Below are 55,543 nucleotides of genomic sequence, written 5' to 3'. Positions count from 1 at the left end.
CTGTGCCGCCAGTTGCTGGAGCGCTCCCTCGATCTCGCCCTGCTCTCCGAGCCAACCAAGATTGACGAGATTGCCCTGCACCCCATCGGTGAGCTGGTGTTCGAGCTGGTGAGCCGGGATGGTGCCGCCAGCGCCGACAGCCTGATGCAAATGCCCCACATTCACCTCGACTGGGGCACTAGCTTCGAGCCGCAACCCAGCCGCTTGCAGAGCCTGCAAAAGACACCCGTGCTGCACTCGAGCTCCGCCAGCATGGCGCTGCAGTTCGTGCTGGCCAATGGCGGTGCCGCCTATCTGCCACGGCGGATGGTGAGCCCCTTCCTGGAGCAGGGACTGCTGCATCTGGTGGAGGGAGGCCAGCCACTGAGCCGTCCGCTCTACCTCGCCTATCTGGAGAAATCCGATCGCCGGGAGCTGATCGATCAACTGCTGACCCTGCCGCTCGGTTGGGATGGCGCCGATCTGCGCCTGCCGCAGCCTGAATAACCTCAGGGCGGATAACACAGACAGAAAAGGGGCCGAATAGGCCCCTTCTCTATGATGCTTATGTGCAATCGCATCAGCCGTGCTGGCGGCGGTCGTTGGCCTGGGCCAGCAACATGCGGCTCTCGCGCAGGAACTGGTCGGCGTGTTCGCCGAAGAAACCGGAGACCTGCGAGAAGGCAGCGATAAAGCCAGCCCTGTCCCCCTGCTCCAGCAGCCCCAGCACCTCGCCAAAGTTCTGGTAGTAGCGGCGGATCATCGCCAGATTCTGCGGTGACGACAATATGATGTCGGCATAGAGTTCCGGGTCCTGAGCGAACAGCCGCCCCACCATGGCCAGCTCCAGCCGGTAGATGGGGGAGCTCAGGCTCAGCAGGCGATCCAGATTGGCACTCTCTTGCGAGAGGTGCCAACCGTAGGCAAAGGTGGCGAAGTGGCGCAGCGCCTGAATGAGAGTCATGGCCTCATCGTGAGCGTTGGCTTCCACCTGCTGCAAGCGGGCGCCCCAGATGGTCATCTGATCCAGCAACCACTGACTGGCGGCCGCGTTACGGCCCTGACAGCACACGATCACCTGCTTGGCGAGGCTGGCCACATCCGGTCCGAACATGGGGTGCAGCCCCAGCACGGGCCCTTGGTGTACCGCCAACATATGGGCAAGCGGCTCACTCTTGACGCTGGTGACATCCACCAGCAAGCAATCGACGGGCAAATTGCCGAGTCGGTCGATGATCTGGCAGGTGATGTCGATGGGCACTGCCACCATCACCAGACCCGCATCGGCCAGGATAGCGTCAGCCCTTGGCCAATCTGCTTGTTCGAGGGTCTCGACCCGGTAGCCGGAGAGGCCGAACATGTGACCGAACAGCCGGCCCAGCTGGCCCTGGCCGCCGATGATGACCACCTTGCCAAGATCCGGCTTCATGCATTTGAAGTGGTTATCTTTTTCGCTGGCCGATTCGAGGATATAAGATTCGCGCATCACCCGGCGCAGCACATCCTCGATGAGATCGCCGGGCACTCCCAGCTGCTCAGCCTCTGCTCGACGGCGGGCCAGCATGCTTGCCTCCCTGTCCGGTGCATAGATGGGCAGGCCGTGGCGGCTCTTTACCTCACCCACTTCTCCCACCAAGGCCAGACGGGCGGCCAGCAGATCGATCAGCTGCCTGTCCACCACATCGATTTTGTCCCTGAGGGCATTCAACTCTTCAGCCATATCCAGTCCCTGCCGGCGCCGCGGGCAGCGGCGCCCTGAAATTCAAGAGGCAACAAGGTATCACGGCGTGAGCGGCGTGATGCCACATGCGGTGATACCCAGATTGTTCAATAGGTTACGACAAGATACCACGGCTTACCGTGCAGTTCTGCCCTTGAGAGGTTCAACCAGCTGGTTGTGGCAGCGGGCCAGCAGGGTCGCTGTGGTGTCCCAGTCGATGCAAGCATCGGTGATGGAGACCCCATAGCGCATCTGCTGCTTGGGCTGCTCGCTGGACTGGTTGCCCTCGAACAGGTGGGATTCGAGCATCACCCCGATGATGGAGCGGTTGCCCTCCTGGATCTGGTGGATCACGTTGTCGGCCACCTTGGGCTGCAAACGGTGATCCTTGCTGGAGTTGCCGTGGCTGCAATCCACCACCAGACCGGGCAGCAGGCCCGCTTTCTCCAGCGCCTCTTCTGCCAGCGACACATTGACCGAGTCATAGTTGGGATGTTTGCCGCCGCGCAGGATCACGTGACCATCCGGGTTGCCCTGGGTCTGCAGCAAGGCGACCTGACCCTGCTGGTTGATCCCCATAAAGGCGTGAGGGGAGGAGGCCGCCTGCAAGGCATTGATGGCGGTACCCAGGTTGCCGTCGGTGCCGTTCTTGAAGCCCACCGGCATGGAGAGGCCGGATGCCATCTCCCTGTGAGTCTGGGATTCGGTGGTACGGGCGCCAATAGCTGACCAGGAGAAGAGCTCCGCCAGGTATTGCGGGCTGATGGGGTCGAGTGCCTCGGTCGCCAGTGGCAATTCCAGCTCCGCCAGCCAGCAGAGCAGCTCGCGGGCCCGGTGCAGCCCCAGCTCCACATCGAAGGTGCCATCCAGATTCGGATCGTTGATAAAGCCTTTCCAGCCGACCGTGGTGCGTGGCTTCTCAAAGTAGACCCTCATGACAATGTAGAGAGAGTCCTGATAGGCGTCATGCAGCGCTTTGAGTCTGGTTGCGTACTCTTTGGCGGCGTCCATGTCGTGAATGGAGCAGGGACCACAGATCACCAGCAGGCGGTGATCACGGCGGTGGATGATGTCGGCGATGGTGGTGCGGGCCCCTTGCACGAATGCCAGCGCCTGGTCGGAGATGGGTAGCTTCTCCTTGAGCTGGGCAGGCGTGATCATCACTTGTTCGGACTGGATGTGGATGTTGTTCAGGGGGTCTCTTTGCATGATCTCATTCTCTCTACAGTTTTTAAGCCAATTGCACTGAGTGTATTTTTTTGTTTACACAAGTCAGCGATTTGTTACGCAACCGCCCTCACCTTACCAAGGAAAAACAAACAATCAAGTGAAACTAGCGGTTAAACTGCCTGATAGATGGATAAACGACCAGCTTGGTGACCTAAACAGCCAGAAAGTCGCGGATAACAGGTCCTTAATCGCCAAAAAAACGTAAACTTATGGTTACACCCCAATGCAACTATCAGCGCTGCTCAACCACCATCCCACCCCAGCGCTTGCCTCCATGTTATAAAAAAGCGGGGCACCTGGCCCCGCTTGCGTTCCCGTCTTGCTCTGCTGTTATGGTTTGCCGTGTGCCTTGATGGCTTCGACCACCTTGTCCGGGAAGTCGCTGAACACCCCGTCCACATCGGCCTGATAGAGGAAGATGTTGAGCAGATCACTGAAGTCCTTGGCATAGGCCGGGATCTGGCCTTCATCCTGGCGGAAGGTATAAGGATGCACCTTGAGACCGGCGGCATGGGCCTCTTTCACCATATGGGTAAACACAGGTTTGCCCAGGATGCCCGGCTCTGTGACTATCATCGGCTTCCAGGGGCCTATCCCTTCGGCATAGCTGGCGATGGTCTTCATGGCGCCCGGCTTGAACATCCAGTCATAGTCATAAGGGGTTGCCTTGCCCTTGGCATCATAGACCATGGTCTCGTTCCAGTCGGTCTCGGCCATCAGCTGCACCAGTTTCAAGTCCATGCCCATGGCCGGCATCAGCTCGCTGTTGATGCGCTTGAGCTCGTCGGCATCGAAGCTCTGCAGGTAGACCTTGTCATCCTTCCCTGTGTAGCCGTACTCCTTGAGTACGTTCAGCACCGCCTTGGAGATATCTTTGCCTTCGTGGCGAAACAGCCAGGGGGCCTTGATCTCCGGGTAGATGCCGATGTGCTTGCCAGTGCTCTTGTTGAGCCCCTGGATCATCTCTATCTCTTCCTGGAAGGTGTGGATCTTGAAGCTGGACTTCCACAGCGGGAAGCGGGCCGGATAAACGGGCACCTGCTTGCCATCCACCAGCTGGAACGGCTCCGTCATGCGCAGGGAGCGCACCTCGTCCAGGGTGAAGTCCACCACATAGTAGCGCCCGTCCGGACGGACCCGACCGGGGAAGCGATCGGCCACGTCCGTGATGCCATCGAGGAAGTGATCGTGCATCACCACCAGCTGGTCATCCTTGGTCATCACCAGATCCTGCTCCAGATAGTCGGCCCCCATGCCATAGGCCAGCGCCTTGGACTCCAGAGTATGCTCGGGCAGATAGCCGGAAGCGCCACGGTGGGCAATCACGATTTTACCTTCATCGGCAGCCAGGGCAGGCAATGCGAGGGCGACCCCCAGGCCAAGGGCGATCAGGGAGAGAGAGAGTTTTTTCATGCGCGGTGCTCTTTGTTGTTGTGTATGGGGTGTAGGTTATTGTTATAACAGAGGTTTATTGCAGTTTAACGGCGGGCGGCCAAGGGGCCGCCCGCCTCTTCATCAGCCGGCCTTGAGCAAGGCGTGCTGGTGTTGGTCCAGCCAGACGTGCAGTTGCAGCTGCTCGGTATCGGACAGGCGCAGCCCCAGCTTGCTGCGGCGCCACAGTATGTCTTCCATCGAATGGGCCCACTCGCGGCTCATCAGATAACGCACTTCCGACTCGTACAAACCGGCGCCAAAGTGCTGACCGCGCTCCTCGTGCAGCCAGAGGCGAGCATGGCTGCCATAGGCTTCCGCGATACGGCGGGCATTGCGCTCATCCAGCCAGTCAAATTCGAGCATGTAAGCGCGGGCCAACTCGGTGGTGGAGCAGTCGAACTCACCACCGGGCAGACGGCTGCTCGCGGTCCAATCCTCGCCCATCTGGCTGAACCAGGGCTTGAGCTTGTTACAGGCGGCCTGGGCCAGCTTGCGATAAGTGGTGAGCTTGCCGCCAAACACCGAGAGCAGCGGCGCACCGTCGGATTCGCCGGAGAGCTCGAGGGTGTAGTCGCGGGTCACCGCCTGCGGTGAATCTGACTCGTCATCGCACAGCGGGCGCACCCCGGCATAGGTCCAGATAACCTCTTTGGGCGCTATCTGGCGAGTGAAGTGGGCGTTGACCACCTTGCATAGGTAGCTTATCTCGGCGTCGCTGATCCTGGCTTCGCGCGGGCTGCCGTGATGCTCCACGTCCGTGGTGCCAATCAGCGAGTAGTCCTGCTGATAGGGGATGACGAAGACGATACGGTTGTCCTCGTTTTGCAGGATATAGGCCTCTTCGCGCTCATGGATGCGCGGCACTATGATGTGGCTGCCCTTGATAAGGCGAATGCCACGGGGAGATTTCTCGTGCAGGCTCTCGTCATAGAAGGTCTTGACCCAGGGACCGGCCGCATTGACCAGACCACGGCAGGTGACGGTGAACTGTTCGCCCCCTTCCCGCTCCAGGGTCAGAGTCCAGTGCTTGGAGCCACGCACCGCCTTGATGCAGCGGGTACGGGTCTGCACGTCGGCGCCCTTGTCCCGGGCCATCATGGCATTGAGCACCACCAGCCGGGCGTCATCGACCCAGGCATCCGAATATTCGAAGCCCTTGTTGATACCGCTCTTCAGACCGTCTTGCGGTAGGAAGCGCAGGCCACAGCTGCCCTTGAGCTTGTCGCGCTTGGCCAGGTTGTCATACAGGAACAGACCGGCGCGGATCATCCAGGCCGGACGCAGGTGCGGGCGATGGGGCAGCCGAAAGCGCATGGGACGGGCGATGTGAGGAGCCATGCCGAGCAGCACTTCCCGCTCCGCCAACGCCTCTTTTACCAGCCGGAATTCGTAATGTTCGAGGTAACGCAAGCCACCGTGGATCAGCTTGCTGGAATTGGAAGAGGTGGCAGAGGCGAGATCTTGCGCCTCGAACAGGGCAACCTTCAGACCCCGACCCGCTGCATCAGCCGCAATGCCCACCCCATTGATGCCGCCGCCAACGACGACCAGATCATAATGTTCGCTCATGTTCACCTACTCTTTCTTATTTTGTGTTGCCATGACAGCAATGTTTGATTTCGCTCATATTAGAGCATGAAAAAATGATAAACGAACATTTTATGGAGAAAATGTGATCGCGATGGTTATGGCAATGCTAAAAATGCGGGCCGTCGGTGATCAGGGTGTCAGCAAGGGGCTGGCTGGCAAAAAAGGGGGCGCGAGATCGCGCTCATGCCCGTGGGCATCCAAGACGCGGGGCATCCAGAATGCAAGCGCAGGGTGTGCAAACAGAGAGGAGGAGGAGGAGGAAGCGGAAAAGAAGCGGCCGCCGGTGCGGCGGCCTGATACCAGTGCGGGGGCAACTCAGCAGATGTGGCACGCGATCTGATGCTGGGACATCAACCGCATGAGCTTCTCGGGCGGCTCCTGATCAGTGAACAGGGCGTGGATCTGGTTGAGGTTGCCCAGATTGACCATGGCATTGCGACCAAACTTGGTGTGGTCGGCGGCCAGAAACACCTGACGGGAGTGGGCGATGATGGCCTGGGCAATCTTCACCTCGTGGTAGTCAAAATCGAGCAGGGAGCCGTCATTGTCGATGCCCGAGATACCGATGACACCGTAGTCCATGCGGAACTGGCCGATGAAATCGCGGGTCGCCTCCCCCACTATGCCGCCATCCCGGTTGCGGATCTCGCCACCGGCGATGATGACGGTGAAGTCATCCTTGGCCGTCAGAATGCTGGCCACGTTGAGGTTGTTGGTGACAACCCGCAGCTCACGGTGATCCAGCAGGGCACGGGCGATGGCTTCTGTGGTGGTGCCTATGTCGATAAAGAGCGACGAACCGTCGGGAATGTTGGCGGCCACTTCGCGGGCGATACGCTCTTTCTCCTTGAGCTGCATCACTTTACGGGCACTGTAGGCGGTATTGACGGTACTCGAATGCAGGGAGGCACCGCCATGATGGCGCCGGATCTTGTTCTGTTCGGCAAGATCATTCAGATCCCGGCGAATGGTCTGGGGGCTGACGTCAAAGTGGGTCACCAGATCCTCGGTCGAGACAAAGCCCTGCCGCGTCAGGACGTCTAGGATCTCCAGATGTCGTTGGGTTTGCTTCACGCTTGCACTCCGATGATGGGACGAAAAAAGGCCCCGGCAGATGCGGGGCCTTTTGCAGTTTACCTGATCCCTTTTCGGATCGATAAGGGCAGGATCACGTTTTATGCCCTATCGGCAGCCGCTTTCTTGGCCGCGACGGCAATGTTCTCGTGCTTGAGGGTCATGGCCAGCAAGATGATGGAGAGCACGCAAGACGCGGTCAGCACCATGAAGCCACCATCCCAACCGAAGTGGTCAACCGTGTAGCCCAGCATGGCGTTGGCTGCCACGGCGCCGCCCAGATAACCGAACAGCCCGGTGAAACCTGCCGCAGTACCGGCTGCTTTCTTCGGTGCCAGCTCAAGCGCATAGAGGCCGATCAACATGACGGGGCCGTAGATCAGGAAGCCGATGGCCACCAGTGCCAGCATGTCGATGGTCGGGTTGCCAGCCGGGTTGAGCCAGTAAACCAGTACGGCAACGGTCACCAGCACCATGAACAGGATACCGGCCGGGGCACGGCGACCCTGGAACAGCTTGTCCGAGATCCAGCCGCACAGCAGGGTGCCCGGAATACCGGCCCACTCGTACAGGAAGTAAGCCCAGGAGGAGTTGTCGACACTGAAGTCCTTGGCCTCTTTCAGGTAAGTCGGGGCCCAGTCCAGCACGCCGTAACGAATGAGGTAAACGAAGGCGTTGGCAATGGCGATATACCACAGCAGCTTGTTGTGCAGCACGTACTTGACGAAGATCTCCTTGGCGGAAAACTCCTGCTCATGGCTTTCGTTGTAATCCTTTGGATAGTCGTTCTTGTGCTCTTCGATGGGGGGCAAACCCACGGATTGCGGGGTATCACGCATCACGAAGAAGGTGATCACCGCAATGGCAGCAGCCGCCGCCGCCGGCACATAGAAGGCACTGCGCCAGTCATTGAACCAGCCCATCCCGAGGATAAACAGCGGGCCTATCATGCCACCGCCGACGTTGTGCGCCACGTTCCAGACCGCGACCACTTCGCCACGCTCCTTCTGTGACCACCAGTGCACCATGGTGCGACCGCAGGGCGGCCAGCCCATGCCCTGTGCCCAGCCGTTCAGGAACAAGAGCACAAACATGATGCCGATGCTGGAGGTGGCCCAGTGCACTGTCCCCATCATGAACATGATGCCGGCCGAGAGCAGCAGGCCTGCGGAGAGGAAGTAACGGGCATTGGAGCGGTCAGAGACGTTCCCCATCAGGAACTTGGACAGACCATAAGCGATGGAAACCCCCGACAGGGCCAGGCCCAGATCGCCGCGGGAGAATCCCTGTTCAATCAGATAAGGCATCGCCAGACTGAAGTTTTTTCGTACCAGATAGTAACCGGCATAACCGAAGAAGATCCCGAAAAACACCTGCCAACGCATGCGTTTGTAGAAGGGATCGACCTTGTCGGCCGGGAGCCTGTCTATATGTGGGGCAGGCCTGAAGAGACTAAGCATGTTCTGCGTCCTTATTGTTGTTGTGGGCGGTTGAGGGTGCCCTGTCCATGCTGACCAACCAGAGGAGTCCTGATTCGAAAACGAGCCTATTGTGCTCATGTATGAACATTTAATCTGTGATGGAGGCTCAAATATTGCAGTTTTATTACAAAAGAAAGCGCCAATTGAGTAGTTACGTATCAGCCGCAATCCCTTATATAGCAAGGCTCTAAGCTACCCACTAAGTGGTACAAGCATGGCTGAAGCTTACTTTCCGTCACAGTTTTTTAGCAATGAGTGGGATCTTGTCCACACTTCCTGCGGGGAGGAGGTGGTGAATGTTCGATTTAGGTTTATTTTCTCCCTCGTCCTGGAACGAGCACAAACGAGCATAACGTTTGCGTCAGCTCAAAAAACAAGAAAAACGTTTTCCAACGAAATAATGGGACTGAAAAAAACAACAAAACAGAACATCAAACCTACTCTGGGTAGATATAAGGAATAACGGTATATGAGCATACAAAGACCCAATACCCTGCTTGGCGAGTGCATCGCCGAATTTATCGGCACCGGCCTGCTGATATTTTTCGGCGTCGGTTGTGTGGCCGCCCTAGTGCTGGCAGGCGCCAACTTCGGACAATGGGAAATCTCGATTACCTGGGGTCTGGGTGTCGCCATCGCCATCTATGTGACCGGGGGTATTTCAGGTGCACACCTGAACCCGGCCGTGACCCTGGCGCTGATGACCTTCTGCGGGTTCGATAAACGTAAAGTGGTGCCCTACATCATCGCTCAAGTCGCAGGCGCCTTCTGCTTCGCCGCCCTTGTCTACTTCCTCTATAGCGGCCTGTTCACCCAGTGGGAAGTGACCCACAACGTGGTGCGCGGCAGCGTCGAGAGCCTTGGCACCGCTGGCATCTTCTCTACCTATCCGCATTCGCTGCTCTCCAACATGCAAGCCTTCGCGGTCGAGCTGGTGATCACCGCCGTCCTGATGCTGGGTATCATGGCGCTGGGTGACAACAACAACGGTGCCCCCAAAGGCTTCGCCGCCGCCCTGCTGATCGGTATCCTGATCGCCGTGATCGGTGCTTCCCTCGGCCCGTTAACCGGTTTTGCCATGAACCCGGCCCGTGATTTCGGCCCCAAACTGTTTGCCTTCCTGGCAGGCTGGGGTGACGTGGCCATGACCGGTGGTCGTGACAACCCCTACTTCTGGGTACCCATCCTTGGCCCCATCGTCGGTGCCCAGCTTGGTACCGCCCTGTACGTGAAAGTGTTGGCCCCCTGTGTGCCTGGCAACCGTGTTGCCGCCACCGAGCAAGCTGCCCAAACCGCCAACGAAAAGGCCGCCGCATAAGAGCGACCCTGCCCAACGTGGAAAAACGTGGAAAATAAAAACGTGGAGAACATCATGTCTGCTGAAAAAAAATATGTCGTCGCTCTGGACCAGGGTACTACCTCTTCCCGCGCCATCGTGTTTGACCAGGATGCCAATATCGTCGGCACCTCCCAGCGCGAATTCACCCAGCACTACCCGAAAGCGGGCTGGGTAGAACACGACCCCATGGAGATCTGGGCGACCCAGTCTTCCGTCTTCACCGAAGTGCTGGCCAAGACGGGCCTGCGCAGCGAAGAGATTGCCGCCATCGGCATCACCAACCAGCGTGAAACCACAGTGGTATGGGAAAAGGCCACCGGCAAGCCCGTCTACAACGCCATCGTCTGGCAGTGCCGTCGCACCGCCGCCATCTGTGAAGAGCTCAAGGCCCGTGGCCTGGAAGAGTACGTGCGCGAAAATACCGGTCTGGTGCTGGATGCTTATTTCTCCGGTACCAAGATCAAATGGATTCTGGATAACGTCGAAGGTGCCCGCGAGAAGGCGATGAACGGCGAGCTGCTGTTCGGCACCATCGACACCTGGCTGGTGTGGAAGATGACCAACGGCGAAGTGCACGTCACTGACCCGACCAACGCCTCCCGTACCATGCTCTACAATATCCGCGATCTGAAGTGGGACAAGAAGATGCTGGACGAGCTGGGCATTCCCTTGTCCATGCTGCCAGAGGTCAAGCCCTCGTCCGAAGTGTACGGCTACACCACCCGTGGCGGCGGCTCCCGTATCCCCATCGCCGGCATTGCCGGTGACCAGCAGTCTGCCCTGTTTGGCCAGCTCTGCTTCGAAAAAGGGATGGCCAAGAACACTTACGGTACCGGCTGCTTCTTGCTGATGAACACGGGCACAGAGCCGGTTCGCTCCAGCAACGGCCTGCTGACCACGGTCGCCATCGGCCCGAAAGGAGAAGTGAATTACGCGCTGGAAGGGGCTGTCTTTATGGGCGGCGCGACCGTGCAGTGGCTGCGTGACGAGCTGAAACTCATTCACGATGCCCGCGATACTGACTACTTCGCCTCCAAGGTGGGTGACACCAATGGCGTCTATCTGGTGCCAGCCTTCGTCGGTCTGGGCGCACCCTACTGGGATCCCTATGCGCGCGGCACCATGGTCGGCCTGACCCGTGGCGCCAACCGCAACCACATCATTCGTGCTGCGCTGGAGTCCATCGCCTATCAGAGCCGCGATGTGCTGGATGCCATGCAGCAGGACTCCGGCATCAAGCTGGCGGCCCTCAAGGTAGACGGTGGCGCCGTCGCCAACGACTTCCTGATGCAGTTCCAGTCCGACATGATGCACACCCCGGTGGTGCGTCCGACCCGCATCGAGACCACCGCCATGGGCGCCGCCTTCCTGGCCGGTCTGGCCGTCGGCTTCTGGAAGAGCTCTGACGAGCTGGAAGACAAGTTCAGCGTGGATCGCGAGTTCATCCCGCAGATGGATCACGCCGATCGCGACAAGCGCTATCACGGCTGGCAAAAAGCGGTTGAACGCTCACGCCGCTGGGCCGAAGAGGATTAATCGGGCAGCCGACGTCTTCTGAGATGAAAATACAAAGAGGCCGACAGCGATGTCGGCCTCTTCTTTATTCAGCCAGATATCCACAGTGGGCATTCACCACCGCTGGCACCCGCCGGTCAGTCCCGTCCCCTTGTCATGGAGTGAGGCGGACCAGGGCGCAGGCTCAGCGCTTTTGCACCAGGCCTATCTGGCCCGGCTCGCACCACTCGAACATCACCTCCTGACGCTTGCCGCAGCAGCTGCCGCCGCACACCTGGGTCTCCCGCTTGGCGACCCGGCCCTTGCGCATCCAGACGCCGAGCATGGCCTCCACCGCATCTTCCGAGGTGTGGAAGTGGCGCGCCAGATCCCGCCGGCTCACCTTCTGCTGTGCGGCGAGATAGTCGCCGAGCTCCCGCAGGATCACAGGGCCACCACCTTGCGGGCGACTATGTCGCCGTGACGACGGCCCAGCCACCAGAGCAGCAGCAGGGAGAGGCCATAGCTGCCGATCCAGAACAGGCTCTGCTCGGGATGAGCGGCAAAGGTTGCCAGCTGATAGAAGACAGTGGCGCACATAAAGGCCACGTAGTTGCACCAGGCAGCGGTCAAGAGCGCCCACTGACGACCGGTTTCCCGCACCAGCGCCCCCATGGCGGCGGCGCAGGGCATGTAGAGCAGCACGAACAGCAGGTAGGCAAAGGCACCGGCCGCGCCGTCGAAGTGGGCCTGCATGTTGCCGTAGGTGGAGACATCGACCTCCTGCGCGTCGGCGGCGGCTTGCTGGTCGCCGAGATTGCCGACGGCAAGCCCCATGGGGTCGGTCGGGTTGATCTCCGCCAGATTGGTCGTCACAGCAGCCACGGCCTCGTGGAAGCTGGCCACCAGCGAGAACTCGCCCGCCTCCTCACCACCGCTCTTGCCCGCGTAGAGGCTGTTGAGGGTGCCGACCACCGCCTCTTTGGCGAAGATGCCGGTGACGATACCCACTGTGGCCTGCCAGTTGTCATCGCGCACACCTATGGGGTGCAACACCGGGGTCACGGCCTGGCTTATCTTGCTCAGCACCGAGCTCTCCTGATCCTGGTGGCCGAAACTGCCATCCGTGCCCAGCGAGTTGAGCACGCTCAGCACGGCGACCACCAGCACTATGGTTTTACCGGCGCCGAACACGAAGGATTTGAGCTTCTGCCAGGTCTTGATCCCCACGTTGATGGGGCGCGGCCACTCGTAATCGGGCATCTCCATCAACATGGCGTCGCTCTTGCCTGGCAGCAGGGTACTTCGCAGCAGCAGGCCGGTGAGCACCGCCACTACAATGCCAATGAGGTAGAGACCGAACACCAGGTTCTGACCCGATTCGGGGAAGAAGGCCACCGCAAACAGGGCGTAGACCGGCAGGCGGGCACCGCACGACATGAAGGGGGCCATGGCCGAGGTCATCAGCCGCTCCCGCTCCGAGTTGAGGGTGCGGGTCGCCATCACCGACGGCACGGTACAGCCAAAGCCCATCAGCATGGGCACAAATGCCTTGCCCGGCAGGCCGAGGCGGCGCATCAGGGCATCCACCACGAAGGCGGCCCGTGCCAGATAGCCTGAGCTCTCCAGCACCGCCAGAAACAGGTAGAGACAGCCGATCACCGGAATAAAGGTGGCCACCGTCTGCAAGCCGACCCCGAAGCCGTCCGCCAGTATGGCTCCCAGCCAATCAGGGGCACCGAAGAGCCCCAGCAGGTGGTGCACGCCATCCACGAACAGGGCACCGCCCATGATGTCGAAAAAGTCGATGAAAGCGCTGCCCACCTTGATGGCGAACATGAACATCAGGTACATCACCAGCAGAAAGAAGGGAATGCCAACCCAGCGGTTGAGCAGCACCCGATCCAGCCATTCGCTCTGGGCCACGGTGAGCTTGCCCTTCTGCTGACACGCCTGGCCGGCCCACTGGTGAATGTGGCCATAGCGGATATCCGCCAGTTGCAGATCGATGTCCTGGGCATGATGGGCGCGGGCTACCACGTTAGTGGCGGCGGCCTGCTGGCCGGGCAACAGGGTCTCCTGCATCACCACATCCTCTTCCAGCAGGCGCAGGGCGCGGCCACGGGCGGCGAGGTGATGGGGGGCGAGCAGGGTCTCAAGCTCTGCCAGATCATGTTCAAGGTCGCGGCCGTAATCGAGCCGCAGCGCCTGCTGGGGCTGGCCAATGAACTGCTGGATCTGCAGCTTGAAGGCGGCAACCTGCTTGCTGTTGTGCGCAGAGAGGGCAACCACCGGGCAACCGAGGGATTTGCCGAGCCTGCTCTCGTCGATAACGATGCGGCGCTTTTGCAGGATATCCAGCTTGTTGAGCACCACCACCATGGGCAGCCCCAGCTCGCGCAACTGCAGCGTGAGATAGAGGGAGCGTTCCAGGTTGGCGGCATCGATGACATTGAGCAGCAGATCCGGCTGCTGACCCTGAACGAAGCGACTGGCAATCTGCTCGTCCAGGCTCCCTTCCTGATTGGCCAGGCTATAGATGCCGGGCAGATCCATCAGCTTGTAGTCGTGACCATCGGCGGAAAATTCACCCATCTTTTTATCGACGGTGACGCCACTCCAGTTACCCACCTGTTGGCGGGCACCGGTCAGGGCGTTGAACAGGGAGGTCTTGCCGCTATTGGGATTACCGACGGTTACCAGGGAATAACTCATACCGGTTCGACCTCGATTTGCTGGGCCAGACTCTTTTGCATGGAGAGACAGATCCCCTGACACTGGATCTGGAGCGGATCCCCCAGCGGGGCGGATCGCAGATAGATGACTTCAGTCTGTGGCAACAAGCCCATCACCATCAATTTGCGCCGCAGGGGGCGGGTCAACTGGTTCATGTTCTTGATGCGAGCACTCTGTCCCGGTGACAACTGCGTGAGTACCATGACTGACTCCTGAAGTTAAACAATAATAATTCGCTTTTACTCGGGGCATTATATGCTGTGTCTTCAACTTTTATTTGAGTAAAATCAAACTCCGCTTAGCTAACCCATAAAGTATTGCTATGAGTCACGACAACAACAGCCGCCTGGTTTACAGCACAGATGGCGGCATCATCAAGGAACAGACCCAGTCTCAATCTGCCTCCCCCTTCCCGCAGGATGGCACTGTGCGCATCCGGCGCGAGACCAAGGGGCGCAAGGGCGCCGGCGTCATCAGCATTCACGGCGTACCGGCCGAACAGCAAAAGGCCATCGCCACCCTGCTCAAGAAAAAGTGCGGTACCGGCGGCGGCTTGAAAGAGGGGATCATCGAGATCCAGGGGGATAAACGGGACCTGATCAAGGCCGAGCTGGAGAAGGCCGGTTTCAGCGTCAAGCTGGTCGGTGGCTAACCCACTTGTCTGGCAGATGATTTTTCCCTAGAATGCCCGCTCCCATCGAGGGGGAGTAGTCTCGCAACCTGATTCCCAAACCGGTTTGCGACCCTGATCAACATGCTTGGTGCCAACTCACCATGGTCAGGGTGATCCATCTAATCCGTGGATTTGACAAGACCTTTGACGGGCCAGTGCCAATACCGGGGACGGATGGCGCAGGCTTGTCTCAGGTATAACAATTCCGTCCCCCGGTCATTTTTATGGAAGCCTTGTTAACCTCAACCCTGAGCGTGGCTATCGCCGAGATCGGCGACAAGACCCAGCTGCTGGCGTTGCTACTCATCTGTCGTTTTCGCAAGCCCTGGCCCATCATAGCCGGCATGCTGGCGGCTACCCTGCTCAACCACGCCGCCGCCGCCTGGTTTGGCGAGTTCATCAGCCGCTGGCTGGATCCCCAAGTGATGATCTATCTGGTCGCCGGCGCCTTCATTGCCATGGCGGCCTGGATCCTGGTGCCGGACAAGATGGACGACGAGGAGAGCTCGCTCGACAAGTACGGCCCCTTCATGGCCACCTTCGTGCTCTTCTTCATCGCCGAGATAGGCGACAAGACCCAGATCGCCACCGTGTTGCTGGCGGCCAAATATGACTCGCTGGTGCAAGTCATCACAGGCACCACCCTCGGCATGATGCTGGCCAACGTGCCCGTGGTGCTGCTCGGCAAGCTGGGCGCCGACAAGTTGCCGCTCAAGGGGATCCGCATCGCCTGCGCCATCCTGTTTGTCGGCCTCGGGGTCAGCACCCTGATCTTCGCCTGACACAGACCGGCCCCGAAGGCGGCGAGGCAAGCGTGAGCACTTGCCTACCCCGCCCCGTGCCGGTATCCATGTGGCGTTTTCCCAAGCCAGCCCCGCCTCTCTTCAAACAGGCGGGGCTTTTTGTTGCCGCGTCAGCAGCCTAACCCAGCGCCCCCCCACCCCGCTGCCGCACGCCCACACACGGGGAGTGTTCCGCAGTGCCATGACGGTGGCATAATGCGGCAAACCTCATGGAGCCTCCCATGCACTTCACCTCAAGACAGACGCTGCTCGACTGGGTCAGACGCGGACGCCTCGCCCAGGCGCAACTGCCCGCCGCCCTCGCCCTGTGCGAGCTGCCACCCGGCCACCGCCGCTGGCAATGGTTGTTCGATCGCCTGCTGCTCTGGCTTGGCAGCCTGTGCCTGGGCGCCGGACTGGTGTTCTTCGTCGCCTTCAACTGGCAGGAGCTGGGCCGTCTCCCCCGCCTCGCCCTGCTGGAGCTGCCCCTGCTCGCCATGCTGGTGCTGCTATGGCGCAAGCCCCTGGCCGACACGCCCCGCCAGGCCTTGCTGCTGGCCGCAGCGCTCACTATCGGTGCCCTGCTGGCCCTGGTGGGGCAGACCTACCAGACAGGCGCCGACCCCTGGCAGCTGTTCGCCACCTGGGCCCTGATGCTGCTGCCACTGGCGGCGCTCGGCCAGAGCCCCTTGCTGTGGACCCTGAGCTGGCTGCTCGGCCAGCTGGCGCTGGTACTCTACTGGCGGCTCGGCCTGTTCACCCTCTTCGTTGCCTTCGATGAAGAGGCGCTCGGCTGGAGCCTGACCCTGCTCAACGCCGCCCTCTGGGGTCTGCTTTCACTGGTGCCCGCGCGCCACACGCTGCTACCGGCCTGGCTGCCGGGCCTGGCCGCCGGCCTCGGCGTCACCCTGCTGGCGTTGCTGGCGCTGTTTGATGCCGCCTCCCCCTGGGTCTGGCCCGCCTGGATCGCATGGCTTGGCGCCGCCTATCTGTGCTGGCACCACAGATTTATCGCCGGGCTCGCCATGGGCTGCCTGAGCCTGATCGCCGTGATCCTGGCGGCCCTTGGCAAGTGGATGGAACCGGACATCAACGGCTTTCTGCTGCTCAGTCTGATTGCCATTGGCCTGTCAGTGGCCGCCAGCCGCTGGCTGCAACAGCAACGGAGGTCCCATGCCTAAGCAAGGTATCTGGCAAGCCCGTCAAGAGGAGGCACCATGGCTGATATGACCCCCTGGCAGCGGCTGCAACAGGCCAATTTGGTGGAAGGGGACGCCCCCCATGATACCCGACCCCACTGGTCGAGCCGCTTCCTGCTCGGCATGGTGGGCTGGATCGCCGCCCTCTTCCTGCTGTTCTTCCTGTTCATGTCGTTCTCGCAGCTCACCCGGGATGCCAACAGCGCCCTGATGATGGGCGTCGTGCTGATGGCCATCGCCTATAGCCTCAACCGCTTCGCCCAGCGCAATGCCACATCCAGCGATCTGGTGGATCAGTTCGTGCTGGCGCTGGCGCTGGCCGCCGATGCCTGGCTGCTCTATGGCCTCATCGATCAGCTTGACCCGCACTCGGCGCCACTCTGGCTGGGGCTGGCGCTGCTCTCGCTGGCCATCGCCGCCCTGTTCGAGCACTGGCTGATCCGGCTGTTCCACAGCTTCGCCGCCGCCATACTGCTCACGCTTGGGCTGGCTTGTCTCGGCCTGCAGTTGCTGGCGCTGCCGCTGGTGATGGCGGCCATCACCCTCTGCTGGCTGCAGGCGGAGCGTCAGCCCGTCCACCATCAGTGCTACGAATCCCTCACCCTGGGGTTGGCGCTCTCCCTGCTGGTGCTGGGGCGCTTGCACCAGCCGCTGTGGGACGGGGGCGCCAACATGCTCGACGAGCTGGGCCACTCCCGCCTGCCGCTCTGGTTCAATCCCCTGCTCTGCGCAGCCCTGCTGCTCGGGGTCATGGTCCGGCTCAAGCTGCCACTGCGGTATGGGCTGCCACTGGTGCTGATCAGCGCCCTCATCCCCGGCATGGGGGCTGGCACGCTGGTGCTGGTGCTCGGCTTTTATGCCGGGAGCATGGGGCTGATGACGCTGGCGGGCCTGCTGCTGCTCGGCTTTGGCTCCCTCTATTACTACGATCTGGGGCTGACCCTGATGACCAAATCCTGGTTGCTACTGGGCTCGGGCGCCCTGCTGCTCGGCACCCGCCAGCTACTGAAGGTTCTGAATGGGAGGACACCATCATGAGACGGCTTGGGCTCCTGCTGACCGGCCTCGCCATACTGGCAGCCATCAACGTCACCGTCTGGCGTTACGAGCGCGCCATCAGCAGCGCCGACAGGGTGCTGCTCAGGCTGGCACCGGTCGACCCCCGCTCCCTGATGCAGGGGGATTACATGCGGCTGAACTACGACATTACCCGCCAGCTCGGCGCCCATCGCGACAGCGAACGCGCCAATGGCAGCGATACCCTGGTGATCCGCCTCGATGGGCAACAGGTGGCCAGCTGGGTGGCCGATGGCACGCCCGCGCAACTGGCGCCGGATGAGCGGCTGTTACAGGTGCGGCGCAGCGACAACCAGTGGCTGATCGGGCCCGATGCCTTCTTCTTCGAAGAGGGCACGGGGGCGCAGTATGAAGGGGCACGCTACGGCGAATTTCGGCTGCAAGCAGATGGCAAGGCGCTGCTGGTCGGGCTGCGTGATGAGCAGTTCAAGCTGATGGGAACCAGCAGGGGGCGTTGGTAAGCACTTGCAATATCAGACCTTTTTACCCACTCTGCGCAAGAGGATCACAGGCTTTACACCAAGGATGGGCTCATGAGGATAAAGTTGTGCTGTTATCTGCTGTTGATGTCGAACCTGGGTTCTGCGCAGGCAGATCTGGCCAAGCTGGAGTACCTGACCGAGGAGTCCCCCCCCTACAACTTCAGCGATGAAGCCGGTCAGCCCAGCGGGCTGGCGGTCGAGTTGCTGCAGATGGTCTGGCAGCGCAGCGGCACCCCTGCCCAGCCCATTCGCATCCTGCCCTGGGCGCGAGGCTACTACCTGCTGACCCACAAACCCAATGTGGTGCTCTTCTCCATCGCCCGCACCGACACCCGCGCCCCCCAGTTCAAGTGGGCCTGCCCCATCGACGACGCCGAATACATACTGCTGGCCCACAAGCAGCGCCCCATCCGCCTGACCACCCCCGCGCAGATGAACGCCTACCTGATCAGCGCCGTGCGAGCCGATGCCTCCGCGCAGTTGCTGCTCAACCGGGGCATGGATGAATCGCGCATCATACCGGCCAAGCGGCTGAGCCAGGCGCTGCGCATGCTGGTCGCGGGCCGCACCGATCTGCTGGCCACCAGCAAGCTGGCCGGTTATGACGCCATCGACGAGCTCAAGCTCAACCCCGATGATTTCAATGTGGCCCTGGTGCTGGATGCCGAAGCGCTCTGCTACGCCTTCAGCCATCAGGTGGATGACAGCGTGGTCAAGCAGTTCCAGCACGCCCTGACCGGGGCGCTGGCCTCGCCGGAGTTTCAGCGCCTGCGGCTCAAATACCTCTCTCCCCCTTGAATCCAGCGCGACCTGGCGACCCATCCCCTTGATGCCCGCGCCGATCCGATTGGCGAATAATCATGATGTGGTAACACTTGAGGGTGAAGGAACACCACATCAGGATGGCCAAGATGAAACAATGGATTGGAATCGCCGCGCTCATGGTTACCGCCATCACCCAGGCCAGCCCTGGACTTGGCAAGCTGCACTACCTCACCGAAGAGTACAAACCCTACAACTTCGCCAACGAAGCCGGCGCCCCCACCGGCCTCGCCGTCGAGCTGCTGCATCAGGTGTGGCAGAAGACCAACACCCCGGCCCAGACCATCACCATCATGCCCTGGACACGGGGCTACTACCTGCTGACCCAAAAACCCAATGTGGTGCTCTTCTCCACCGCCCGTACCGGGGCGCGGGATCCGCTGTTCAAGTGGGCCTGCCCCATCGGCTACGCCGAGATTGTGCTGATGGGGATGGCCAAGCACCCGCTCACCCTCACCAAGCTGGAGGATGCCCAGCAGTACAACATAGGGGCGGTGCGCGCCGACGTGGGGGAGCTGCTGCTGCTCAACAACGGCTTTGACGAGCAGAAAATCATGGCCGCCAACCGCCTGCCACAGGCGCTCAAGATGCTCACCTCGGGCCGGGTCGATCTTGTCTCAACCAACAAGACCACCCTGATGGATCTCATCACCACCCAGCAGCTGGATCCCGCCCAGTTCAAGGTGGCCTGGACGCTGAGTTCGGAGCAGTTCTGCTTCGCCTTCAGCCACCCGATCAGCGACGAGCTGGTCAAGGAGTTCCAGACCGGCCTGACTCAGGTGCTGGCCAGCAGCGAATTCCAGCAGATCCAGAACAAGTACTTCCCCGCCTCGACAGCCTTAGGGCCAGCCCGCATCACGCCCACCGGCCTTGCCCCCTGAGCTGTCTGGCTGGGATCCCCCTGCCGGGGCTATGGGGCCCGCCACCCCCCCCGCCAGATCGGCGCCGAAACCTTGCGCTGGCGCAAAAAACCATTCAATTCTGACACTTGCGTCACTAAATCAATGGAATTTCATGGATCGGGCCGAAACGGCTCCGTAAAATAACCACGGTGCCTGTTGGCCCCCTTGTTCCCTCTGATGGTCAACAGCGCATTGTGGTAGCGACAGCCAGGGGCGGTAGCGACTTTTGCGCAGTCCAGCCGGACTCCCGCCCCTGCGCCGTGGCCCGAGGGTTGCACCCTCGACGGGCGTTCCCGTCCCCCCTCGGGGTTGTGCCCACGCCCCCATGCGGATGCGACGCTTGGGGCAATTTGTAAGGTCGAATCGGGTCGAATTGGGTCGAGTAGGGTCGATTAGCGAAGCGTAATCGTCCGCGGTAACAGTTCCCTCTCCCCTTACGGGAGAAAGGTAGGGTGCCAATAAGCGAAGCGCATTGCACCGGCAACTTATTGGCATGGCTTCGCCATGCAGGACACGAGGACTCCGTCCTCGACGGGGTTTCGCCGCCGCTGCGCGGCTTGGCGAGTGACTTTGGAAAGACCCAAAGTCACCAAAAGTCTTATCCCCCACCCGCCGCCCCGAGGCAGTTAACAGGCGTAGGGTGCAATAAGCGCAGCGCATTGCACCACGGTAACAATCCACCGCCCCCTTGCGGGTGAGGTGCATGGCGCAATCCGCAAAGCCTGTTGCGCCGCAATCAAATCCCACGTCGAATAGCGGTGCAATTCACTTCGTTCATTGCACCCTACGGGACTGGTCACTGGCTGGCCGGATATCGATGCCGTTTGGCTCAACGCCCGTCGCCACTGCGCATGCTCAGCGTTATTTGACCCGCATCAGGCGATGGCGGATGTCACCCAGCTCGAACTGGATCACCTGGGCGCGCTGCATGGCATCGACCCGCTGCAGCATGTCGGCGTTGTACTGCTTGCGTCGCATCCACTGCATGGGCTCCTCGAAGCTGCCTTCATTGACGATAAAGGTATCCGTGTAGGTGTCGTTCACTATGCTGACCACCCAGATGCGCTGCTGAAATTCCGAGAGTTCGGCAAAGAGCGCGGCCCCGCGAGTCGCGAGCCAGCGCCCTGCCCGAGTGATCCTGTTTTTACTGTCGACGAGCCGGTTTGCCATAACTGATTGACGTTGGATAAAAGGAAAGTTCGGCATCCTAGCATCCGGGGGGATGGGGCACCAAGCAACGGGAGGGGTCGCCCTCCCCTCGGGGTTACGATCCCCTCTCCCCCTGCGGGAGACAGGTAGGGTGCCAATAAGCGCAGCACATTGCACCGCGGTCACAGACCCCTGCCTATTCGGGGCACAGATCGGGCGGGTTGTTATCTCGCAGCCAACCCCTCGCCCACCCCATGGCGAGACCAGATTGTCGCACCTATGCAACAGGTGTCATCGACATGGCTGCATAGGGGAAAAATCATTGTGGGTACAACAGCAAGCGGCACACATACCTATCGGGGAATGGCTTTATATTGAAGGCCCGATAATGAATGCTTGGCAGTGATAACGACCTTATTTTTCAAACGTCAGATTACGCTTCGCTAATCGAGAATACGGTTCTGATCAATATCATTATTTAGGTGTCAATAAATGACCACAAACAACTTCAATATTAATTACGGTCTTTGGGGTAAATTACGAGCATGTCAAAAAGAAAGTATAAATGTGGGATTGGAATATATAAAAAAGCCATTTTCAGATGAGATAAAATCATGCCTTATAAGTTTACCTACAGGTGCCGGAAAATCAGGTGTCATAGCCGTGCTATGTCACCAAGCAATGCAGAAAAGAATTCTAGTTTTGTGTCATCGAAGAGCGGTATGTGACCAACTTATTCTAGAGGTTAATGGTGGTTTTTTTAGTAAACTGGCCGCCAATGAACACGATTCGAGAAAGACTGTATTTTCTAAAGTTGATGACACATCCCAAAACGGAATTTATATTTCAACATTCCAAAAATTACACTCTTTCAATGAAGATGAACTAACGAAATTAAAAAACAATATTGATCTTATAATAATAGATGAAGGCCACTCAGAACCATCCCCCGTTTGGCGGACACTAGTCCGAGGCTTGAAAGCCCATAAAATAGTAATTACCGCAACACCTTATCGCAATGACCTATTCCAGTTTGATATTAATGGAAATTCTAGCTTTATATACTCATTTGAAAGAGCATTATCTGATGGTATATTATGTGAACCTACATTTAAATCAATTGAGCATGATGAACTAAAAACTCATATCACAGATTTTTTCGATTTAAACCCAGGAACTAAGTGCATAATAAAATGCAATAAATTTTCTGATATCATTGATTACTACAACTTATTGAATTCACATTTCAATATCCTTGCTATCCATGAGCAATATGTCAATGACAAGCGTGATAACGTGAAGTCATCAGTTCCTAAAAATCTTAAGGAATCTGAGTATGACATCATCATTCATCAACGTAAACTGGATGAGGGAGTTGATATTCCCCAAGCTAAGCTGCTCATTTTGACCTACCCTGTTAATAGTGGCAGGGAACTAGTACAAACCATTGGTAGAATTGTACGATTATTTGATAATGTGAACCCGGAAGTAATTGAGTTCACTCAAGGAATAAATCATCAAGTATGGCTTAATTACCGAAAATTTGATGCCTCACTAAGTACCCCACAAGCTATAAATAAATTTATAACATCCCTAGACACAAATAAATTAATAGATACATATTTAGATGCATTTCCTAATGCTAGTTATTATGGCAACCGATTTTTATCAAAATTTGATATAAATGAATTTACACCCTCATCATCCCTAGTTATTCCGACAGCATCTGTTTGTTTTATAAACAAGCTAACTGAATTTAGCTTACATATCATGTCAGACTTGTTGTTTTGGAGGAGTAATAATGCAGGGGAACTTGCAAAACAATTTGATACTGATTTTGATATAAAATTAATCGTATCTATTGCATTCAACAAATCTAAGTTTTTAAAAGACCATTTCTTTTTTGAACCTTCCTTAGAAATAACCTTATTCAAAGAAATATCCGAAGACATTATTGCAGTATATGATAGTCGAGGAAGAAGATTTGATTATGATGCAGAACTAAAATTAGGTGGTGCGATAGTACAAGACAAATTATTTAATGTTATGTCTTCAGGAACATCAGTAAAAACAACTGAAGCTAGTAGTAAATCTTTTGGCACTACCAAAAGAAGGCCACAAAGTGTGGTCGTAAAAGGTAATAATCTAGATGAGCAATTAGTAGACACCCAAGGAAATTCTGCTTATCGATTGGCCAATTTGAGATGCGATACCTACGACCAGTTTAATAACAAGTCTGGTAGTTTTTATGTTGGTGTTGACTCAGGGAGAATTTCAGATCAAAAGGATAATTCTTTCAGCCTAGCTGAACTAAATGACTGGCTTAAGCATATCGCAGCTCAATTCGAAATAAAGGAAAAAAAATCTAGAACACTGGTAGATTCATTTGCAAAACCAATTCAACCACAGTCAAACATGAATATCCTTAGCCTTATTTTTGACTTCAGCTTCCTAAACACTCCATTAATAGTCGAGATTAATGGAGTGTTATTTGAAGTCGATAATAACTTTATATACAGAGAGTTTGGAAATGGTTTTCTACTAAATTCTAATATTCCTGAGAGTCATATATCTGTAAATGTTCTTGAAAACGATCCATTCTTTAAACTCTCCTCCGAGAGTGACATTTTGTACTCTACCGACCCAAGTATTGAACCGGATAAAAACATCATTGACTTTCTTGCTAAAAATCTACACAGCGCACTACTAGAGGGTGGTATAGGTTATTCAAATGGAAAATTTTATCAACTACAGTTGCCAATAGAGAAATCGTTTGCCTTAGATCAATCTAACTTATCCAATGTAATTATTGGCCTAGAATGTCTATTGAATAAACAAATTGATGAAAAAGGGTTCAAAAATCATGTATACCAAGTCATTAAAAATGATGCATTTAGTGAAGATTCTATTTTTTATCTGCTAGACAAGCTCAAAGCATACTCCTTACCTAATCCTACAATTGAAGACTTGGGACCTTTCTATAAATATATACCAGATGCAGATCTAGTTATAAATGCCGATATGGGAACTGAGCCTGCTGACTTTATACTTTCCTCTAAAGAAAAATTAGTTTACGTCCATGTTAAATGTGGAAGTTCAAATGTTAGACCGCAGTCTTCAGCTGGTGGACTTGCAGAAGTCGGTTCTCAGGCCATAAAAAACATTGAAATGTTAATTAGTAATAACTCTCAACTAAAACCCGGGAACTGGACTGAGCTTTTATCACCATGGCCCCGAAATGGTGCTAAGTTACTTATGAAAGAAAGAATTAGAATGTTTAACAATCAGCGTTATTCTGCTAAAAGCGATATGGAGCGAGAGAAGAAACTTACCGAGGTTTGGAATCTAATATCCCAAAGACGTAGTTCTCATGCTGTAAGAAAAGAAATATGGATAGTTGCGGCAAATAGTTTCTCACTGGACCATTTTTCCAAGCAGTTAGAACAGGGCTCAACCGCAAATAGTGAATCGTTACAGGCCTACCAACTGATACAGAGCTGGTTATCAAGCGCACACAGTAATGATGTCGAACTTAAAATATTTGTATCACCATGATTCAATCATAAATATGAAACTCTATGACACAATTAATGTAATAAAAACCGCAGCCTTGAGCTGCAGTTTTTATTTCTCTTCCCCTGCGGCGAAATAGGCGGCCGACATGAACGCGAAAGCCACGGGCGAGCACTGCTCGACTCCAATTTGGCGCGAGAACAGGGAAATTCGAAGCGAACTGGCGCTTCAAAGAGGTTAGCTCCCCTCACCCTGGCCCTCTCCCGCAAGGGGAGAGGGGATCAGAGCGCAGGCCACCGAGGCTTAAGAGGTGTCGAAGGAAAAGGCACAAACAAAAACCGCAGCCTTTTGAAGGCTGCGGTTTTTTATTGGCTCAACCTGTTGGCACCAGACGCCAACAAGGCCCACCGGCCTTAGGCACGGCGCCAGCTGGTCTTGCCGGCGCTGTCTTCCAGCACGATACCCATCTCGGTGAGACGGGCTCTGGCGGCATCGGCGGCGGCCCAGTTTTTGTCGGCGCGGGCCTGATTGCGCTGGGCGATCAGCTGCTCAATTTCGGCCACTTCGTCATCGGCGTCATTGCCCTTGAGGAAGGCGTCCGGATCCTGCTGCAAGATGCCGAGCACGGCGCCCAGTTCGCGCAGGCGGGCACCCAGGCCTGCGGCAACTGTGATGTCTTCGGCCTTCTGGCGGTTGATCTCGCGCACCAGATCGAACAGGGCGGAGTAGGCTTCCGGGGTGTTGAAGTCGTCATCCATCGCCTCATTAAAGCGAGCCACCTGCTCGTCACCACCGGCAGCAGGGGCCAGCGGCAGGTCGCGCAGGGCGGTGTACATCCGCTCCAGCGCGGTGCGGGCTTGCTTCAAGTTATCTTCCGAGTAGTTGAGCTGGCTGCGGTAGTGGCCAGACATCAGGAAGTAACGCACGCTCTCGGCGTCGTAGTGAGCCAAGACATCGCGGATGGTGAAGAAGTTGCCAAGGGATTTGGACATCTTCTCTTTATCCACCATCACCATGCCGCTGTGCATCCAGGTGTTGACGTAGTCGCCACCGTGGGCGCAGCAGGACTGGGCAATTTCGTTCTCGTGGTGCGGGAACTGCAGATCGGAACCGCCGCCGTGGATGTCGAAGTGGTTGCCAAGGTGCTTGGAGTTCATGGCGGAGCACTCGATGTGCCAGCCAGGACGACCCGGGCCCCAGGGGCTTTCCCAGGTCGGCTCGCCGGGCTTGGACATCTTCCACAGCACGAAGTCGAGCGGGTTACGCTTGGCATCCACCACGCCGACCCGGGCACCGGCTTGCAGCTGCTCCAGATCTTGGCCCGAGAGTTTGCCGTAGTCGGCGTAGGAGTCGACGATGAACATGACGTCGCCGTTGTCGGCCACGTAGGCGTGATCCTTGGCGATCAGGCTCTCAACCAGTTCGATGATTTCACTGATGTGCTGGGTGGCGCGGGGTTCGACGTCCGGGCGCACCATGCCGAGGGCATCAAAATCCTGGTGCATGTCGCCGATCAGGCGCTCGGTGAGATCGTCACAGGTGACGCCGGTCTCGGCGGCGCGCTTGATGATCTTGTCATCCACGTCGGTGACGTTGCGCACGTAGTTGAGCTGATAACCGCTGTAACGCAGGTAACGGGCCACCACGTCGAAGGCGACGAAGGTGCGACCGTGGCCGATATGACAGTGATCGTAGATAGTGACGCCACACACATACATGCCCACCTTGCCCGGGTGGATAGGTTTGAATTCTTCTTTTTGACGAGTGAGTGTGTTGTATATCTTCAGCATCTTATGACCACTGCCTGTGAGTAAAATGGCCTGCCATTCTACCCGCATCCGGTGGAGAAAACGAGGCAGAAAACAGGGCGGATCCGGCCTCACAGCCATGTCAGCGCTATGCCAGACGACCACTATGGGCTAGAATTGCCACCACTTTATGCCATAGCCCCTGCAACAAGCTGCGAGCCGCTTATCTGCCCGCGCAACTTTTGCCCAAAGAATGAAAGGACATATCATGGTTACTCTGCACACCAATCACGGCGACATCACTCTGACCCTGAACGCGGAAAAAGCCCCGGAAACCGTGGCCAACTTCCTGCAATACTGCCGTGACGGTCACTACGACAACACCATCTTCCACCGCGTCATCGACGGCTTCATGATCCAGGGCGGCGGCTATGCCCCTGGCTTTGAAGAGAAAGAGACCCGCGCCTCCATCAAGAACGAAGCGGCCAACGGTCTGTCCAACAAGGTCGGCACCATCGCCATGGCCCGCACCATGGAGCCGCACTCTGCCAGCGCCCAGTTCTTCATCAACGTGAGCAACAACGACTTCCTCGATTTCAAATCCGCCACCACCCAGGGCTTCGGCTACTGCGTATTCGGTGAAGTGACTGCGGGCATGGACGTGGTCAACAAGATCAAGGGCGTCAAGACCGGTAACGCCGGCCGCATGCACCAGGATGTACCGGTAGAGGACGTGGTGATCACCAAGGTGACCCTTGCTGACTGATCTCTGCCTTCTGCGAGATGAACTGACTGCGGCCCCGGCCGCAGTTTTTCCATCTGCACTTGCCACGGGCCCGAACTGGCGCCGCCTCGACTATCTGGCTCACGGCAACGAGCGCCAGCGCGCGGCCCATGCCCTGCTCACCGGCACGCCCCTGTGGCGCGAGTTGCAAAGCCGGTGTCTGGACGTGGCGCTGGTGAGCACCCTGGCCATCGGGCTCGACCGGCCCGGCAGCGATCTCGATATCCTCTGCCAGCATGAAACGCCCGCCATACTGGCCGCCCAATTTGCCGAACAGGGTTGGCAACGCCGCGCCCTGGGCAGCGACATCTGGCTGCTGGAGCAGACCCTGACCGACGCCGATGGCCGCAGCTGGCCCATCGAGCTCTATGTCACCCCGGCGCGGGTCGAGACCCTCAACGGCTGGCGCCACCTCAGCCTGATGGCCGCCCTGATCGAGCACTTTGGTCACCCCTTTTACCGCACCCTGCTCGCCCTGCGCCTGCAGCAAGGGCTGAAAGGGGAAGCGGCCATCTGCCGCCTGCTGAAATTGTCCGGCGATCCCTATCAGGCGCTGTTGACCCTGGAAGGCCGCAACCTTGACCAGTTTGACTGGCACCCTCACCCTATGACCCATACAGCCAGAATCGGGGCACCTCGCACGCCATCATGAGCACCCTCTTTATCAGTGACATTCACCTGTGCAGCGATCGGCCCGACATGACGGCCGCGCTGGTGCACTTTCTGGAGCACGACGCACCCGGTGCCGACGCCCTCTATGTGTTGGGAGATCTGTTTGAATTCTGGATTGGCGACGACGATCCCAATCCGCTCCTCCAGCAGATCGCCGAGGCCTTTGCGGCCCTGAGCCAACAGCAGGTGCCCCTCTATTTCATTCACGGCAACCGCGACTTTATGCTGGGCCAGCAGTTTGCCAAGCGGGCTGGCATGACCCTGCTCGGCGACCCTTGCGTCATCGAGCTCTATGGGGAGCGGGTGCTGCTGAGCCACGGCGATCTGCTCTGCACCCGGGATGAGGGATATCAGAAGTATCGCCGCATCACCCAGTTCAAGTGGCTGCGCTGGCTGTTCTTGCGGTTGCCACTGACCCGCCGTCAGGCCATCGCCCACAAGATCCGTGGCCAAAGCAGGATGGAGAAAACCGTCAAACGCCAGACCATCATGGATGTGACGCCACAGGCGGTGGACGATATGCTGCGCCAGCATGGCTGCCGAACCATGATCCACGGCCACACCCACAGGCCCGCCATCCACGACTTCACGCTCGACGGTCAACCCGCCCGCCGCATCGTGCTGGGGGACTGGTTCGAGCAGGGATCCGTGCTGGTGTGCCGCCCCGGCGAGCAACGCCTCGAAGTGCGGGCCCTGCAAGGGGCCAGTGACTGAGCGGTCACGGGCGAACAACCGCGACACACGGCCATGAAAAAGGCGGGATCATCCCGCCTTTTTGCTTTTTCTCTTGCGCCAAGGCAGAGCCGGGCGCGTTACATCACCGTCATCTGACCGGCATAGAGGATGAAGTAACGCAGCAGCAGTATGCCCACCAGACTCAGGCTGCAGATCAGCGCCAACCGGGCAGGCTGGTGTGCCCGCGCCTTAGCGCCAAACAGCCCCAGCAACTGGGGCAGCACTATGCCAAGGCCTATCACCCCGAACCAGAACACCTGGGACCAGAAACCGCCGCCAAGCGCCGCCCACATGGCTGCCTCGCGCTGACCACCACCGAAGTAGAGGCCGGTGAAGAAACAGACCAGCAGGAAGATCTCGATGGCGACGATGGGCCGCTCGAACCTGTGCACGAAACTCACCCCCTGGCTGTGGCCATCCTCCCGAAACAGGGTCACCGCTAGCAAGATGGTGGAGGCGATGCCCGAGCTGATGCCGGACACCAGAAACAGTGCAGGCAGGATGGGATTGTTGAGCATGGGGTAGGTCTTGAGGGCGGAGAGCAGGAAGCCGGTGTAGGCCCCGAGCAACACCGCCAGCAGCAACAGCAAGGGGCTGAGCAGCCGTTCAAGCTGCGCCAGCTTGCCAATCAGGGTGTCGATAAAGGCGAACTTGTCCCCTAGCCACTGCCGACGCAGCGCCCCGATCTCGGCCCTGAACACCACGGCCAGCCAGGCGAACAGCACCGCCATATAGACCTGAAACAGCATGACCCCCATCGACATGACGGAGTCGAACTGGTAGTGGAACATCAGCTTCCAGAAGGTCCAGGGACGGGCCAGGTGGAAGATAAGGATCAAGAGCCCCAGGATCACACTGAGCGGCGCCAGTATGGCGGTGGCCCTGATGATGCCACTCTCGCTGCCGGCCCCCTGGCGCCGCAGCAGCACCGACAGGGTGGTCGACCCCGCCGAGATGCCAAGCAGGAACAGGTAGATGGCGATGGGGCCGTCCCACACCAGAGAGCCGAAGTGAAATGCGTCATGCCACATGGTGCATACCTCCCATCAGACAGAGACCATCAGACCGATGTGCGCTCATGATGCCACCTCCCCTTTGGGCACCCGGTACATCTTGGGCGAGGTGCCGAGGAACCGTTTGTAGCGATAGGTGGTCTCCTGCACCAGCCGCCTGGCGATGGGGCTTTGGGGGTCATCCAGATTGCCGAACACCAGCGCCTTGGTGGGGCATGCCTCCACGCAGGCGGGCTGCTTGCCATTGGCCAGGTTGGTCTTGCGGCAAAAATCGCACTTGTCGGCGACGCGGGTCACCGGGTTGATAAAACGCACCTGATAGGGGCAGGCCGCGAGGCAATAGCGACAGCCGACGCAGAGATCGGGATTGATGTCGACGATGCCATCCTCGACCCGGATATGGGAGGCGCCGGTCGGGCAGACATGCACGCAGGGGGCATTGTCACAGTGCTGGCAGGATTTGCGAAAGAAGCGGTACGCCTGATCCGGATACTCCCCCACGGGGCCACTGCGCAGGATCTCCAGCCGGGTGACCTCGGGTGGCACCTGATTGACCTCGCGGCAGGCATCCATGCAGGCGGTGCAGCCGATGCAGGCCGTCTCGTCGTGGATCATGCCGTAGCGCACCCCCTCTATGGTCATGCTGTTGGCGAGGGCGCGGGGCGAACCTGTCATCAGGATCAAGGCGCTGGCACTCATCCCCACCATAAACTCGCGACGGGTCGTGCTCATGCGCCCTCCTTGACGGCAGCTTGCTGCTTGGCCTCATGCTGCTTACTGTGGCAGTCGACGCACAGCTTGATGCGGGACTTTTCGGGAATGCCGACCATGGGCTCCTTGGCCGGGTGCAGCTGGTGACAACTGGTGCAGCTCACCCGGGTGGCGTGCACGTCGTGGGCCCACAATGCCTTGCGCAGATCGTCCGGCTCATGGCAACTCATGCAGACACCGTTCTGCTGGCTGAGGGGAAACGCCTCGTCACCAAAACGCATCACATCGACCATGCCGCCGCGCTGTTTACGGTGATCGGCCGACGCATTGCCGTGACAGTTGGTGCAGGTGACCGCCTCATTGGTGTTGGGGTTGGTGACGCTGCCGTGCTTGCCGTGCATCCCCTCCTCCCCATCGTGACACTTGTCGCACTTGGCAAAGCGGGCAGCCGCTTTTCTGGCGGCGGCCTTTTTCTTCTCCGCCTTGGCCTGACGTTCGGCCAGGGTTGACTGACCGGCTGGTGCGGCGGTGGATGAGGCCTGGGTGTGGGTGGTCGGGGTATCGGTCGCCGGGGCCACCTCGGCCCTGGCAAACTGGGTTGTGCCCAGGCAGAGGCTGCCGAGCAGCAGCCACTTAATGACAGCGTTCATAAAAACTCCGGATCAGGGACACCCGGCGGGTGTCATCTCCCCCAGTGCGCAAAAAAGGAGCGGATAGCAGCGCCTTTGACGGTCATGACCGGGTAGCAGGAGCACACCCCGCCGGCGGGCGGCGAGGTGGCTGCGTCAATGGGAGCGGGTGCGGCGACGGTTACTGCTGGCTTGCGTAATACTCGGCCAGCGCCTTGAGGTCTGCATCGCTCATGGCGATGAGCGGCTTGTTCATCTTCTCGTCGTTGCTGCGCTTGCCGGCCTTGAACTCCTGCAGTGCAGTCAGCAGGTAGCCCTTGGGCTGACCGGCGAGGATGGAGGCTTCATCTTCCGCCACAGAGCCCCCTTCCGAGTGGCACTTCTTGCAACCGGACTCTTCGTGCAGCTTCTGCCCGGCCTTGGCCAGCGCCGCATCGAATGGCTGCTTCATCGGCTGGTAGGGCTACTCGGAGTCCCCCTTTTACTGGAACAGCCATGGGCGCAGCGTCTATCGACCGGGGGACAGCCCGCTGACCCAGGGCCAGCTGGCCGAATTTGACAAGGAGGTGGTGCGCAAGAAGCTGGCCGCTGGGCTCGCCTATACGCCAAAGAGCCCATGGCGCCCCTATGCCGATTTTTCTCATGAGAAAAAAGAGGCCACCCTCGCCTACTACCAGCCGACCGTGCCCGGGGTCGGCGGCGTGCCCGGCCTCCTGCCCAAGCCCGTCGACGATACCTCGACCACCCTGGTCAAGAGCGGCGTCAGTTATCTGGGCGAAGGCTGGCTGGTCGATCTCGCCTACAACGGCTCCCTCTACCGCACCGATGACACCGCCCTCTATTACGGCAGCGTCACCGACCCTTACGCCAACGAACGCGCCTATGAACCCGACAACAACTTCCACCAGTTGAGCCTCTCCGGCCAGTACAACTGGGACAGGCAGAGCCTGACTGGCCGCGTCCTCAGCAGCCAGGCCACCTCCAACGGCAGCCTGACCGCCTTTCGCAATGCCCCCGTCACTCAGGATGACTTCCACGGCGAGATCAGCACCTTCCAGGCCGATGCCAAATGGGTGAGCCGCGTTGGCCGGGATCTCACCCTGCGGGCCGGTGGGGAGTATCGGGATCGCAAGGACAAGTCAGACGAATACGCCGTGATCGGCAAGCCGCGCAGCAAGCGTGATCATACCCGCAGCAAGGCGGATCTGGAGGCCGACTACAGGCTCAGCCGCGCGGTCAAGCTCACCACCGGCTACCAGTACAAGGCCGATCAGCGCGAACAGGCAGACCGGCAGGATACCGACGAGCACACCCTGTTCCTCAAGGGACGCTACCGCCCGCCCGGCCCGCTGCAACTGGGCGGCAAACTCGCCTGGGGCACCCGCAACGGCTCTGACTGGCGTCACGACAACGCTGGCGGCAACGGCAGCCCGACCCTGCGCCAGTTCTATCTGGCGGATAAGGACAGGGTGGAGCTCAGAACCGACCTCGGCTACCAGTTCAGCGAGGGGCGGGATGCCAGCCTGGAAGGCTGGTGGGCCAAGGATGATTACAAGGAGCCGGACATAGGGCGCAGCGAGGGCGAGGACTATGGCCTAGACCTCACCCTCAACCAGCAGTTTGACGACAACCTGAGCGGCCATCTGTTCAGCAACCTGCAGTGGATCACATCAAAGCAGAACCACGCCTACACAGGCGCGCCGGACTGGGATCCCTACCGCACGGCGGTGCGCGACGAGATCACCACCCTGGGGTTGGGACTGACCCAGAAGAAGGCATTTGACCGGGATCTGGAGCTGGGGCTCGACTACAGCTTCGCCTATGGTCGCGGCAAGACGGACGCCAGCAAGGGCTATAACTACCCCGACCTCACCAGCAAGCAGCACCGGCTGGAAGGTTATGCCCTCTATCAGCTCACCCGGCAGCATTCGCTGCGCTGGGATGTGCGCTACGAATACTTCCAGGATGTGGATTACCTCTACACCGGCGAAGAGCGCAACCTCGGCAATTTGAACCAGGACTACAACGGCTACTTCACCGCCGTCTCCTGGCTCTACAAGTTCTGACCGCTGTGCAGTAAACCCAAGGGGAGCCTGGCTCCCCTTTTTCTTGCCTGATGAAGGGGCCCATCCGCCCCGCCCTGAAGCGCGCGGTTTTGGCCACGGGGCCTGCGGGCGCAAGCCTACCGTGACCATCAAGATGCTCGGGGTATTCGGAATGCCCGGGATGCTTGGAATGCCCGGAATGGATGACCCCATCAGCTACCTGATCTGACAACCGCTTTGCGTGCAATGCGCATCATCCAGCCACAGGGTCCGATGATTCGGGTCGTGAGCGGGCCTTGTTTCACCCGCTACCTGCGTTGTGTGAGCCCCATCACCACGCCCACGACCGATATGGAGGAACATGAGCACAGAGTCAGGACCGCTGTCTCGCCAACCATTTCAACAAGTTGAGGTTCCTATGCCTGACAACAATACCATCGCCCATCCCCTCGATGCCAAAAGCATCAACGTCAACGACCCCTATGAGATGAAGCTGTGGATCAAGACCTTCGAGTGCACCGAAGTACAGCTGAAAAGAGCGGTGAAAGCCGTCGGCACCTCGGGCAAGGCCATCAGAAAACACCTCAAGAAATAGACTCCCAGCTCCGGGTCATCATTACCTGACAACAAGCCCACCCCGCGCGAAACCTGCACTTTGAGGCGGGCCGCTATGCCACGAATAGCGGCCTCTTCCGCTGCTATCTCAAAGGTATGGGCGGGCGCTGGCTACCCGCGCCGAGCGCTCCCCAATGATCCAGATTGGATGCCAGATGGCCAGCCACCAGCCGAACAGGCAGGAACGGATGAATACGTGATCCCGGCCCATGACCAGGACTGGCCGATACTGGTCCAACTCTGCGGCAAGGTCTACCGAACCAGTTTCAGACCAAAGCCAACCGTCCCAAGGTGTCGGTGCACTCAGCTGATGGCCGACCGGTTGGCCGCCGGGCTCACCACCGTGGTCATCTACCAGCGCGACGCCATCAGGTACGCCGTCACAGGCAGCACCCTCTTTATCGCTCCGGGCAGCATTACCGACCCGCTGCCGAACAGCCCAACCCAAGGTACCAGCCTGCACTGCATCAGGTAGTGTCTGACAACAAAGCGTTTTTGCGTGACCTAAAACAAGAGCATTAATGTTCATATCTACTCACACTTGTACATGTGTGCATACATGTGTACATGCATGCACATTTCTTCTACACTAAACTCAAGTTAACATTTCACGCGCCAGACAGCAGTCTGGCGCTGATTACATTAAGGAGGAGATATGGCCAATACAGCACGAAAAGCCCTGAAAAATGGCGCCATTGACCCCAGCAAGGCACTGCCTGTGGTATTCCGTATTCTGGATAAGTGGCAATGCAATACGGATGAACAGCTGAAGCTTCTTGGCATCTCATCTCGTTCAACATTGAACAAATACAAGGAATCAAGCGGTGGGATCCGCCTGACCGTGGATATGCAAGAACGGATGAGCTACATCCTCAATATCCACAAGTGTCTGAGGATGTTGTTCAGTGCCGACGACAGCATCTACGGCTGGGTGCGTAAACCCAACAGCCACCCCTTCTTTGCCGGGCGCAGCGCGATGGACATTATGAACGCTGGCCGCGTGGCTGATTTGTATGAGGTCGCCACCCGCCTGCATGCCTGGCGCGGGGGAATGGCCTGATGCAAGAGCAGCCACTGATTGAACTCAAGGGGGAGCGAGCCTATCGGATCATTCCAAGCCGCTACCCCACCATCGATCTCTATGAAGACGTGGCCAATGCGGACGAACTGGAGGCCGTCTGGGCCATCGAGTCACTGACCAATGATCGGTTGAATGAAGCGGCGGGAGATCTGTCGTTGGTACCGAAAGAGGATTGGTTGGTGGGGCTGAATGGCAGCAGCTATGTGATGGCAGCCTTCACCCATATCAACCCGGAAGGGGCCAGATTCACCACTGGCGATTTCGGCGGGTATTACTGTGCGCCCCTACTCGATACCGCCATCAAAGAGACGGTCTATCACCAGGAGCGGATGTTCAGCTACACCAACGAACCCGCTCAGAAAGTACAGATGCGGGTGCTCTATACCGAGTTCAACGCCAATCTGGTCGATATCACCAGCGCGGAATTTCTCTCCACCCCGCTTTATCACGCAACCAGCTATGGTCAATCCCAAGCTTTCGCCCAAGAGCAGAAAACCAAGGGGATGGACGGTATCCACTACCGTTCTGTGCGCCACAGCGGTCATAACTGCCATGTGCTCTATCGCCCCCGCCTGGTCACCAAGATCCACCAAGCCCAGCATCTGGAATACCACTGGAATGGCAGTGCCATCGCCAATGTATTGGAGATCAAACTTTATGGGGAATAAGCTTTCGTCTTATTGATAATAAGTTCTGAGATACCTCTTGTAGAATAAACCATTGCAAAAAAGCAGCCCGATAAATATATCCATTCAGCTTGATGAAACCCAGGGCTCTTCTCGGCAAGGCCGCTCAGCCTCAGAGGCCAATCAAGATGACTCCTACATATCCATTGCTATGGATGCAGAGAACAAGCCTTTGACTCAGAACGCCATCACTAAAACGGCTTCTGGATTCAACTACGGATGGTATACCAAGTGTGCCGGCTTGGCGGTTGGCGGCGGCATCATAAGCTGTCAGATTGATGCAGAAGCGGCAAACTACAACTATCTGACGTTCACCGGTGAAGGTGGGGGCATTGGATATGGCTATATAGAAGGTGTATGGACATCGATTTATCCTAAAGATCAACTGCGTGGGCGCTCTGGCACCTTCCGATACGCGTCCTTCCTGTATTCATCTATCACCATGAAAGATAAAAATGCATCAAGTGACCACAGCTGGTTCAAGGGGGGCGGTATGACAGTTGGTTTCTTTGGTGGCAATGCCAGAATTAATCCTAGATAAGACTAAGAACCGTATAAGGCAATAGTGGGTTCCAGCACTATTGCCTTTATTTTCTCCCATTACTGCTATTCCCCTTAATACGGTTTTGCGACCAGCGCCCTGTTTTCAGCAAGTAGCGACAGGCATACTGACCCTTCTTTTTTGCCAAGGAGGTTCAGATGTCATCACCCGTGATTGTGATTGCCCAGCTTGAAGCCAAACCCGAATATGCCGAGCTGTTTCGCGCCGCCCTTGAGCCGCTGATGGCGGCCACCCGGCAAGAGGCCGGTTGCCAGCGTTATCAGCTGCATCAGGATCGGGACAATCCCCACAGCTGGATGCTGCACGAGCAGTGGGAGAGCGGATCCGCTCTCACCGCCCATCAGCAGCAGCCACACTTCATCGACTTTATCGCCAGGGCCGAGCCTTGGCTTGCCAGCAGCAATATTCGCCGCTATCAGCCGCTGGATGCCTGATCTGCCCTTGTGCCACTTGCCGCCGTGCAGCCCTGCAGCCCTGCATGGCGCAAGCTTGTCCCCACTCTTGAACAACACCTCCCTATCTCTTTGCCGCATAAAAACAAGCGCCCCATGCCGTAATGCAGGTCAGTTAAGAGAATGTGAGCCCCCAACTGCGAGGTATAAGGGCCGCTCATCTCTTTTCACGCCCTGTTTTTTTGCCTGTTGTGCAAGTCGGCCAGATGAGCGGTGTGAAAGTGGGTGATGCCGATAACATCGACCTGATGCGCGTTTGGCCCCTGCCTGACCAAAGCGCAGGTAGACGCCGCCACTGCCGGGCACCCGCTGGGTGAAGGTTTTGTCCTGCGGGGTCAGTTGTACCGGTTCGGCATGCGCTTGGGCGGCAGCGATCGCGCAGCCGATGGCCAGCGCCACCGTTTTCAAGGTCTGTTTCATCACCATTAGCGGTCGGTTGTATGACAACAGAGGTTGGCTGGGGCTATGCACCTGGGCGCATTCCCCAGCCGACGGGGGTCAGCGGTGGGGCGGATTGTCGTCCCGTTCATCGGCTTCCCAACGCGCTTCCAGCCAGAGCAGGTTGCACAGGCCAAGCAGCAGGGCGAAACCCAGGCCCAAAATCCAGGTGAAATACCACATAAAGGCTCCCTTGAGGTCAGTAGAGTTGATGGCTGTCGCGCTTGATGCGGGCGCGGTCGAGCTTGCCGCGCACCACCCGGTAGACCCAGCCGGTGTAGCCGAGGTTGATGGGCATCAGCACCAGCACGATCCCGAACATGATGGCCAGGGTCTTGTAGCTGGAGGTGCCATCCCACAGGGTCAGGCTGCTGGCCGCATCGAGGGATGAGGGCAGCACAAAGGGGAACAGGGCGATGGCCACCGAGCAAAGCATGGCGGCGCAAGCCAGCCCGCTCGCCAGCAGCGCAATCCGTCCCCGCTCCAGCCAGGCGGCGATGCCGCTTGCCAGCGGCGCCAGTGCCCCGACAAGCGGCACCAGCCACAGCAGCGGGTAGTCGACGTAGTTGCCAAGCCAGCCGCTGGCCTGGGGGATCACCCCCTTCATCAGCGGGCTGATGGCGGCATTGGGATCAAAGGGCTGGCCCGCCAGGCCAGTCAGCTGATAGCCGGGCAAGTCGAGCAGATGCCAGCCGGCCAGCAGGTAGCAGAGGGTCACCAGCGGGGCCAGCAGGATGGCGAGACCACGGGCACGCAGCGCAGGGGTCCCCTCCACCTTGGCTTGCAGGAAACTGGCGCCGTGCAGCAGCAACAGAGTGATGGCGGTGGCGAGCACCGAGAGCAGCCAGCCCCAGTGGACATTGAACGCGCCGTAGTGCAGCCGCAGTGCGCTGTCGAAGCGAAACGGCAGCCCCTGCATCACCAGCGCGATGGCGGCGGCGAGCACCAGGGTCGGCACCAGGCCACCGGCCACCAGGGCTCTGTCCCACCAGCGGCGCCACACAGGGTCGGCCAACTTGCTGCGATAGTCAAAGCCGACCGGACGCAAGAAGAGGCCGAACAGCAGGAACATGAAGGGCACATAGAGCGCGGAGAAGGCGGCGGCATAGACCAGCGGCCAGGCGGCGAACAGGACACCAGCCCCGGCAATCAGCCACACCTGATTGCCCTCCCATACCGGCCCCACACTGTTGATCACCAGTCGCCGGTCTTCATCATCCTTCGAGACCACCGGCAGCAGCATGGCGATGCCCAGATCGAAGCCATCCATCACGATAAAGCCGACCATCATGAAGAGCACCAGCCCCCACCAGATGAGTTTCAGGGTTGCGTAATCCATCAGGCGATCCTCGCAAGTTCGGGTTGTTCACCAGCGTAACGGCCGGTATGAAGCATGGCGGGCCCCTTGCGGATCACATGGCACAGCAGGAACAGCTCCACCACCAGCAACAGGGTATAGATAGAACAGATGGCGATCAGGCTGAACCAGAGCTGGCCCGGCTGTAGCAAAGAGACCGAGGCCGACACCGGCAGCACGTCGCTGATGGTCCAGGGCTGACGACCGAACTCGGCCACCAGCCAACCCGCTTCGATGGCTATCCAGGGCAACGGAATGCTCCAGATCAATGTCTTGAGCAGGCGTGGTGAGCTCTGCAGGCGGTTGCGGCAGAGCTGGACAAAGCTCACCACGAACAGCCCCAGCATCAGCATCCCCAGCCCGACCATGATGCGAAAACCCCAGAACAGTGGCGCAACGTGCGGCACTGAGTCCTCCACCGCCCTGGCGATCTCCGCCTCACCGGCCTTGGCGATATTGCTGGCATAGGGGGTGAGCAGCAGCCCGTAACCGAGATCCTTGCCGTGCCGCTCGAACAGCGCACGGTTCTCGGCCGAATCGTCGCCCGCACGGATCTGCTCGAGTGCCCCGGCCGCCAGCATGCCGCTGCGGATGCGCGCCTCGTGCTGCACCTTGAGATCCTTGATGCCGGTCACCGTCTCATCGAGGGAGCGGGTGGCGATGATCCCCATCAGATACGGGATCTTGATGGCGGCATGAGTTGTCTCGGCGTCCTGATCCGGGAAGCCGAACAGGGTGAATGACGCAGGCGCGGGTTCAGTCTCCCACTCCGCCTCGATGGCGGCGAGTTTGACCTTCTGCACCTCGCCGGTACGGTAGCCCGACTCATCCCCCAGCACGATGACGCAGAGGATGGCCGCCAGCCCGAAGCCGGAGGCAATGGCGAAGGATCGCAGGGCAAAGCGTACCTCCATGCGGCGCAGCAGATACCAGCTGCTCACCCCCATCACGAACAGGGAGGCCGCCACGTAACCCGCCGCCACCGTGTGGACGAACTTCACCTGAGCCACCGGGTTGAGCAGCACGGCGGCGATATCCACCAGTTCCATGCGCTGGGTCACCAGGTTGAACTCGGCGCCGACCGGGTTCTGCATCCAGCCGTTGCCGATCAGGATCCAGAGCGCGGAGAGGTTGGAGCCGAGCGCCACCAGCATGGTCACCAGCAGGTGCTGACCGCGGGAGAGCTTGTCCCAGCCGAAGAAGAAGAGACCCACCAGCGTCGATTCGAGGAAGAAGGCCATCAGCCCCTCGATGGCCAGCGGGGTACCGAAGATGTCCCCCACATACTGGGAGTAATAGGCCCAGTTGGTGCCGAACTGGAACTCCAGGGTAATACCTGTGGTCACCCCCATGACGAAGTTGATGCCAAACAGCTTGCCCCAGAAACGGGTGATGTCCTGATAGATCACCTTGCCGGTCATCACATAGGCCGACTCTGCGATCACAAGGATCCAGGACAGCCCCAGCGTAAGGGGCACAAACAGGAAGTGGAACATGGCCGTGGCGCCAAATTGCAGGCGCGACAAGCTGACCACGTCATCCGGATTGATCATGCGTCACTCTCTTTTGTTGTATTTGTCTTGCACGTTTTGTGCGAGACAAGTACACCACGGAGCATGACACCTATAACAGATGCAGTTATAGTCAATTACACCTATAACAGTTGCGTCATCCCATGTCCCTCTACCGCCAGCTGGCCGACCGTTTGCAACACCAGATAGATACCGGTATCTGGCAACCGGGAGAGCGCATCCCCTCCATTCGCCAGAGCTGCAAGACCCACGGTCTCAGCCCCATGACGGTGCTACAGGCCTATCAGTTGCTGGAGAGCCAGGGGCGGATCCTCGCCCGCCCCCAGTCCGGCTACTACGTCAAGGCCGCCCCCTCCCGCCAGCAATCCGCGACCCAGAGTGAGCCCCACTACAGCGGCTCGGTAGACATCAACGATCTGGTGTTCGAGGTCCTGCAGGCGAGCAAATCGCGGGAATTGGTGCCCCTTGGCATGTCGGTGGCCGATCCGACCCTGTTCCCCCATCCCCAACTCGGGCGGGCACTGGCCAGCTGCATGCGCAAACTCGATCCCTTCAGCACTGTGGCCGACCTTCCCCCCGGCAACGAGGCGCTGCGCCGTGCCATCGCCCAACGCTACGCCAGCGACGGGCTGGCGGTCGACCCGCAGGAGATCATCATCACCACTGGGGCCATGGAGGCGCTCTCCCTCAGCCTGCAGGTGCTGACCGAGCCGGGTGACTGGGTGGTGGTGGAGTCCCCCACCTTCTACGGTGCCCTGCAGGCCATAGAGCGGCTGAAGCTGAAAGCGGTGGAGATCCCGGTGATCCCGGGGGTGGGTATCGATCTGGCGCTGCTGGCCGAGGCGCTGGCCGAGCGTCCCATCAGGGCCTGCTGGCTGATGGGCAATGTGCAGCACCCGCTGGGCCACTCCATGCCTGATGAACACAAACGCGGGCTGATGCAGTTGCTCAACACCCACGGCGTCGCACTGGTGGAGGACGACGTCTATGCCGAGATCTATGTTGGCCGCGAGCGGCCCAGGCCCATCAAGTATTGGGATGCACGCGGCGATAGCCTGCTCTGCAGCTCGTTTTCAAAGTGCCTGGCACCGGGCTTTCGGGTCGGCTGGGTGGTGGCGGGGCCCCATGCCGAACGCATCCAGCGGCTGCAACTGATGTCGACCCTCTCCACCAATGTGCCAAGCCAACTGGCACTGGCCCAGATGCTGCTCAACGGCGGCGTGGATGCCCACTTTCGCCGTCTGCGCCACACCCTGGCACAGCGCCAGCAGCAGATGCGGGCGGCCCTGCTGCGCCTCTTCCCGGATGAGGTGCGCATCTCCTCCCCCGATGGCGGCTACTTCCTCTGGCTGGAGTTTGACACCCGCCTCGACAGCCGCGCCCTGCACGCCAAGGCCCTTGCCAGTGGTTTTTCAGTGGCCCCCGGCGCGCTTTTTTCCAGCCAGGGGCAACACAACCACTGCCTGCGTCTCAACAGCTCCCATCCCTGGAGCCCGCAGCTGGAGGCCGCCCTGATCAAACTGGCCGGGCTTATCGACGCCACACTTAAGCAAAGCTCTTCGTATGAATAAGCGTCACTTTCCGTGGCATATGAAATATTTGGAAAATGCGCTTAACGTATGCGTATAAAAAACGGCATAAACCTTAATCACGATTTAATCTTCCCAACCAGTCGCGTATGCGACTGGCATTCCAACATCATAAGTTGAGGGTGAAGTTTAATGACAGTTATCAGATATTTTTACCAGTGCAGCGTTAAGGATAGCATCATTATTATCAGCAAATACTGCAATCCCTTTTACCATATTACCATTTTTCAGAACACCTGAAGAAAGGGCTTCATCAACGGTGTCTAACTTGAACTCCTGATTATTTTTGGCGTATGCTTTCAAGCAAGTTTTTGATAAGTCGATGTCATTGCCAGATAGCTTTGCCAAAGCAATTTCAAAGGTTTTTGTGTAAGCATCTTTGGTTCCTATCGACATTGAGCCTTGCGATTTTTCTGTTGCATATACGGCGATGTCCCCAACCGTTGAGGCGTTTGCAGCGAAACCTGAACCAGCCAGTACCAATGCTGTCGCGATAATAGAAATCTTCATCTCAATCCCCCAATAAAAGAACAAACAATACAGAAGTAAAACCAATCCGGTTTCTGACAAGGAAAGCATAAAGGTAACTAGCCAATATTACCTTGCACAGTGGTTGATTTTAGTTAGCAGCGTCTACGATATGCACAGTGCATTTTAAACGCATGATCACACCTGCCACAAGTAAAGAGTCGAATTACATTCCCTTACAACCACATAAATTGTTACAAAATGTTCCAGCCCTGCATTACAATTTCATTTGTTCATTAAAACCAGCACAGTTAGATATTATTATGCCACTCAATATCGGCAACGTATAACCAGAGCCCGGCAGAACATGACTCACCAGAAAAAGCAAACAACAGAGGCCCGTAACGGGCCTCTGTGTGGGAGATAACGCGACTTATCTGGCCATGATCTGTGACTGTACCTTGAACCCTAATGTTTCATAAAGCGACTTGGCTCTCTCATTGAAGGACATGACTTCCAACCGGATCTGACAGGCATCACGGGCCTTGGCCCAGTCGTCGCAATGGGCAATCAAGGCCTTGCCTATGCCTCGGGATCTGTGGTGTTCGTCAACCACCACTGAGCCGATACGGCAGATGGGAAGTCTGGTGAGAAAGGGGATGGCTTCATTGATGTCGATTCTGGCGGTCAGAAAACCCACCACCTCGGCATCCAGCACGGCGACACAAAACAGTCGCCCTTCGCTGCCGATGGCATTGAGCAGAAAATCCCGCTCCTGCGGTGATGGCGGACAAAACACCTCGGGGGCATGTTCAAAGTGGATCAAGCCTATCTGCCGATTCAGCTCGAGAATGGCGTCGATATCCTGCCCGGTTGCCGTGCGTATCTCCAACATGTGCTCCTTGCTCTGGTGCTTGCTAACAGGTGGGCACGTCCATCCTCTTTGGGATGGGCGAAAAGCCCATCATTATGGGAGTCAGCGGCAATTGCAAGGGTCAATCGTATCCACTCGTGGCCGAGTGTGAGCCTCACAGCGGGCAACAATAACGCCCCGTGACGGGGCGTTATGACCATTCCCGCTACCACAGCGTCAGCTCGGGGATCCCAGCTGGGCCACCTGCCGCTCGATACTCCCCTTAAGGTTGTCATCGAGTTTCAAGGCCCGTGCCAGCTCATCCAGATAGCCGCGCTCCATGAAGTGATCCACATCGATGGCGAGCAGGGAGGCGAGGTAGACCTCGGTGGCCTGCTCCATGTCGGTCACCTCCCGGGCCAGCGCCTGCGGATCGAGGGGGCGGGCCAGCTCGGCGTCAATCCAGCGCGCCGCATCGCTTTGGCCCTGCTCGGTCAGGTAATCCTGGACCTTCTGGCGCTCGGCCGCGTCGATGTGGCCGTCGGCCCGAGCCGCCGCCACCATGGCGCGCACCAGCAGGGTGGCGCGCGCATCCAGCGCCTGCCCCTGCAGGGTATCGAGGGGCTGGGTGGGTTGCGTGGCTCCGCTCTGCTGGGCCTGCCAATCCTGATAAAGCTTGTAGGCGAGGCCACCGAGGGCCGCCGCCCCGCCTACCGCCGCCACCTTGCCGCCATACTTGCGCACCTTCTTGTTGCCAAGCAGCAAGGCCATGGCACCGGCGGCCAGGCCGCCCTGCGCCATGCCCTTCATCTGCGACTTGCGGCTGTCGCCGCCTTCGTTGAGCCAGCCTTTGCCAGCGCCCAACAACTGATCCAGCATCTGTTTCATCATGACTCCTCGCAATGGAATCCCCATGCTCGCGCCACGTTTATGAACCAAGAGTGAACGCCTGCCCAATATCGCACCGGGTCCTGTGCATCTTGTCCTTATTCACGGTATACCTGACATACATGCGGTCCTGCTTCTCGGGCCAGCCAGGGCGCCGGTAAGCCCACCGGCCCCGCAACTATTGTCAGGAAAAGGAGAGTGTATGACCCCACCCCGCGAACTGACCCTGCAGTTTCTGGCCGAGCCCGCCGACGTCAACTTCGGCGGCAAGGTACACGGCGGCATGGTGATGAAGTGGATAGATCAGGCGGGTTACGCCTGCGCCGCCGGCTGGTGCAGCGGCTATGCGGTCACTGTCTACGTGGGGGGCATTCGCTTTCTGCGCCCCATCCAGATAGGCCAGTTGGTGGAGGTTCACGCCCAGGTGATCCACACCGGCACCACCAGCATGCACCTGGCAGTGGATGTCTACAGCCGCCATCCGGCCAGCCGGGAGCGCCACAAGACCACCCACTGCATCATCATCTTCGTGGCCATGGACGAAACAGGCACACCGACCCCTGTGCCCCAGTGGCAACCGGTGAGCGAGAGTGATCGGCAGTTGCAGCTCTACGCCAAAAAGTTGATGGCCCTGCGCGAGGAGATCGACAAGGAGATGCGCCAGCACCTCTGAGCCCTGCATCACCCGTGACACAGAGCCGGTCCCTATCCGGGTGCGGCTCTGTATAATGGCATTTTCCCCATTACGGAGTCTGTCATGTCACTGGAAAATGCCCCGCCCGAGGTCAAGCTCGCGGTGGATCTTATCGAGCTGCTGGAAACCAACCGGATCGATCCGGCACTTGCCCTGGCGGCGCTGGCCATCGTCGCCGAGGACTATCAACGCAAGCTGAAAGAAGGCAAGGATCACTGAGCACGGCAGCACTGCCGCCCCACACAGCAAGTGCCATAGCAGATCCTATCCGTTTCGAAACCGAGCGAGCATGCCTATGGCGTCATCTGCGGCGTGAGTGCCACGGAATGCGAATATATCTGTGCGGTGGACGTCGCTGCGCTGGCGGTGCGGCCCAAGACGTCGAGCGCGATGGCGCAGCCTTTGACCCCGACACAGGCCACGACGAGGGCGAGCTCCGGCTCGCCGTGCTGCCAGGCCATGGGCCGAGTCCCCGCTGACCGCCGGGCAAGACTTAAACCAGATGGGGAGCTGACTCGGCCTGCGGGCAGTGCAAAGATATGGCCCCCTCATTGCCCGAGCGTTGTTATGGATAACCAGGATTGCATCGATCAGGCCGGTCTCTGGAGCCTCTCCGCCCGCATCATGACGCTGGCCTGCCTCATCGTATTTATGGCCCAGATGGCTACCACCGTTTATCTCCCCTCCCTGCCCGTTGTGATGACGGATCTCGCCATAACCCGCCTGGAGGCTGAACTCTCTATCTCCTTGTTCGTTATTGGGGCCGCCCTACCGTTGTTGTTTTGGGGCGCGGCCGCCGATCGCTACGGCCGTCGGCTGCCCCTCGCCCTATCACTGCTGCTGTTTGTCGGCCTCAGCCTGCTGCTGGCTACCACCAGCCAAGGGCCGCTGCTGCTGATCCTGCGAACACTGCAAGGGGTGGCCGCCGGGGGGGCCACCATCATTGCCCGCATTCTGGTGCGGGATCACTGGCAGGGAGATGAGCTGGCGCGCCGCCTCTCGGTACTCTCCATCGCCTTCATCACGGCTCTCGGCGGTGGTCAGTGGATAGGCGGTATCATCAGCCGTTATGCCCACTGGCAGTTGGGATTCGTACTGATGGCCGGGGTCGGTGTTCTGGCACTGGCGCTGATGAACAGCCTGCCGCTGCAAGGCCCCAATCCAGCAGCAACAGGCGGTGGCATGTGGTCACGTTATACCAGCCTGCTGCGTCGCCCCGGTTTTCTCTGGCCAGCCTTCGCTGGCGGGCTCGGCTTTGCCATCACGGTCACCCTGCAAGAGGTAAGCCCCTTCGTGCTACAACAAGGATTCGGGCTTGAGGTCACCACCTTCGGAACCCTGGGGTTACTCATCGGGGTCGCCTATTTTGCTGGTGCCATGACGGTTAACAGGCGGGTCGCCCGCGTGGGTAGCCGCCAACTGATGCATCAGGGGGCCGCCCTCATTCTGTTGGCCGCGGGCGGGATGTTGTTACTCTGGACTTTGGGCGCATTGCAGGGCAGCAGCGGACTGGTGGCCATGATGGCTTGCTACTGCCTCATCATCTTCGGTCAGGCGGTGCTCTTTCCCAACAGCATGGCGCTGGCAGTGAGTGATGGCAGGGAGCACGGCGCCTACGCCATGGCCCTGTGCGGTTTCTTGCAACAGAGCGTGGCTGGGGTTGCTGCCGCCGGAGCGACTCTGATAAGCCATCACGGAGCCTGGGCCCCGCTCATTTTCACTCTGGCCATCATCACCCTGCTCATCGTGAAGGGCAAGGTGCGCTAGCGCTTGACTCGACCCGCTCACGCACTCATTCACTTTACTGCGGCCCCATCACCTCGTCACAAAGGGCGATCAGGGCTGCGCTCAAGCGGGTCAGTGGCTCGCCCCCACTCGCCCCGGCATGCAGCGCCAGCTCTACCGGATTGATCTTGGGCCAGTGCGACAGGGTCACCTGATCCGGTTGCAACAGCCGTTTGGGCAGCAAGCTCACTCCGATCCCCGCACTCACGGCCCCCTGCAAACTGGCGAGACTGGCGCTGACATAGGCGATGCGCCAACGCCGCCCCTGTCCATCGAGCGCCTCGGTGATCTGCCGCCGATAGAGGCCTTCGCTCGGGAACACCACCAGCGGCAAAGGGTCACGCTCGCTGGCGGGCCAGTCGCGACTGTCGACCCAGGCCAGGGGTTCACGCCAGCTGGCAAGGGGGGCGCCTTGCCCACGCGCCTGCTTGACCAGCGCCAAGTCCAGATCACCGGCCTCGAAGTGCTGCCAGATCTCGTGGCTCAGGCCGCTGTGCACCTCCAGTCGCACCTCGGGATAGTCGCGGGCAAAGGCTGCCAACACCGGGGCCATGGCGCCGGCGGCAAAGTCTTCCGGTACTCCCAGACTCAGTTGCAGGCTCCCTTCGGTCACCTGCTCCTCGGCCTGTGCCAGCAGCGCCAGAATGCGGCGGGCCAGCCCCAGCAATTTTTCGCCCTCCGCCGTCGCCACCACCTGGCGGCCAGCGCGGTCCAGCAGCGGGCAGCCGAGCTGCTGCTCAAGGCGGCGGATCTGCTGGCTGATGGTGGATTGGGTCAGGTGCACCCGCTCACCGGCGCGGGTGAAGCTGCCGGTGTCGATAATGGCGACAAAACTGCGCAGTAACAGGGGATCCAGCATGGGGCACTCCATTTACAAAACCACTGAATGTCATTCTATCATTTAATTTCCAAATGACTTTCAACCCCGCTAGGCTGGCGTTTTTTCCCCCTTTGACGGTGTTCTGCCATGTTCAGCCCCGATGCTTCTGCTTCCCGAATGCTCCCCGTTTCCCTCTGCGCCGAGGGCGATGCCTGATGAATCAACGAAATACGGATCAACACCCAGGCCACACCGCCCTGCTGGTGCTGGTGATCCTGATTGGCCTCAACCTGCGCCCCTTCCTCACCGCCATCGGCCCCTTGAGCCGCGACATTGCCGACACGCTGGCGCTGGGCATGGATACCCTGGCCTGGCTCACCCTGCTGCCGCTCTGGCTGATCGGAATTGGTGTGCTGCTCACCCCGAGCCTGCGTCGGCGCGCCAGCCCGCGCCAACTGCTGGGAACCGCCCTCTTGCTGCTGGGGATGGGCAACGCCATGCGCTTTGATGCCCAGAGCGGCGCCCTGCTGATCGCCAGCGCGGCGCTCTGCGGCCTGGGCTCGGCACTGGTGCAAGGCGTGCTGCCCGGCCTTATCAAGCAGACCTTCACCCACAAGGTGCCGCTGGTGATGGGGATCTTCTCCGCCTGCATGATGGGGGGCGGGGCGCTGGGGGCCAGTCTCACCCCGCAACTGGCGGCCAGCCTCGACTGGTCACGGGCACTGGCGCTGTGGAGTCTGCCGGTGCTGCTGGCCATGGTCTGGCTTATCTGGCGGGTACGCCTGCCAAGCGCCGCTGCGGTCGCGATTCCCCACGGCGAGCAGCGCCTGATTGCCCTGCCCCGCAGCTGGCTGCTGATCGGCTGCTTTGGCATCATCAACAGCGGTTACGGCATCGTCGTCGCCTGGCTGGCCCCCGCCTACATGGCGCAAGGGTGGAGCCCAGCGCAGGCGGGCGAGCTGGTGGCCTGGCTGGCACTGGCGCAGACCGCCAGCGGCCTCGGCCTGCCACTGCTGGCCGCCCGCAACACAGACCGGCGCCCCTGGATGGGGTTGGCGATCACCATGCAGCTGGCCGGTTTTGGCGGCCTCTGGCTCGCCCCTGCCAGCGCCCCCACCCTCTGGTGCATGCTTTGTGGCGCAGGGCTTGGCGGCAGTTTTTCGCTGATCATGGTGATTGCGCTGGATCACCTGCCCGACCCGCGCCGCGCCGGCACCTTGAGTGCCCTGATGCAGGGGTTCGGCTTTATGCTGGCGGCGACCGGCCCCTGGGTGGCCGCCCGCCTCTATCACCTGAGTGGCGACTTCGCGGCCGCCTGGCAGTGGCAGCTGGGGGGATTGGTTCTGATGAGCCTGCTGGTGCTGCGCCTGGATCCGCGCGGCTATGCCAAGGTAATGAGGTTGCCCGCACCTGCGGCCATGGGCAGCAGTACGGCCCAACGCAACACACCGGCCTGAGGCCGGTGTGTTGGGGATAGCAAGAAGAGGCTGACGCCGCTCAGGGTGGCACCTTAGCGCCCCTTCTTCTGCCGGCCGGACTGAGCGGTGCGCGGCTTGCCTGCGGCCGGTTTGCTGCCCTTGTTGGGGGCGCCTTTACCCGCACTGCCTTTGCCTGCGCCGCCTTTGTTGGCAGCCCCTTTCCCCGCGCCGACCTTGCCAACCGGGATCTTCTTCTCGAAGGCCTCCGGGCCCGGCACGTTGGGGCGACCACCTATCTCGTGGTCATCATCCCGGCGCGGCTTCTTGCCCTGCGCCGCTTTGCCGCTTTGCGTGGCCGGGGCCTTGGCTACCTTGGGCTTGTCGCCTTTGGCCGGTTTCACCTCGGAGGAGGAGTCCTCAATCAGCTTGAACAACTCGATCAGCTCGTCGTCAGTGAGATCGCGCCACTCGCCCACCGGCAGCCCCTTGAGGCTGACGTTCATGATGCGGATGCGCTCAAGCTTGGTCACTTCAAAACCGAAGTGCTCGCACATGCGGCGGATCTGGCGGTTAAGCCCCTGCACCAGCGTGATGCGAAACACGAACGGCGCCTCTTTCTTCACCTTGCACTTCTTGGTGACGGCCCCGAGGATCGGCACCCCGGCCCCCATCCCCTTGATAAACTCGTCGGTCACCGGCTTGTCGACGGTCACCAGGTACTCTTTCTCGTGATCGTTGCCCGCCCGCAGTATCTTGTTGACCAGATCGCCGTGGTTGGTCAGAAAGATGAGACCCTGCGAATCCTTGTCGAGCCGCCCGATGGGGAAGATGCGGGTGCTGTGGTTGACGAAGTCGACGATGTTGTCCTTCTCGCCCGCCTCCGTGGTGGAGACGATGCCCACCGGCTTGTTGAGCACGATAAAGACCAGGCTGTCGGCTTCCCGCGCCTCGATCACCTGACCGTTCACCTTGACCAGATCCCCGGCAAACACCTGATCGCCGATCCCGGCCCGCTTGCCATTGATAAAAACCTGGCCCTGCTCGATGAAGCGGTCGGCTTCACGGCGCGAGCAGATGCCGCTCTCGCTGATGTATTTGTTCAGGCGCATGGATTCATCAGCCAGCATGGGTCACCTGCCACAGGCTGATAGCCCCATCCAGTTGTGCGGTTGCGGGTTCCGGCCAAGCCGGGGAGGCTGTCTGCTGCATCAGCCGATTCACTACGTCAAAGTTCTGCATATCATTCCATCTTCAAAAAGGCCAAGGCCAGCTTAACCATCAAAAAACGCCGCTACAGTAGCATATTGCCCCGTCCAGCACGCCGGATACTTGCCATTCACGGCGACGCGCCGCCCCAAAATGTGCGGGGCGTCATGCCATGATGAGAGCGCACCGCTGGCGCATTGCTCAGCCCCTCACACGACAAGGGCAGGATGGGGCGAAGAGAAAGGTAAAAATGACGACCCGAGCGAGACAGAAGATCCCCACGCTTTCACCCTGAAAACATTCACGCCATATGCAATCGGCTTGCGCCTGCGCCACACAGCACCAATAACCACTTGCTATTTATTAACTTAAAATGCATAAAAAGATTTTCGTTGTCGCACATTATCTTACTGCAGCCATTCCGGTTTTCTGTGACTTTCGGCGGCCAACACAACAATCGTTGGCAAACCAGACACAAACCCACGTTTTTGTCCGTATTCATCCCCAACACAAATCATAAATTTGGATGCACGGCATGGTTTTTTTCTCTGGCAAGAGGCCCATTTCATCATTCACTACAGGAGTTACAGATGAGTCATTCCCTATCCCAGACGGATTTTCTGGCCCAGGTGGCCAGCCGCAACCCCCACCAGCCCGAGTTCATTCAGGCGGTGAGCGAGGTGGTCGCCTCCATCTGGCCCTATGTGGCACGCCACCCCCGTTATTTGCAGCATGGTCTGCTGGAGCGGCTGGTGGAGCCGGAGCGGCTGATCCAGTTTCGGGTCAGCTGGGTCGACGACAAGGGTCAGGTACAGGTCAATCGCGGCTACCGCATCCAGCACAACTCGGCCATAGGCCCCTTCAAGGGCGGCATGCGCTTTCACCCCTCGGTGGATCTCTCGGTACTGAAATTTCTCGCCTTCGAGCAGACCTTCAAGAACGCCCTCACCACCCTGCCCATGGGTGGCGGCAAGGGCGGCAGTGATTTTGACCCCAAGGGCAAAAGCGAGGGGGAGGTGATGCGCTTCTGTCAGGCGCTGATGCTGGAGCTCTATCGCCATCTGGGGGCCAACACCGACGTGCCTGCCGGCGACATCGGGGTGGGTGGGCGTGAGGTGAGCTACATGGCGGGCATGATGAAGAAGCTCACCAACAGCGCCGAGTGCGTCTTCACCGGCAAGGGGCTCTCCTTTGGTGGCAGCCTCATCCGCCCCGAGGCCACCGGCTACGGCCTGCTCTATTTCGTTGAAGCCATGCTGGCCCATCGCGATCAGTCGCTGGCGGGGATGACGGTGTCTGTGTCGGGCTCCGGCAACGTGGCCCAATACGCTATCGAAAAGGCGATGGCGCTCGGTGCCCGCGTGATCACCGCCTCCGACTCCGGTGGCACCGTCCATGATCCGGATGGTTTCACCCCCGAGAAGCTGGCCAGGCTGATGGAGATCAAGAACGAACAGCGCCAGCGGGTTGCCGATTATGCCAACGAACTGGGGCTGGAGTTTTTGAGCGGCCGCACGCCCTGGCACCTGCCCACCCAGATCGCCCTGCCCTGCGCCACCCAGAACGAATTGGGGGAAGAGGACGCCAGACAACTGGTGGCCAGCGGCCTGCAACTGGTGGCCGAGGGCGCCAACATGCCAAGCAGCGCCGCTGCCATCAAGGTATTCCACGAGGCGAAAGTGCTGTTTGCCCCCGGCAAGGCAGCCAATGCGGGGGGCGTCGCCACCTCGGGGCTGGAGATGAGCCAGAATGCCCAGCGCCTCCCCTGGAGCCGGGAAGAGGTGGACGCTCGTCTCAGGGAGATCATGACCAGCATACACGCCACCTGTGTCCGATTCGGACAAGATGGTGAGGGCCATGTGAACTACGAGAGTGGCGCCAATATCGCCGGCTTCGTCAAGGTGGCCGATGCCATGCTGGCGCAGGGGGTCTGCTAGCCCAGTTCGGCGACCAGGCTCAACACACCACGCGGCAGCCCGGGGCTGCCGCGTTTTTCATGGCCTTGTCACCGCTCGCTTCATCTGTACTTATCACCTTGTTTCTATTAGAATTTAGACAATATCCAAGCATTAAAATCGCTACACTCATCCCGGCAGCCCAGCCCAACCGGTGCCGCCCCCCTCTTTCCTCGCCAAGGACAGTTCTATGCTGGCTCGTACCCGTCGTCTCATTCGACGCTCTCTTCTGACCCTCTTGCTCATATTGCTGGCCGCTTGGGCGCTGATCGCCTACTTCGCCTGGCAGGCTGCGCCGCTGCAGCTGTGGCATACCTTTATTCCCCCCGAGCTCAGTGCCGACGAACTGGATAACAGCGACTGGCAAGCCTATCTGACCCGCGAGCAGCAGTTGATCGATCTGGTGGAACAGGAGGTGGTCGCCAAGACGCCGCCGGAGCAACAGCTGGCGGGCAATCGCTACTTTCAGAACGCCCCCATCAATCCCGCCCATTTTCGCGATAACTGGAACCGATCCTACCTGCTGCGCCCGGATGGCGAGGTGAAGGGGGTGGCCGTGTTCCTGCACGGCCTGACCGACTCCCCTTATAGTCTTCGCCACGTGGCCCAGCGTTATCGCGAGCAGGGCTTCATCGCCCTGGGCCTCCGTATTCCGGGCCACGGCACCGTGCCCGCCGGGTTGGTCAACATCGAGTGGGAAACCTGGCTGGCGGCGACCCGACTGGCCGTGCGCGAGGCCAGAGTGCTGGCCCCGGGCAAGTTGCCGCTGCATCTGGTGGGCTTTTCCAACGGCGGCGCGCTGGCGGTGAAATACGCGCTGGATGCGCTGGAAGACAAGACAGGCACATTGACAAGGCCGGATCAGCTGGTGCTCATCTCCCCCATGATTGGGGTGACCCGCTTTGCCCGCTTCGCCGGCCTGAAGGCGGTGCCCGCCCTGTTGCCCGCCTTTGCCAACGCGGCCTGGCTCGGCATCATGCCGGAGTTTAATCCGTTCAAATACAACTCCTTCCCGGTCAACGGGGCACGCCAATCCTTCCGGCTGACCCACGCCATCCAGCAGCAGGTGCGCCAGCTGGCAGCCAGTGGCGAGCTGGCGGCATTTCCCCCGGCCCTCACCTTCCAGTCTGTCATCGACTACACCGTCAGCACCCGCTCCATCATCGCCGATCTCTACCACTTCCTGCCGGCCAACGGTAGCGAACTGGTGCTGTTCGACATTAATCGCGGCTCTGTCTTCGGCCCCCTGATGAGCAGCGCCTCCGAGCTGGCCCTGAGTCACCTGCTGCCGAGTCAGCCCCAGCGCTACACGCTGACAGTGGTGGGCAACAAGGCGACGTCCCGTATACAGACGCAGGCCAGCACCCTGGCGGCGGGCGGCGGGTCACAGCAGATCCAGCCCCTTGGCATCGACTATCCCAAGGATATCTTCTCCCTCTCCCACGTGGCCCTGCCCTTCCCCATGGACGATCCCCTCTATGGCATGGCGCCACGCCCCGAGCAGATGAACCAGTACGGCATCAATCTGGGCGGCCTGGCCCTGCGCGGGGAACTCGGGGTGCTGATCGTCAATCCAGGCTCCCTCACCCGCACCTCTTCCAACCCTTTCTATCCCTATTTGCAAGAGAGGGTGATGGAGACGCTGACGGCGCCGGCCCAGCCCCCGTCTGCGGCAGTGGAGCTGGCGGCACCGGTCGGCAACGATCGCAGCGATGCCGACTATCGGGCCGACATAGACGCGTTTTTGGATGAAGCGGACGCACCGGACTGGCCCTTTTAGGGCGGTCAGCAGGACCTAACGCGCGAACCGTCAGCGGAGGGGGTCGTCCCCCCTCCGGTGACGACTGCTGACGATAGGGTCTGAGGGACGCAAACGGTGGAACGACCCCATCATCTCCCGGCAGGGCTCAGGTCACGCCATCAGGGATAGCGGCTGATCTCGATAAGATTCTGATCCGGATCCAGACAGTAGACGGATTCGATGGGCCCGCAGGCGCCGCGCTTGGTGACGGGCCCTTCCACTATCTCGACCCCGTGACAGTGAAGCTGGGTGATGACCTGTTCCAGCGGCCAGCGGGTGATAAGGCAAAGATCCCCCGCCCCCACCTGCGCCCGGTTACGCGGCTCCTGCCCCGGCAGTTGCAGATTGATCTTCTGGTTGCCAAAGCGCAGCGCCCGACGCCCCGCACCAAAGGTGATGGCCTCCATATTGAGCACAGCGCTGTAAAACGCCACGGCCCGCTCTATGTCGCTGACCGTCAATACCAGATGGTCGATATGGCTGATCATGGTTCCTCCTGGTTGCTGTGGTGATGCAACCTCATCATACCCCCTTGCCAGAGGGATCTGTGCCAAGGCGCGCAAAGCGCCCATCAGGTGTTACCTGCTCAGGCAAGCCTTTATCCGCCATCAGATCACAGGATCGGGACACAGGCTTGCTCGCGCTGGGACAGCAAGGTTTCATCCTGCCGGGTCAGGCCATCGCAAAGCTTGTGCAACAGGGCTGACGCCTTGGCCGTGCACCGGCTAAAGCGCCGCACCGCTGACTCATAAGGGCGACAGACACCCGGCTGCTGGATCTGCCACTGCCGGGCTGTATCACCGAAAACCGGGGCGATTTTCAAACGAGTAACAGACGACAACAGCTTACTGATTTGGTTGGAAAAAATGATACTCTTCTCGCCACCCTCATGTACAACGTTCAAGGCCAGTGTACGATGCAACAATGCGGTATTTATGAACAACTCATTACTCAACTGCTGACATCTCGACTCGACCGCGAGCGCTTTTACGTAGGGGAACGCCAGCTTGAACCTGCCGAAGCGGCAGTCTGGTTATCACGATTTCTGAGCCGGGTTTTGGAATATGCGGTGGGTTCGGTCACTGGAGAAGATCAGCTGCAACGGCAAATTGAACTGGCTAACCAGTTATTGCTTTGGCTAAAGGATCGCACCCAAGACCCAGACTTTATTGGCGAGAACCTCATCGATAGTCAGGGGAAAATCCTGACGGCGCTCTACCAGTTGGATAACCCCATCTCAGCCAATTTAAAGCAATATGCCGAAGATGTTTTCCCTCTGACCGGTCTAACGCAAAGTGAGCTGTTCTGCGGTAGCAATGCTGGCTTATCGATGGAGTCAGAGATTAAACGGGAAATATTATCGGCAGATAGCATCTGCTGGTTGGTCTCATTTATCAAATGGGCAGGTATCCGGATTTTCCGTCATGAGCTGGAGGAGTTCACCCGCAGCGGCCGCCAATTAAAAGTGATTACCACCTCTTACATGGGGGCAACCGACGCCAAGGCGGTCGAATTTTTAGCCAGCCTGCCCAACACCGAAGTCAAACTCAGCTATAACACCCAGCGCGAGCGGTTGCATGCCAAAAGTTATCTCTTTTGCCGAAATACCGGCTTTCATACAGGCTATATAGGTTCATCCAACCTTTCTCATTCTGCCCTCACCAGTGGCTTGGAGTGGAACCTAAAAATCACCTCGCAAGAGATCCCTCATATTATCGAGAAATCCCTGAGTACCTTTGAAACCTATTGGGAATCCGATGATTTTGAGCTGTTTGATGGCAAGCTCGAAAGCCGTACAAAATTACAGCATGCGCTGCAAGAGGCCCGTGGGGATGGTGACAAAAATAGTCCTGCCTATTTCTTTGATATCACGCCGTTTCCCCATCAACAGGAGATCCTTGAGCAATTGGCGATGGAGCGCGCTTTACATCAGCGCTTTCGTAACTTGGTGGTAGCGGCCACCGGGACGGGCAAGACCCTGATCTCCGCCTTTGATTTTGCCCGTTTTCTGAAAACCAAACCCGACGCCAAGTTCCTGTTTGTCGCCCATAAAGAGGAGATCTTGCGCCAAGCATTGGCCTCTTACCGCGGTGTGCTCAAGCAATCCAATTTTGGTGAACTCTTGGTCGGTGGCGCCCTGCCAACCCACTACCATCAACTGTTTGCCTCGGTGCAATCCTTGAATAACCAACTGGCTACGTTGCGCCTGACTCTTATACACAAATATTGTGAACTGATTGGCACTTTTCCCGATTTCCAGGATCTGATCTCCTATGTGACTCCCGAACATGGTAACGATCATGCTAACTTTTGCTCTTCATCGTGCGGCC

General features: G+C 58.9%; 55 protein-coding genes and 1 pseudogene (1 of these 56 cut by a window edge). 28 read left to right on the top strand and 28 right to left on the bottom strand.

The window, feature by feature from the left end; translation table 11 throughout:
• Positions 1–486, top strand: the 3' portion of a protein-coding gene (gene hdfR / locus GWQ22_RS08865; protein ID WP_042034520.1) for an HTH-type transcriptional regulator HdfR. It extends 390 nt beyond the left edge of the window; only the last 486 of its 876 coding nucleotides appear in the window; its start codon lies beyond the left edge, outside the window; the stop codon is at positions 484–486.
• A gap of 73 nt (positions 487–559) precedes the next feature.
• On the opposite strand, the gene tyrA is transcribed toward hdfR, so the two are convergent.
• From tyrA to glpT, 6 genes are all read right to left on the bottom strand, one after another.
• Positions 560–1,699, bottom strand: a complete 1,140-nt coding sequence (gene tyrA, locus GWQ22_RS08860) for a bifunctional chorismate mutase/prephenate dehydrogenase (protein ID WP_275930074.1) — start codon at positions 1,697–1,699, stop codon at positions 560–562.
• A gap of 135 nt (positions 1,700–1,834) precedes the next feature.
• Complete coding sequence (locus GWQ22_RS08855) at positions 1,835–2,908, bottom strand: 3-deoxy-7-phosphoheptulonate synthase (protein WP_042034522.1); 1,074 nt, start codon at positions 2,906–2,908, stop codon at positions 1,835–1,837.
• A gap of 351 nt (positions 2,909–3,259) precedes the next feature.
• Positions 3,260–4,342, bottom strand: a complete 1,083-nt coding sequence (gene glpQ, locus GWQ22_RS08850; RefSeq protein WP_275930073.1) for a glycerophosphodiester phosphodiesterase — start codon at positions 4,340–4,342, stop codon at positions 3,260–3,262.
• Positions 4,343–4,444: 102 nt separating this feature from the next.
• Positions 4,445–5,932 carry a glycerol-3-phosphate dehydrogenase gene (gene glpD, locus GWQ22_RS08845; RefSeq protein ID WP_275930072.1) on the bottom strand — a complete coding sequence of 496 codons (1,488 nt, stop codon included), beginning with the start codon at positions 5,930–5,932 and terminating at the stop codon, positions 4,445–4,447.
• A 336-nt stretch (positions 5,933–6,268) separates the two neighbouring features.
• On the bottom strand, positions 6,269–7,027 hold the full coding sequence (locus GWQ22_RS08840) for a DeoR/GlpR family transcriptional regulator (protein WP_042034527.1): 759 nt from the start codon (positions 7,025–7,027) through the stop codon (positions 6,269–6,271).
• 101 nt (positions 7,028–7,128) lie between these two features.
• Entirely contained in the window at positions 7,129–8,487 is a 1,359-nt protein-coding gene (gene glpT / locus GWQ22_RS08835; protein ID WP_212512609.1) for a glycerol-3-phosphate transporter, read from the bottom strand.
• Between the two features lie 490 nt (positions 8,488–8,977).
• On the opposite strand from glpT, the gene GWQ22_RS08830 reads away from it, so the two are divergent.
• Entirely contained in the window at positions 8,978–9,826 is an 849-nt protein-coding gene (locus GWQ22_RS08830) for an MIP/aquaporin family protein (protein WP_275930071.1), read from the top strand.
• 54 nt (positions 9,827–9,880) lie between these two features.
• Complete coding sequence (gene glpK / locus GWQ22_RS08825) at positions 9,881–11,383, top strand: glycerol kinase GlpK (RefSeq protein ID WP_275930070.1); 1,503 nt, start codon at positions 9,881–9,883, stop codon at positions 11,381–11,383.
• A 163-nt stretch (positions 11,384–11,546) separates the two neighbouring features.
• On the opposite strand, the gene GWQ22_RS08820 is transcribed toward glpK, so the two are convergent.
• Genes GWQ22_RS08820 through GWQ22_RS08810 form a run of 3 tightly spaced genes read right to left on the bottom strand, consistent with a single transcriptional unit; the run spans position 11,547 to position 14,280 of the window.
• The gene (locus tag GWQ22_RS08820) at positions 11,547–11,789 is read right to left on the bottom strand and encodes a FeoC-like transcriptional regulator (RefSeq protein WP_042034531.1); all 243 of its coding nucleotides are present in this window, start codon (positions 11,787–11,789) and stop codon (positions 11,547–11,549) included.
• Positions 11,786–14,056, bottom strand: coding sequence for a Fe(2+) transporter permease subunit FeoB (feoB, locus tag GWQ22_RS08815; RefSeq protein ID WP_275930069.1), 2,271 nt, complete (start codon positions 14,054–14,056; stop codon positions 11,786–11,788). Before feoB ends, GWQ22_RS08820 begins: the two co-directional genes overlap by 4 nt.
• Positions 14,053–14,280, bottom strand: a complete 228-nt coding sequence (locus GWQ22_RS08810) for a FeoA family protein (protein ID WP_042034533.1) — start codon at positions 14,278–14,280, stop codon at positions 14,053–14,055. The genes feoB and GWQ22_RS08810 overlap by 4 nt, the downstream gene beginning before the upstream one ends.
• Positions 14,281–14,399: 119 nt before the next feature.
• Here GWQ22_RS08810 and GWQ22_RS08805 point away from each other — a divergent pair, with 119 nt between their 5' ends.
• The 7 genes from GWQ22_RS08805 to GWQ22_RS08775 all read left to right on the top strand — a co-directional run bounded on the left by GWQ22_RS08805 (position 14,400) and on the right by GWQ22_RS08775 (position 19,993).
• Positions 14,400–14,729, top strand: coding sequence for a translation initiation factor (locus GWQ22_RS08805; RefSeq protein ID WP_042866069.1), 330 nt, complete (start codon positions 14,400–14,402; stop codon positions 14,727–14,729).
• A 245-nt stretch (positions 14,730–14,974) separates the two neighbouring features.
• Positions 14,975–15,532, top strand: coding sequence for a TMEM165/GDT1 family protein (locus GWQ22_RS08800; RefSeq protein WP_042034535.1), 558 nt, complete (start codon positions 14,975–14,977; stop codon positions 15,530–15,532).
• A 242-nt stretch (positions 15,533–15,774) separates the two neighbouring features.
• Positions 15,775–16,713 (top strand): DUF2157 domain-containing protein, encoded by a 939-nt coding sequence (locus GWQ22_RS08795; RefSeq protein ID WP_275930068.1) that lies wholly within the window; start codon positions 15,775–15,777, stop codon positions 16,711–16,713.
• 36 nt (positions 16,714–16,749) lie between these two features.
• On the top strand, positions 16,750–17,769 hold the full coding sequence (locus GWQ22_RS08790; RefSeq protein WP_275930067.1) for a DUF4401 domain-containing protein: 1,020 nt from the start codon (positions 16,750–16,752) through the stop codon (positions 17,767–17,769).
• Positions 17,766–18,269 (top strand): GDYXXLXY domain-containing protein, encoded by a 504-nt coding sequence (locus GWQ22_RS08785; RefSeq protein ID WP_275930066.1) that lies wholly within the window; start codon positions 17,766–17,768, stop codon positions 18,267–18,269. The genes GWQ22_RS08790 and GWQ22_RS08785 overlap by 4 nt, the downstream gene beginning before the upstream one ends.
• Positions 18,270–18,341: 72 nt before the next feature.
• Positions 18,342–19,088, top strand: coding sequence for a transporter substrate-binding domain-containing protein (locus GWQ22_RS08780; protein WP_275930065.1), 747 nt, complete (start codon positions 18,342–18,344; stop codon positions 19,086–19,088).
• A gap of 113 nt (positions 19,089–19,201) precedes the next feature.
• Positions 19,202–19,993, top strand: a complete 792-nt coding sequence (locus GWQ22_RS08775) for a transporter substrate-binding domain-containing protein (RefSeq protein ID WP_275930064.1) — start codon at positions 19,202–19,204, stop codon at positions 19,991–19,993.
• A gap of 882 nt (positions 19,994–20,875) precedes the next feature.
• Here GWQ22_RS08775 and GWQ22_RS08770 read toward each other — a convergent pair.
• The gene (locus GWQ22_RS08770) at positions 20,876–21,184 is read right to left on the bottom strand and encodes a hypothetical protein (RefSeq protein ID WP_098983648.1); all 309 of its coding nucleotides are present in this window, start codon (positions 21,182–21,184) and stop codon (positions 20,876–20,878) included.
• 471 nt (positions 21,185–21,655) lie between these two features.
• Here GWQ22_RS08770 and GWQ22_RS08765 point away from each other — a divergent pair, with 471 nt between their 5' ends.
• The gene (locus tag GWQ22_RS08765; protein ID WP_275930063.1) at positions 21,656–24,718 is read left to right on the top strand and encodes a DEAD/DEAH box helicase family protein; all 3,063 of its coding nucleotides are present in this window, start codon (positions 21,656–21,658) and stop codon (positions 24,716–24,718) included.
• A 371-nt stretch (positions 24,719–25,089) separates the two neighbouring features.
• Here the strand turns inward: GWQ22_RS08765 and cysS are convergent, their stop codons facing one another.
• On the bottom strand, positions 25,090–26,466 hold the full coding sequence (gene cysS / locus GWQ22_RS08760) for a cysteine--tRNA ligase (RefSeq protein ID WP_275930062.1): 1,377 nt from the start codon (positions 26,464–26,466) through the stop codon (positions 25,090–25,092).
• Positions 26,467–26,692: 226 nt separating this feature from the next.
• Here cysS and GWQ22_RS08755 point away from each other — a divergent pair, with 226 nt between their 5' ends.
• Genes GWQ22_RS08755 through lpxH form a run of 3 tightly spaced genes read left to right on the top strand, consistent with a single transcriptional unit; the run spans position 26,693 to position 28,594 of the window.
• Positions 26,693–27,190, top strand: a complete 498-nt coding sequence (locus tag GWQ22_RS08755; RefSeq protein ID WP_042034542.1) for a peptidylprolyl isomerase — start codon at positions 26,693–26,695, stop codon at positions 27,188–27,190.
• Positions 27,180–27,860 (top strand): DUF4269 domain-containing protein, encoded by a 681-nt coding sequence (locus tag GWQ22_RS08750; protein ID WP_042034543.1) that lies wholly within the window; start codon positions 27,180–27,182, stop codon positions 27,858–27,860. The genes GWQ22_RS08755 and GWQ22_RS08750 overlap by 11 nt, the downstream gene beginning before the upstream one ends.
• Positions 27,857–28,594, top strand: coding sequence for a UDP-2,3-diacylglucosamine diphosphatase (lpxH, locus tag GWQ22_RS08745; RefSeq protein WP_275930061.1), 738 nt, complete (start codon positions 27,857–27,859; stop codon positions 28,592–28,594). Before GWQ22_RS08750 ends, lpxH begins: the two co-directional genes overlap by 4 nt.
• 98 nt (positions 28,595–28,692) lie before the next feature.
• Here lpxH and nrfD read toward each other — a convergent pair whose 3' ends face one another.
• The 4 genes from nrfD to GWQ22_RS08725 form a co-directional block, all read right to left on the bottom strand.
• Positions 28,693–29,646, bottom strand: a complete 954-nt coding sequence (gene nrfD / locus GWQ22_RS08740) for a cytochrome c nitrite reductase subunit NrfD (protein WP_275930060.1) — start codon at positions 29,644–29,646, stop codon at positions 28,693–28,695.
• 45 nt (positions 29,647–29,691) lie between these two features.
• Positions 29,692–30,360: a 4Fe-4S dicluster domain-containing protein gene (locus GWQ22_RS08735; protein WP_042034546.1), complete on the bottom strand. Its 669-nt coding sequence runs from the start codon at positions 30,358–30,360 to the stop codon at positions 29,692–29,694.
• Complete coding sequence (gene nrfB, locus GWQ22_RS08730; RefSeq protein ID WP_275930059.1) at positions 30,357–30,989, bottom strand: cytochrome c nitrite reductase pentaheme subunit; 633 nt, start codon at positions 30,987–30,989, stop codon at positions 30,357–30,359. The genes GWQ22_RS08735 and nrfB overlap by 4 nt, the downstream gene beginning before the upstream one ends.
• A 160-nt stretch (positions 30,990–31,149) precedes the next feature.
• The gene (locus tag GWQ22_RS08725; protein ID WP_275930058.1) at positions 31,150–31,419 is read right to left on the bottom strand and encodes a c-type cytochrome; all 270 of its coding nucleotides are present in this window, start codon (positions 31,417–31,419) and stop codon (positions 31,150–31,152) included.
• Positions 31,420–31,429: 10 nt separating this feature from the next.
• Here GWQ22_RS08725 and GWQ22_RS08720 point away from each other — a divergent pair.
• Together GWQ22_RS08720 and GWQ22_RS08715 are read left to right on the top strand one after the other, a co-directional pair.
• Positions 31,430–33,034 (top strand): annotated as a pseudogene (locus GWQ22_RS08720) (MtrB/PioB family decaheme-associated outer membrane protein); the annotation flags it as partial.
• A 397-nt stretch (positions 33,035–33,431) separates the two neighbouring features.
• Positions 33,432–33,608 carry a DUF3606 domain-containing protein gene (locus GWQ22_RS08715; RefSeq protein WP_080741165.1) on the top strand — a complete coding sequence of 59 codons (177 nt, stop codon included), beginning with the start codon at positions 33,432–33,434 and terminating at the stop codon, positions 33,606–33,608.
• Positions 33,609–33,716: 108 nt separating this feature from the next.
• Here the strand turns inward: GWQ22_RS08715 and GWQ22_RS08710 are convergent, their stop codons facing one another.
• Positions 33,717–34,076, bottom strand: coding sequence for a hypothetical protein (locus GWQ22_RS08710; protein ID WP_275930078.1), 360 nt, complete (start codon positions 34,074–34,076; stop codon positions 33,717–33,719).
• A gap of 207 nt (positions 34,077–34,283) precedes the next feature.
• On the opposite strand from GWQ22_RS08710, the gene GWQ22_RS08705 reads away from it, so the two are divergent.
• The 4 genes from GWQ22_RS08705 to GWQ22_RS08690 all read left to right on the top strand — a co-directional run bounded on the left by GWQ22_RS08705 (position 34,284) and on the right by GWQ22_RS08690 (position 36,391).
• Positions 34,284–34,688, top strand: a complete 405-nt coding sequence (locus GWQ22_RS08705) for an MbcA/ParS/Xre antitoxin family protein (protein ID WP_042034553.1) — start codon at positions 34,284–34,286, stop codon at positions 34,686–34,688.
• Positions 34,688–35,377 (top strand): RES family NAD+ phosphorylase, encoded by a 690-nt coding sequence (locus GWQ22_RS08700; RefSeq protein WP_042034554.1) that lies wholly within the window; start codon positions 34,688–34,690, stop codon positions 35,375–35,377. Before GWQ22_RS08705 ends, GWQ22_RS08700 begins: the two co-directional genes overlap by 1 nt.
• Positions 35,378–35,429: 52 nt before the next feature.
• The gene (locus tag GWQ22_RS08695) at positions 35,430–35,936 is read left to right on the top strand and encodes a hypothetical protein (protein ID WP_275930057.1); all 507 of its coding nucleotides are present in this window, start codon (positions 35,430–35,432) and stop codon (positions 35,934–35,936) included.
• Between the two features lie 158 nt (positions 35,937–36,094).
• On the top strand, positions 36,095–36,391 hold the full coding sequence (locus tag GWQ22_RS08690) for a putative quinol monooxygenase (protein ID WP_275930056.1): 297 nt from the start codon (positions 36,095–36,097) through the stop codon (positions 36,389–36,391).
• A gap of 129 nt (positions 36,392–36,520) precedes the next feature.
• Here the strand turns inward: GWQ22_RS08690 and GWQ22_RS08685 are convergent, their stop codons facing one another.
• The 4 genes from GWQ22_RS08685 to GWQ22_RS08670 all read right to left on the bottom strand — a co-directional run bounded on the left by GWQ22_RS08685 (position 36,521) and on the right by GWQ22_RS08670 (position 39,757).
• Positions 36,521–36,829 (bottom strand): hypothetical protein, encoded by a 309-nt coding sequence (locus tag GWQ22_RS08685; protein WP_275930055.1) that lies wholly within the window; start codon positions 36,827–36,829, stop codon positions 36,521–36,523.
• A gap of 78 nt (positions 36,830–36,907) precedes the next feature.
• Entirely contained in the window at positions 36,908–37,030 is a 123-nt protein-coding gene (cydX, locus tag GWQ22_RS08680; RefSeq protein WP_108537179.1) for a cytochrome bd-I oxidase subunit CydX, read from the bottom strand.
• A 16-nt stretch (positions 37,031–37,046) separates the two neighbouring features.
• Complete coding sequence (gene cydB, locus GWQ22_RS08675; RefSeq protein WP_275930054.1) at positions 37,047–38,186, bottom strand: cytochrome d ubiquinol oxidase subunit II; 1,140 nt, start codon at positions 38,184–38,186, stop codon at positions 37,047–37,049.
• The gene (locus GWQ22_RS08670) at positions 38,186–39,757 is read right to left on the bottom strand and encodes a cytochrome ubiquinol oxidase subunit I (RefSeq protein ID WP_275930053.1); all 1,572 of its coding nucleotides are present in this window, start codon (positions 39,755–39,757) and stop codon (positions 38,186–38,188) included. The genes cydB and GWQ22_RS08670 overlap by 1 nt, the downstream gene beginning before the upstream one ends.
• A gap of 122 nt (positions 39,758–39,879) precedes the next feature.
• Between GWQ22_RS08670 and GWQ22_RS08665 the strand changes: the two genes are divergently transcribed.
• Positions 39,880–41,307, top strand: a complete 1,428-nt coding sequence (locus GWQ22_RS08665) for a PLP-dependent aminotransferase family protein (RefSeq protein ID WP_275930052.1) — start codon at positions 39,880–39,882, stop codon at positions 41,305–41,307.
• 147 nt (positions 41,308–41,454) lie between these two features.
• Here GWQ22_RS08665 and GWQ22_RS08660 read toward each other — a convergent pair whose 3' ends face one another.
• The 3 genes from GWQ22_RS08660 to GWQ22_RS08650 form a co-directional block, all read right to left on the bottom strand.
• Positions 41,455–41,835 (bottom strand): DUF4354 family protein, encoded by a 381-nt coding sequence (locus GWQ22_RS08660; protein WP_275930051.1) that lies wholly within the window; start codon positions 41,833–41,835, stop codon positions 41,455–41,457.
• 391 nt (positions 41,836–42,226) lie between these two features.
• A complete protein-coding gene (locus GWQ22_RS08655) occupies positions 42,227–42,685 on the bottom strand; it encodes an N-acetyltransferase (protein WP_275930076.1) in 459 nt (152 codons plus the stop codon).
• A gap of 198 nt (positions 42,686–42,883) precedes the next feature.
• Entirely contained in the window at positions 42,884–43,534 is a 651-nt protein-coding gene (locus tag GWQ22_RS08650; protein WP_042034563.1) for a tellurite resistance TerB family protein, read from the bottom strand.
• Positions 43,535–43,736: 202 nt separating this feature from the next.
• Between GWQ22_RS08650 and GWQ22_RS08645 the strand changes: the two genes are divergently transcribed.
• Positions 43,737–44,207 (top strand): acyl-CoA thioesterase, encoded by a 471-nt coding sequence (locus GWQ22_RS08645; protein ID WP_042034564.1) that lies wholly within the window; start codon positions 43,737–43,739, stop codon positions 44,205–44,207.
• 84 nt (positions 44,208–44,291) lie between these two features.
• On the top strand, positions 44,292–44,447 hold the full coding sequence (gene rsmS, locus GWQ22_RS08640) for a pleiotropic regulatory protein RsmS (protein WP_084204560.1): 156 nt from the start codon (positions 44,292–44,294) through the stop codon (positions 44,445–44,447).
• A 74-nt stretch (positions 44,448–44,521) separates the two neighbouring features.
• On the opposite strand, the gene GWQ22_RS08635 is transcribed toward rsmS, so the two are convergent.
• Entirely contained in the window at positions 44,522–44,689 is a 168-nt protein-coding gene (locus GWQ22_RS08635) for a hypothetical protein (protein ID WP_275930050.1), read from the bottom strand.
• Between the two features lie 106 nt (positions 44,690–44,795).
• On the opposite strand from GWQ22_RS08635, the gene GWQ22_RS08630 reads away from it, so the two are divergent.
• Positions 44,796–45,995 carry an MFS transporter gene (locus GWQ22_RS08630; RefSeq protein WP_275930049.1) on the top strand — a complete coding sequence of 400 codons (1,200 nt, stop codon included), beginning with the start codon at positions 44,796–44,798 and terminating at the stop codon, positions 45,993–45,995.
• Between the two features lie 34 nt (positions 45,996–46,029).
• Here the strand turns inward: GWQ22_RS08630 and GWQ22_RS08625 are convergent, their stop codons facing one another.
• Positions 46,030–46,872 (bottom strand): LysR family transcriptional regulator, encoded by an 843-nt coding sequence (locus GWQ22_RS08625; protein ID WP_275930048.1) that lies wholly within the window; start codon positions 46,870–46,872, stop codon positions 46,030–46,032.
• 176 nt (positions 46,873–47,048) lie between these two features.
• Between GWQ22_RS08625 and GWQ22_RS08620 the strand changes: the two genes are divergently transcribed.
• Positions 47,049–48,290 carry a cyanate transporter gene (locus GWQ22_RS08620; protein ID WP_275930047.1) on the top strand — a complete coding sequence of 414 codons (1,242 nt, stop codon included), beginning with the start codon at positions 47,049–47,051 and terminating at the stop codon, positions 48,288–48,290.
• 53 nt (positions 48,291–48,343) lie between these two features.
• Here the strand turns inward: GWQ22_RS08620 and rluF are convergent, their stop codons facing one another.
• Together rluF and GWQ22_RS08610 are read right to left on the bottom strand one after the other, a co-directional pair.
• Complete coding sequence (rluF, locus tag GWQ22_RS08615; protein ID WP_275930046.1) at positions 48,344–49,378, bottom strand: 23S rRNA pseudouridine(2604) synthase RluF; 1,035 nt, start codon at positions 49,376–49,378, stop codon at positions 48,344–48,346.
• On the bottom strand, positions 49,368–49,490 hold the full coding sequence (locus tag GWQ22_RS08610; protein WP_258224700.1) for a hypothetical protein: 123 nt from the start codon (positions 49,488–49,490) through the stop codon (positions 49,368–49,370). Before GWQ22_RS08610 ends, rluF begins: the two co-directional genes overlap by 11 nt.
• Positions 49,491–50,047: 557 nt before the next feature.
• On the opposite strand from GWQ22_RS08610, the gene gdhA reads away from it, so the two are divergent.
• Both gdhA and GWQ22_RS08600 read left to right on the top strand, forming a co-directional pair.
• Positions 50,048–51,394 carry an NADP-specific glutamate dehydrogenase gene (gene gdhA, locus GWQ22_RS08605; protein ID WP_275930045.1) on the top strand — a complete coding sequence of 449 codons (1,347 nt, stop codon included), beginning with the start codon at positions 50,048–50,050 and terminating at the stop codon, positions 51,392–51,394.
• 208 nt (positions 51,395–51,602) lie between these two features.
• Positions 51,603–53,192, top strand: a complete 1,590-nt coding sequence (locus tag GWQ22_RS08600) for an alpha/beta hydrolase (RefSeq protein ID WP_275930044.1) — start codon at positions 51,603–51,605, stop codon at positions 53,190–53,192.
• Positions 53,193–53,332: 140 nt separating this feature from the next.
• Here the strand turns inward: GWQ22_RS08600 and GWQ22_RS08595 are convergent, their stop codons facing one another.
• Positions 53,333–53,701: a VOC family protein gene (locus GWQ22_RS08595; RefSeq protein WP_275930043.1), complete on the bottom strand. Its 369-nt coding sequence runs from the start codon at positions 53,699–53,701 to the stop codon at positions 53,333–53,335.
• 428 nt (positions 53,702–54,129) lie between these two features.
• Here GWQ22_RS08595 and GWQ22_RS08590 point away from each other — a divergent pair.
• Positions 54,130–55,543, top strand: a 1,414-nt coding sequence (locus tag GWQ22_RS08590) for a DEAD/DEAH box helicase family protein (RefSeq protein ID WP_275930042.1), incomplete at its 3' end; no start/stop codon positions are given.

The organism is Aeromonas sp. 1HA1, from assembly GCF_029237385.1.
GTDB lineage: Bacteria > Pseudomonadota > Gammaproteobacteria > Enterobacterales > Aeromonadaceae > Aeromonas > Aeromonas popoffii.
The sequence above is the reverse complement of the archived record's forward strand: the minus strand, read 5'-3'. Positions and strand labels throughout refer to the sequence as shown.

What these genes read in the sequence shown, in the direction of transcription:
- GWQ22_RS08770 (WP_098983648.1), bottom strand. Translation starts at nt 21,184, where the DNA reads ATGGCAAACCGGCTCGTCGACAGTAAAAACAGGATCACTCGGGCAGGG.
- rsmS (WP_084204560.1), top strand. Translation starts at nt 44,292, where the DNA reads ATGTCACTGGAAAATGCCCCGCCCGAGGTCAAGCTCGCGGTGGATCTT.
- GWQ22_RS08855 (WP_042034522.1), bottom strand. Translation starts at nt 2,908, where the DNA reads ATGCAAAGAGACCCCCTGAACAACATCCACATCCAGTCCGAACAAGTG.
- GWQ22_RS08795 (WP_275930068.1), top strand. Translation starts at nt 15,775, where the DNA reads ATGCACTTCACCTCAAGACAGACGCTGCTCGACTGGGTCAGACGCGGA.
- GWQ22_RS08800 (WP_042034535.1), top strand. Translation starts at nt 14,975, where the DNA reads ATGGAAGCCTTGTTAACCTCAACCCTGAGCGTGGCTATCGCCGAGATC.
- GWQ22_RS08705 (WP_042034553.1), top strand. Translation starts at nt 34,284, where the DNA reads ATGGCCAATACAGCACGAAAAGCCCTGAAAAATGGCGCCATTGACCCC.
- lpxH (WP_275930061.1), top strand. Translation starts at nt 27,857, where the DNA reads ATGAGCACCCTCTTTATCAGTGACATTCACCTGTGCAGCGATCGGCCC.
- GWQ22_RS08755 (WP_042034542.1), top strand. Translation starts at nt 26,693, where the DNA reads ATGGTTACTCTGCACACCAATCACGGCGACATCACTCTGACCCTGAAC.
- GWQ22_RS08690 (WP_275930056.1), top strand. Translation starts at nt 36,095, where the DNA reads ATGTCATCACCCGTGATTGTGATTGCCCAGCTTGAAGCCAAACCCGAA.
- GWQ22_RS08685 (WP_275930055.1), bottom strand. Translation starts at nt 36,829, where the DNA reads ATGAAACAGACCTTGAAAACGGTGGCGCTGGCCATCGGCTGCGCGATC.
- GWQ22_RS08765 (WP_275930063.1), top strand. Translation starts at nt 21,656, where the DNA reads ATGACCACAAACAACTTCAATATTAATTACGGTCTTTGGGGTAAATTA.
- GWQ22_RS08805 (WP_042866069.1), top strand. Translation starts at nt 14,400, where the DNA reads ATGAGTCACGACAACAACAGCCGCCTGGTTTACAGCACAGATGGCGGC.
- nrfD (WP_275930060.1), bottom strand. Translation starts at nt 29,646, where the DNA reads ATGTGGCATGACGCATTTCACTTCGGCTCTCTGGTGTGGGACGGCCCC.
- rluF (WP_275930046.1), bottom strand. Translation starts at nt 49,378, where the DNA reads ATGCTGGCTGATGAATCCATGCGCCTGAACAAATACATCAGCGAGAGC.
- glpD (WP_275930072.1), bottom strand. Translation starts at nt 5,932, where the DNA reads ATGAGCGAACATTATGATCTGGTCGTCGTTGGCGGCGGCATCAATGGG.
- feoB (WP_275930069.1), bottom strand. Translation starts at nt 14,056, where the DNA reads ATGAGTTATTCCCTGGTAACCGTCGGTAATCCCAATAGCGGCAAGACC.
- GWQ22_RS08630 (WP_275930049.1), top strand. Translation starts at nt 44,796, where the DNA reads ATGGATAACCAGGATTGCATCGATCAGGCCGGTCTCTGGAGCCTCTCC.
- nrfB (WP_275930059.1), bottom strand. Translation starts at nt 30,989, where the DNA reads ATGAACGCTGTCATTAAGTGGCTGCTGCTCGGCAGCCTCTGCCTGGGC.
- GWQ22_RS08725 (WP_275930058.1), bottom strand. Translation starts at nt 31,419, where the DNA reads ATGAAGCAGCCATTCGATGCGGCGCTGGCCAAGGCCGGGCAGAAGCTG.
- tyrA (WP_275930074.1), bottom strand. Translation starts at nt 1,699, where the DNA reads ATGGCTGAAGAGTTGAATGCCCTCAGGGACAAAATCGATGTGGTGGAC.
- cysS (WP_275930062.1), bottom strand. Translation starts at nt 26,466, where the DNA reads ATGCTGAAGATATACAACACACTCACTCGTCAAAAAGAAGAATTCAAA.
- glpT (WP_212512609.1), bottom strand. Translation starts at nt 8,487, where the DNA reads ATGCTTAGTCTCTTCAGGCCTGCCCCACATATAGACAGGCTCCCGGCC.
- gdhA (WP_275930045.1), top strand. Translation starts at nt 50,048, where the DNA reads ATGAGTCATTCCCTATCCCAGACGGATTTTCTGGCCCAGGTGGCCAGC.
- GWQ22_RS08775 (WP_275930064.1), top strand. Translation starts at nt 19,202, where the DNA reads ATGAAACAATGGATTGGAATCGCCGCGCTCATGGTTACCGCCATCACC.
- GWQ22_RS08780 (WP_275930065.1), top strand. Translation starts at nt 18,342, where the DNA reads ATGAGGATAAAGTTGTGCTGTTATCTGCTGTTGATGTCGAACCTGGGT.
- GWQ22_RS08700 (WP_042034554.1), top strand. Translation starts at nt 34,688, where the DNA reads ATGCAAGAGCAGCCACTGATTGAACTCAAGGGGGAGCGAGCCTATCGG.
- glpK (WP_275930070.1), top strand. Translation starts at nt 9,881, where the DNA reads ATGTCTGCTGAAAAAAAATATGTCGTCGCTCTGGACCAGGGTACTACC.
- cydX (WP_108537179.1), bottom strand. Translation starts at nt 37,030, where the DNA reads ATGTGGTATTTCACCTGGATTTTGGGCCTGGGTTTCGCCCTGCTGCTT.
- GWQ22_RS08830 (WP_275930071.1), top strand. Translation starts at nt 8,978, where the DNA reads ATGAGCATACAAAGACCCAATACCCTGCTTGGCGAGTGCATCGCCGAA.
- GWQ22_RS08650 (WP_042034563.1), bottom strand. Translation starts at nt 43,534, where the DNA reads ATGAAACAGATGCTGGATCAGTTGTTGGGCGCTGGCAAAGGCTGGCTC.
- glpQ (WP_275930073.1), bottom strand. Translation starts at nt 4,342, where the DNA reads ATGAAAAAACTCTCTCTCTCCCTGATCGCCCTTGGCCTGGGGGTCGCC.
- GWQ22_RS08660 (WP_275930051.1), bottom strand. Translation starts at nt 41,835, where the DNA reads ATGAAGATTTCTATTATCGCGACAGCATTGGTACTGGCTGGTTCAGGT.
- GWQ22_RS08790 (WP_275930067.1), top strand. Translation starts at nt 16,750, where the DNA reads ATGGCTGATATGACCCCCTGGCAGCGGCTGCAACAGGCCAATTTGGTG.
- GWQ22_RS08670 (WP_275930053.1), bottom strand. Translation starts at nt 39,757, where the DNA reads ATGATCAATCCGGATGACGTGGTCAGCTTGTCGCGCCTGCAATTTGGC.
- GWQ22_RS08595 (WP_275930043.1), bottom strand. Translation starts at nt 53,701, where the DNA reads ATGATCAGCCATATCGACCATCTGGTATTGACGGTCAGCGACATAGAG.
- GWQ22_RS08735 (WP_042034546.1), bottom strand. Translation starts at nt 30,360, where the DNA reads ATGAGCACGACCCGTCGCGAGTTTATGGTGGGGATGAGTGCCAGCGCC.
- GWQ22_RS08645 (WP_042034564.1), top strand. Translation starts at nt 43,737, where the DNA reads ATGACCCCACCCCGCGAACTGACCCTGCAGTTTCTGGCCGAGCCCGCC.
- cydB (WP_275930054.1), bottom strand. Translation starts at nt 38,186, where the DNA reads ATGGATTACGCAACCCTGAAACTCATCTGGTGGGGGCTGGTGCTCTTC.
- GWQ22_RS08665 (WP_275930052.1), top strand. Translation starts at nt 39,880, where the DNA reads ATGTCCCTCTACCGCCAGCTGGCCGACCGTTTGCAACACCAGATAGAT.
- GWQ22_RS08625 (WP_275930048.1), bottom strand. Translation starts at nt 46,872, where the DNA reads ATGCTGGATCCCCTGTTACTGCGCAGTTTTGTCGCCATTATCGACACC.
- GWQ22_RS08600 (WP_275930044.1), top strand. Translation starts at nt 51,603, where the DNA reads ATGCTGGCTCGTACCCGTCGTCTCATTCGACGCTCTCTTCTGACCCTC.
- GWQ22_RS08715 (WP_080741165.1), top strand. Translation starts at nt 33,432, where the DNA reads ATGCCTGACAACAATACCATCGCCCATCCCCTCGATGCCAAAAGCATC.
- GWQ22_RS08810 (WP_042034533.1), bottom strand. Translation starts at nt 14,280, where the DNA reads ATGGTACTCACGCAGTTGTCACCGGGACAGAGTGCTCGCATCAAGAAC.
- GWQ22_RS08785 (WP_275930066.1), top strand. Translation starts at nt 17,766, where the DNA reads ATGAGACGGCTTGGGCTCCTGCTGACCGGCCTCGCCATACTGGCAGCC.
- GWQ22_RS08635 (WP_275930050.1), bottom strand. Translation starts at nt 44,689, where the DNA reads ATGGCCTGGCAGCACGGCGAGCCGGAGCTCGCCCTCGTCGTGGCCTGT.
- GWQ22_RS08620 (WP_275930047.1), top strand. Translation starts at nt 47,049, where the DNA reads ATGAATCAACGAAATACGGATCAACACCCAGGCCACACCGCCCTGCTG.
- GWQ22_RS08610 (WP_258224700.1), bottom strand. Translation starts at nt 49,490, where the DNA reads ATGCAGAACTTTGACGTAGTGAATCGGCTGATGCAGCAGACAGCCTCC.